General features: G+C 71.6%; 52 protein-coding genes and 1 other RNA gene (1 of these 53 only partly in view). 32 read left to right on the top strand and 21 right to left on the bottom strand.

Features of this window, described 5'->3' with window-relative positions:
* A protein-coding gene (locus tag Q8W71_RS22320) for a LysR family transcriptional regulator (RefSeq protein WP_305527608.1) crosses the window boundary here: on the bottom strand, positions 1–692 show its 5' portion. It extends 217 nt beyond the left edge of the window; only the first 692 of its 909 coding nucleotides appear in the window; it begins with the start codon at positions 690–692; the stop codon falls past the left edge of the window.
* Between the two features lie 436 nt (positions 693–1,128).
* Between Q8W71_RS22320 and Q8W71_RS22315 the strand changes: the two genes are divergently transcribed.
* The 3 genes from Q8W71_RS22315 to Q8W71_RS22305 all read left to right on the top strand — a co-directional run bounded on the left by Q8W71_RS22315 (position 1,129) and on the right by Q8W71_RS22305 (position 4,184).
* A complete protein-coding gene (locus tag Q8W71_RS22315; RefSeq protein ID WP_305527607.1) occupies positions 1,129–2,472 on the top strand; it encodes an MFS transporter in 1,344 nt (447 codons plus the stop codon).
* A 126-nt stretch (positions 2,473–2,598) separates the two neighbouring features.
* Positions 2,599–3,126, top strand: coding sequence for a 4-vinyl reductase (locus Q8W71_RS22310; RefSeq protein WP_305527606.1), 528 nt, complete (start codon positions 2,599–2,601; stop codon positions 3,124–3,126).
* A gap of 71 nt (positions 3,127–3,197) precedes the next feature.
* Entirely contained in the window at positions 3,198–4,184 is a 987-nt protein-coding gene (locus Q8W71_RS22305) for a dipeptidase (RefSeq protein WP_305527605.1), read from the top strand.
* 333 nt (positions 4,185–4,517) lie between these two features.
* Here the strand turns inward: Q8W71_RS22305 and Q8W71_RS22300 are convergent, their stop codons facing one another.
* Positions 4,518–9,461, bottom strand: coding sequence for a S8 family serine peptidase (locus Q8W71_RS22300; protein WP_305527604.1), 4,944 nt, complete (start codon positions 9,459–9,461; stop codon positions 4,518–4,520).
* A gap of 265 nt (positions 9,462–9,726) precedes the next feature.
* Here Q8W71_RS22300 and Q8W71_RS22295 point away from each other — a divergent pair, with 265 nt between their 5' ends.
* From Q8W71_RS22295 to Q8W71_RS22280, 4 genes are all read left to right on the top strand, one after another.
* The gene (locus Q8W71_RS22295) at positions 9,727–10,776 is read left to right on the top strand and encodes a helix-turn-helix domain-containing protein (RefSeq protein ID WP_305527603.1); all 1,050 of its coding nucleotides are present in this window, start codon (positions 9,727–9,729) and stop codon (positions 10,774–10,776) included.
* A gap of 422 nt (positions 10,777–11,198) precedes the next feature.
* Positions 11,199–11,681, top strand: a complete 483-nt coding sequence (locus tag Q8W71_RS22290; protein ID WP_305527602.1) for a nucleoside deaminase — start codon at positions 11,199–11,201, stop codon at positions 11,679–11,681.
* A gap of 85 nt (positions 11,682–11,766) precedes the next feature.
* Positions 11,767–13,161, top strand: coding sequence for an FAD-binding oxidoreductase (locus tag Q8W71_RS22285; protein WP_305527601.1), 1,395 nt, complete (start codon positions 11,767–11,769; stop codon positions 13,159–13,161).
* A gap of 507 nt (positions 13,162–13,668) precedes the next feature.
* Entirely contained in the window at positions 13,669–13,860 is a 192-nt protein-coding gene (locus Q8W71_RS22280) for a hypothetical protein (protein ID WP_305527600.1), read from the top strand.
* 105 nt (positions 13,861–13,965) lie between these two features.
* On the opposite strand, the gene Q8W71_RS22275 is transcribed toward Q8W71_RS22280, so the two are convergent.
* Both Q8W71_RS22275 and Q8W71_RS22270 read right to left on the bottom strand, forming a co-directional pair.
* Positions 13,966–14,862, bottom strand: a complete 897-nt coding sequence (locus tag Q8W71_RS22275; RefSeq protein ID WP_305527599.1) for a thymidylate synthase — start codon at positions 14,860–14,862, stop codon at positions 13,966–13,968.
* A gap of 199 nt (positions 14,863–15,061) precedes the next feature.
* On the bottom strand, positions 15,062–15,916 hold the full coding sequence (locus tag Q8W71_RS22270) for a CPBP family intramembrane glutamic endopeptidase (RefSeq protein ID WP_370875505.1): 855 nt from the start codon (positions 15,914–15,916) through the stop codon (positions 15,062–15,064).
* On the opposite strand from Q8W71_RS22270, the gene ssrA reads away from it, so the two are divergent.
* The 3 genes from ssrA to Q8W71_RS22255 all read left to right on the top strand — a co-directional run bounded on the left by ssrA (position 15,908) and on the right by Q8W71_RS22255 (position 17,154).
* Positions 15,908–16,288, top strand: a transfer-messenger RNA (tmRNA) gene (gene ssrA, locus Q8W71_RS22265). The genes Q8W71_RS22270 and ssrA overlap by 9 nt on opposite strands.
* A gap of 64 nt (positions 16,289–16,352) precedes the next feature.
* Complete coding sequence (locus Q8W71_RS22260) at positions 16,353–16,967, top strand: SspB family protein (protein ID WP_305527597.1); 615 nt, start codon at positions 16,353–16,355, stop codon at positions 16,965–16,967.
* 46 nt (positions 16,968–17,013) lie between these two features.
* Positions 17,014–17,154 (top strand): hypothetical protein, encoded by a 141-nt coding sequence (locus Q8W71_RS22255; RefSeq protein WP_305527596.1) that lies wholly within the window; start codon positions 17,014–17,016, stop codon positions 17,152–17,154.
* Positions 17,155–17,157: 3 nt separating this feature from the next.
* On the opposite strand, the gene Q8W71_RS22250 is transcribed toward Q8W71_RS22255, so the two are convergent.
* Positions 17,158–18,552 carry a cytochrome P450 gene (locus tag Q8W71_RS22250; RefSeq protein WP_305527595.1) on the bottom strand — a complete coding sequence of 465 codons (1,395 nt, stop codon included), beginning with the start codon at positions 18,550–18,552 and terminating at the stop codon, positions 17,158–17,160.
* Positions 18,553–18,673: 121 nt separating this feature from the next.
* On the opposite strand from Q8W71_RS22250, the gene fumC reads away from it, so the two are divergent.
* The 4 genes from fumC (at position 18,674) to Q8W71_RS22230 (ending at position 22,262) form a co-directional block, all read left to right on the top strand.
* Positions 18,674–20,089 carry a class II fumarate hydratase gene (gene fumC / locus Q8W71_RS22245; protein ID WP_305527594.1) on the top strand — a complete coding sequence of 472 codons (1,416 nt, stop codon included), beginning with the start codon at positions 18,674–18,676 and terminating at the stop codon, positions 20,087–20,089.
* Between the two features lie 62 nt (positions 20,090–20,151).
* Positions 20,152–20,346: a DUF4169 family protein gene (locus tag Q8W71_RS22240; protein ID WP_305527593.1), complete on the top strand. Its 195-nt coding sequence runs from the start codon at positions 20,152–20,154 to the stop codon at positions 20,344–20,346.
* Positions 20,347–20,356: 10 nt separating this feature from the next.
* A complete protein-coding gene (locus Q8W71_RS22235; RefSeq protein ID WP_305527592.1) occupies positions 20,357–20,581 on the top strand; it encodes a ribbon-helix-helix domain-containing protein in 225 nt (74 codons plus the stop codon).
* Between the two features lie 265 nt (positions 20,582–20,846).
* Positions 20,847–22,262 (top strand): phosphatase PAP2 family protein, encoded by a 1,416-nt coding sequence (locus Q8W71_RS22230; protein ID WP_305527591.1) that lies wholly within the window; start codon positions 20,847–20,849, stop codon positions 22,260–22,262.
* 79 nt (positions 22,263–22,341) lie between these two features.
* Here Q8W71_RS22230 and Q8W71_RS22225 read toward each other — a convergent pair whose 3' ends face one another.
* Positions 22,342–23,178 (bottom strand): class I SAM-dependent methyltransferase, encoded by an 837-nt coding sequence (locus tag Q8W71_RS22225; RefSeq protein WP_305527590.1) that lies wholly within the window; start codon positions 23,176–23,178, stop codon positions 22,342–22,344.
* A gap of 68 nt (positions 23,179–23,246) precedes the next feature.
* Here Q8W71_RS22225 and Q8W71_RS22220 point away from each other — a divergent pair, with 68 nt between their 5' ends.
* Positions 23,247–23,657, top strand: coding sequence for a helix-turn-helix domain-containing protein (locus Q8W71_RS22220; RefSeq protein WP_305527589.1), 411 nt, complete (start codon positions 23,247–23,249; stop codon positions 23,655–23,657).
* Positions 23,658–23,803: 146 nt separating this feature from the next.
* Here the strand turns inward: Q8W71_RS22220 and Q8W71_RS22215 are convergent, their stop codons facing one another.
* Positions 23,804–24,916 (bottom strand): NHL repeat-containing protein, encoded by a 1,113-nt coding sequence (locus Q8W71_RS22215; protein ID WP_305527588.1) that lies wholly within the window; start codon positions 24,914–24,916, stop codon positions 23,804–23,806.
* Positions 24,917–25,457: 541 nt separating this feature from the next.
* Here Q8W71_RS22215 and Q8W71_RS22210 point away from each other — a divergent pair.
* From Q8W71_RS22210 to Q8W71_RS22190, 5 genes are all read left to right on the top strand, one after another.
* Complete coding sequence (locus tag Q8W71_RS22210; protein WP_305527587.1) at positions 25,458–26,846, top strand: deoxyribodipyrimidine photo-lyase; 1,389 nt, start codon at positions 25,458–25,460, stop codon at positions 26,844–26,846.
* A gap of 222 nt (positions 26,847–27,068) precedes the next feature.
* On the top strand, positions 27,069–28,463 hold the full coding sequence (locus tag Q8W71_RS22205) for a chloride channel protein (RefSeq protein ID WP_305527586.1): 1,395 nt from the start codon (positions 27,069–27,071) through the stop codon (positions 28,461–28,463).
* Between the two features lie 107 nt (positions 28,464–28,570).
* Positions 28,571–28,750, top strand: a complete 180-nt coding sequence (locus Q8W71_RS22200) for a DUF1328 domain-containing protein (RefSeq protein ID WP_305527585.1) — start codon at positions 28,571–28,573, stop codon at positions 28,748–28,750.
* A 5-nt stretch (positions 28,751–28,755) separates the two neighbouring features.
* Positions 28,756–29,613, top strand: coding sequence for an SDR family oxidoreductase (locus Q8W71_RS22195; RefSeq protein ID WP_305527584.1), 858 nt, complete (start codon positions 28,756–28,758; stop codon positions 29,611–29,613).
* A gap of 141 nt (positions 29,614–29,754) precedes the next feature.
* A complete protein-coding gene (locus Q8W71_RS22190) occupies positions 29,755–30,261 on the top strand; it encodes a DUF892 family protein (RefSeq protein ID WP_305527583.1) in 507 nt (168 codons plus the stop codon).
* A gap of 27 nt (positions 30,262–30,288) precedes the next feature.
* Here Q8W71_RS22190 and Q8W71_RS22185 read toward each other — a convergent pair whose 3' ends face one another.
* Entirely contained in the window at positions 30,289–31,248 is a 960-nt protein-coding gene (locus Q8W71_RS22185) for a cation diffusion facilitator family transporter (RefSeq protein ID WP_305527582.1), read from the bottom strand.
* Between the two features lie 183 nt (positions 31,249–31,431).
* On the opposite strand from Q8W71_RS22185, the gene Q8W71_RS22180 reads away from it, so the two are divergent.
* Positions 31,432–31,857, top strand: coding sequence for an HIT family protein (locus Q8W71_RS22180; protein WP_305527581.1), 426 nt, complete (start codon positions 31,432–31,434; stop codon positions 31,855–31,857).
* Between the two features lie 12 nt (positions 31,858–31,869).
* On the opposite strand, the gene Q8W71_RS22175 is transcribed toward Q8W71_RS22180, so the two are convergent.
* The 4 genes from Q8W71_RS22175 to Q8W71_RS22160 form a co-directional block, all read right to left on the bottom strand.
* Positions 31,870–32,295, bottom strand: coding sequence for a PilZ domain-containing protein (locus tag Q8W71_RS22175; protein ID WP_305527580.1), 426 nt, complete (start codon positions 32,293–32,295; stop codon positions 31,870–31,872).
* A 91-nt stretch (positions 32,296–32,386) separates the two neighbouring features.
* A complete protein-coding gene (locus Q8W71_RS22170) occupies positions 32,387–32,617 on the bottom strand; it encodes a hypothetical protein (RefSeq protein WP_305527579.1) in 231 nt (76 codons plus the stop codon).
* 105 nt (positions 32,618–32,722) lie between these two features.
* Positions 32,723–34,783, bottom strand: a complete 2,061-nt coding sequence (locus Q8W71_RS22165; protein WP_305527578.1) for an NAD(+) synthase — start codon at positions 34,781–34,783, stop codon at positions 32,723–32,725.
* A gap of 18 nt (positions 34,784–34,801) precedes the next feature.
* On the bottom strand, positions 34,802–35,803 hold the full coding sequence (locus Q8W71_RS22160) for a HEPN domain-containing protein (protein ID WP_305527577.1): 1,002 nt from the start codon (positions 35,801–35,803) through the stop codon (positions 34,802–34,804).
* A gap of 187 nt (positions 35,804–35,990) precedes the next feature.
* Here Q8W71_RS22160 and Q8W71_RS22155 point away from each other — a divergent pair, with 187 nt between their 5' ends.
* The 4 genes from Q8W71_RS22155 (at position 35,991) to Q8W71_RS22140 (ending at position 42,566) form a co-directional block, all read left to right on the top strand.
* Positions 35,991–39,485, top strand: a complete 3,495-nt coding sequence (locus Q8W71_RS22155; protein ID WP_370875500.1) for a DNA translocase FtsK — start codon at positions 35,991–35,993, stop codon at positions 39,483–39,485.
* A 127-nt stretch (positions 39,486–39,612) separates the two neighbouring features.
* Positions 39,613–40,572, top strand: a complete 960-nt coding sequence (locus Q8W71_RS22150; RefSeq protein WP_305527576.1) for an outer-membrane lipoprotein carrier protein LolA — start codon at positions 39,613–39,615, stop codon at positions 40,570–40,572.
* A gap of 55 nt (positions 40,573–40,627) precedes the next feature.
* Positions 40,628–41,437: an exodeoxyribonuclease III gene (xth, locus tag Q8W71_RS22145; protein WP_305527575.1), complete on the top strand. Its 810-nt coding sequence runs from the start codon at positions 40,628–40,630 to the stop codon at positions 41,435–41,437.
* A 511-nt stretch (positions 41,438–41,948) separates the two neighbouring features.
* The gene (locus Q8W71_RS22140; protein ID WP_305527574.1) at positions 41,949–42,566 is read left to right on the top strand and encodes a ParB-like protein; all 618 of its coding nucleotides are present in this window, start codon (positions 41,949–41,951) and stop codon (positions 42,564–42,566) included.
* A 69-nt stretch (positions 42,567–42,635) separates the two neighbouring features.
* On the opposite strand, the gene Q8W71_RS22135 is transcribed toward Q8W71_RS22140, so the two are convergent.
* The gene (locus Q8W71_RS22135; protein ID WP_305527573.1) at positions 42,636–43,019 is read right to left on the bottom strand and encodes a PRC-barrel domain-containing protein; all 384 of its coding nucleotides are present in this window, start codon (positions 43,017–43,019) and stop codon (positions 42,636–42,638) included.
* A gap of 95 nt (positions 43,020–43,114) precedes the next feature.
* On the opposite strand from Q8W71_RS22135, the gene mepA reads away from it, so the two are divergent.
* Complete coding sequence (gene mepA, locus Q8W71_RS22130; protein ID WP_305527572.1) at positions 43,115–44,029, top strand: penicillin-insensitive murein endopeptidase; 915 nt, start codon at positions 43,115–43,117, stop codon at positions 44,027–44,029.
* A gap of 4 nt (positions 44,030–44,033) precedes the next feature.
* Here the strand turns inward: mepA and Q8W71_RS22125 are convergent, their stop codons facing one another.
* Complete coding sequence (locus tag Q8W71_RS22125) at positions 44,034–44,327, bottom strand: hypothetical protein (RefSeq protein ID WP_305527571.1); 294 nt, start codon at positions 44,325–44,327, stop codon at positions 44,034–44,036.
* A gap of 69 nt (positions 44,328–44,396) precedes the next feature.
* Positions 44,397–45,053: a peptide-methionine (S)-S-oxide reductase MsrA gene (msrA, locus tag Q8W71_RS22120; protein WP_305527570.1), complete on the bottom strand. Its 657-nt coding sequence runs from the start codon at positions 45,051–45,053 to the stop codon at positions 44,397–44,399.
* A gap of 223 nt (positions 45,054–45,276) precedes the next feature.
* On the opposite strand from msrA, the gene Q8W71_RS22115 reads away from it, so the two are divergent.
* Complete coding sequence (locus tag Q8W71_RS22115) at positions 45,277–45,714, top strand: PAS domain-containing protein (RefSeq protein ID WP_370875499.1); 438 nt, start codon at positions 45,277–45,279, stop codon at positions 45,712–45,714.
* Between the two features lie 18 nt (positions 45,715–45,732).
* Here Q8W71_RS22115 and Q8W71_RS22110 read toward each other — a convergent pair whose 3' ends face one another.
* Positions 45,733–46,053 (bottom strand): PetM family of cytochrome b6f complex subunit 7, encoded by a 321-nt coding sequence (locus Q8W71_RS22110; protein ID WP_305527569.1) that lies wholly within the window; start codon positions 46,051–46,053, stop codon positions 45,733–45,735.
* Between the two features lie 153 nt (positions 46,054–46,206).
* Here Q8W71_RS22110 and Q8W71_RS22105 point away from each other — a divergent pair, with 153 nt between their 5' ends.
* Positions 46,207–46,893, top strand: coding sequence for an HAD family hydrolase (locus tag Q8W71_RS22105; protein WP_370875498.1), 687 nt, complete (start codon positions 46,207–46,209; stop codon positions 46,891–46,893).
* Positions 46,894–47,281: 388 nt separating this feature from the next.
* The gene (locus Q8W71_RS22100) at positions 47,282–47,581 is read left to right on the top strand and encodes a hypothetical protein (protein WP_370875497.1); all 300 of its coding nucleotides are present in this window, start codon (positions 47,282–47,284) and stop codon (positions 47,579–47,581) included.
* 10 nt (positions 47,582–47,591) lie between these two features.
* Here the strand turns inward: Q8W71_RS22100 and Q8W71_RS22095 are convergent, their stop codons facing one another.
* From Q8W71_RS22095 to argH, 3 genes are all read right to left on the bottom strand, one after another.
* Entirely contained in the window at positions 47,592–48,323 is a 732-nt protein-coding gene (locus Q8W71_RS22095; protein WP_305527623.1) for an invasion associated locus b family protein, read from the bottom strand.
* Positions 48,324–48,468: 145 nt separating this feature from the next.
* A complete protein-coding gene (locus Q8W71_RS22090) occupies positions 48,469–48,738 on the bottom strand; it encodes a hypothetical protein (protein ID WP_305527568.1) in 270 nt (89 codons plus the stop codon).
* Positions 48,739–48,857: 119 nt separating this feature from the next.
* On the bottom strand, positions 48,858–50,246 hold the full coding sequence (gene argH, locus Q8W71_RS22085) for an argininosuccinate lyase (protein WP_305527567.1): 1,389 nt from the start codon (positions 50,244–50,246) through the stop codon (positions 48,858–48,860).
* A 42-nt stretch (positions 50,247–50,288) separates the two neighbouring features.
* On the opposite strand from argH, the gene tlpA reads away from it, so the two are divergent.
* The gene (gene tlpA / locus Q8W71_RS22080; RefSeq protein WP_305527566.1) at positions 50,289–50,930 is read left to right on the top strand and encodes a thiol:disulfide interchange protein TlpA; all 642 of its coding nucleotides are present in this window, start codon (positions 50,289–50,291) and stop codon (positions 50,928–50,930) included.
* A 15-nt stretch (positions 50,931–50,945) separates the two neighbouring features.
* Here the strand turns inward: tlpA and Q8W71_RS22075 are convergent, their stop codons facing one another.
* Both Q8W71_RS22075 and Q8W71_RS22070 read right to left on the bottom strand, forming a co-directional pair.
* Entirely contained in the window at positions 50,946–51,413 is a 468-nt protein-coding gene (locus tag Q8W71_RS22075) for a type II toxin-antitoxin system VapC family toxin (protein WP_305527565.1), read from the bottom strand.
* An 89-nt stretch (positions 51,414–51,502) separates the two neighbouring features.
* Positions 51,503–51,814: a hypothetical protein gene (locus tag Q8W71_RS22070; RefSeq protein WP_305527564.1), complete on the bottom strand. Its 312-nt coding sequence runs from the start codon at positions 51,812–51,814 to the stop codon at positions 51,503–51,505.
* A 119-nt stretch (positions 51,815–51,933) separates the two neighbouring features.
* Between Q8W71_RS22070 and nhaA the strand changes: the two genes are divergently transcribed.
* A complete protein-coding gene (nhaA, locus tag Q8W71_RS22065) occupies positions 51,934–53,157 on the top strand; it encodes a Na+/H+ antiporter NhaA (protein WP_305527563.1) in 1,224 nt (407 codons plus the stop codon).
* Positions 53,158–53,165: 8 nt separating this feature from the next.
* Entirely contained in the window at positions 53,166–54,923 is a 1,758-nt protein-coding gene (locus tag Q8W71_RS22060) for a carbamoyltransferase family protein (protein ID WP_305527562.1), read from the top strand.
* The last annotated feature ends 91 nt before the right edge of the window (positions 54,924–55,014 follow it).

Below are 55,014 nucleotides of genomic sequence, written 5' to 3'. Positions count from 1 at the left end.
ATGCCGTCGGTGTTCGTGGCTTCGAGGGCGATGTCGGGGAAGAAGCCGCGCGCGCGGCACTCGGCGAACACGTCGTTCCGGAAGATCGACCAGCTATCCCCCGTGCCGAAGACGAATTTCTGGTCCCTCAGCTCCGACAGCGTCAGGACTTCCTTGGCGGCCAGCGGGTGGTTGGCCGGCAGGACGGCGACATACGTCCCCGCATCGAAGTTCAGGCACTTGACCGCCCGGTGATTGGACTCGCCGTAGAGGAAGCCGACGTCGATCGTCTGCTTGAGGATCGCGACGCGCTGGTGGACCGTCGGCATGAAGACGAGATCCAGGCGGATGTCGCCGTGCGCGCTGTTGAAGTCGCGCAGGAAGTGCGGGAGGCGGCCGTTGATGGCGAAATCGGTGTAGGCCACCCGCAGGTCGCCGCGCAGGCCCCGCGCGGCGTAGCGCGCCCGCTCGACCGCCTGCGCGATCTGCGCCGCGACGCTCGTCGTCTCGGCGAGGAACACCTTGCCGGCCTCCGTGAGTTCGACGCGGCGGGTCGTGCGCACGAGCAGGGGCACGCCGACCTCCGCTTCGAGCTGCTTGATGGTCTTGGTCAGGGCGGGCTGGGCCAGTTGCAGGCCGTCGGCCGCCCGCCCGAAATGCAGCTCCCGGCCGAGGGCCGCGAAGGCCCTGAGATGGCGCAGATCGATGCTCATGCGCGCCCGCACTTCGATAACCAAGAGCTATCAATAAAGCCCCATTTGATATTTCACAATCGCGCCCCGACCACCCATGCTCCCGAGTCGTGGGAGGCGTCGAGCCCGAGAACGGGCGAGCGCCTCCGACAGATGCGAGGCACCGCAGAGGGCGTGCGTCTTCGCATCTCGAACCCGGTCAGCGGAGGAGAACCTTCGGTTTCTTCTATCGCTCGACAGATCAAGCTCGCGGCACGGGACGTGCTTGCGGAACCGCGGTCGCGAACACAAGCATCTTTCGGCGACCGTGACGATTAAAATCGACGTAAAATCTAAAACATAAGCCTCCAGGCTAAAAAAAATACAAAAATCGGGACATTGCCCGCCGTATCAGCGCAGATTCACTGTGTTCGCACGGTCGTGCGTGCGCAACCCGACGGCAGAGGAGGAGCGAGCGATGCAGGATGTGACCGAGGTTACGCCCCAGCGGCTGCGGAAGGTCATCAGCGCGGCGGCGCTGGGCAATTTCGTCGAGTGGTTCGATTTCGCCGTCTACGGCTTCCTGGCAACCGCGATCGCCAATCAGTTCTTTCCCGGCACCGACGTCAGTCTCTCGCTGCTGAAGACGTTCGGCGTGTTCGCCGTCGCGTTCGCGATGCGCCCCCTGGGCGGGATCTTCTTCGGCGTTCTGGGCGACAAGATCGGGCGCAAGACGATCCTCTCGGTCACGATCCTGCTCATGGCGTCCGCCACGACGCTGATCGGCCTGCTGCCGACCTACGGGAGCATCGGGATCCTGGCGCCGATCCTGCTGACCCTGCTGCGCTGCATCCAGGGCTTCTCGGCGGGCGGCGAGTATGCGGGCTCGATCGCCTACGTGATGGAGCACGCGCCCCGCCACCGGCGCGGGTGGTACGGCAGCTTCATCCCGGTCTCCACGTTCACGGCCTTCGCCGCCGCCGCGCTGATCGCGTTCGCGCTGGAGAACGCCCTGTCCGCCGAGGCCATGGGGAGCTGGGGCTGGCGCGTGCCGTTCCTGATCGCCGCCCCGCTGGGGGTCGTCGGGCTGTACCTGCGGTGGCGGATGGACGAGACGCCGGCCTTCCAGGCGATCGCGGCCGAGGCGGCGAACCACGCACACTCGCCGCTGTCCGAGACCTTGCGCACCCAGGGTTACGCGATGTGCCGGCTCGGGGCGTTCATCTCGCTCACCGCGCTCTCGTTCTACACCTTCACCACGTATTTCGCGACGTTCCTCCAGGTCGCGGGCGGCCTGAGCCGTCCGCAGGCGCTCCTGGTCTCGACCGTGGCGCTCCTGTTCTCCGCCGCCGCCTGCCCGGTCGCCGGCCTCTTCACCGACCGGGTCGGCCGGCGGAAGACGATCGCGTCCGTCTGCGTGTGGACGCTGGTCGCCGTGCTGCCGGCGTTCTGGCTGGCGAGTTCGGGATCGCTGGTGAACGCGATCGGCGGCGTGCTGCTGCTGGCGATCGGGGCGCTCGTCTGCAACGTCGTGACGGCGGCGCTCCTGTCCGAGACGTTCTCGACGCGCAATCGCTACACCGCGTCGGCGTTCACCTACAATGTGTCCTACACGGTGTTCGGCGGCACCGCGCCGCTGATGGCCACGTGGCTGATCTCCACCACCGGCAGCACCCTCACCCCGGCCTTCTACCTGATGGGGATCGCGCTGCTGGCGATGGCGGGCGGCCTCGCGCTTCCGGAGACCTACCGGAAGTCGCTGTCCGACGACACGCTCGGGGACCGCATCGACGCGGCCGCGGTGAACCCGGCCCTCACGTGAGCGGGGCATGGCGCGGGCGGTCGCGCGATCGCCCGTGCCATGCCGAAGTCGCCCGCGACGCCCGGAGGCGGCCCCCCGTCCGTCGCGGCCTGTGATGAATCGACGATACCCAAGCGGAGGAAGGCGATGAGACCCGCCGTAGACATAGAGGTCGACGACGGCACCGGCGTCTGGACGACGGACGGCCTGCCGATGGTCTACATCCCCCGGCATTTCATGCTCGGGATCCACGACTCGGTCGAGCGGGCGCTCGGCCGCGAGCGCTACAGGGACGTGCTGACCGAGTCCGGCGCGGGCTCGGCCTATTTCTGGTGCAAGCAGCAGGCCGCGGCGCGCGGGTTGGACGGCGTCGCGGTCTTCGAGCACTACCTCGCGCGGCTGTCGACCCGGGGCTGGGGTCAGTTCACGCTGGAGGACGCGGCGTTCGCGCGCGGCACGGCGACGATCCGGCTCGTGAACTCGATCTACGTCCTCGGCCGGTCGGCGGAAGCGGAGCACCCCGTCTGCTACATGTTCGAGGGGTTCATCGTCGGCGGCCTCACCTATCTCGCCGAAGACAAGGGCCTGGGATTCTCGTCGATCACGTGCCGGGAAGTGCAGTGCCAGGCGCTGGGCGACGCCGCCTGCCGCTTCGAAGCGAGCCTGAACCCCTGAACCCCGACCCACCACGGCCGATCGAGGCATCCTCCCACCTCGCCCCCATCGAACACAGCGGATACCCTGCCATGGCGCACGAGCGGCACGAGCTCTACTCCAAGTCCATCGTCGTCGACGGCCTCATCATCTCGAAATGGGGCGAGGACGTCTTCCGGGAGATGTCCGAAGCCGGCCTGAGCGCGGCGAACTGCACGTGCAGCGTCTGGGAGAATTTCGAGGAGACCGTCCGCAACCTGTCCGCGTGGAACGGGTGGTTCCGGGAGTTCTCCCACTACATCGTCCGCGCCGAGTCCGTCGCCGACATCCGGGCCGCCAAGGAGGCGGGCAGGACCGCCGTGATCCTGGGCATGCAGAACACGTCGGCGTTCGAGGACCGGATCGGGTACGTCGAGATCCTGAAGAAGCTCGGCGTGGGCATCGTCCAGTTGACCTACAACACGCAGAACTGGGTCGGGAGCGGGTGCTACGAGAGCCGCGACAGCGGCCTGTCCGACTTCGGCCGCGAGGTCGTGCTGGAGATGAACCGCGTCGGCATGCTGTGCGATCTCAGCCATGTCGGCCCGAAGACCTCGCGCGACGTGATCGACACCTCGACGAAGCCCGTCGCCTACTCGCACTGCCTGCCGTCCGGCCTGAAGACGCACCCCCGCAACAAGTCCGACGACGAGCTGCGCTACATCGTCGACAAGGGCGGCTTCGTCGGCGTGACCATGTTCCCGCCCTTCCTGCAGAAGGGCGTCGACTCGACCATCGACGATTACGTGTCCGCCATGGACTACGTCATCAACCTGGTCGGCGAGGATTCCGTCGGCATCGGCACCGATTTCACGCAAGGCTACGATCAGGCGTTCTTCGACTGGATCACGCACGACAAGGGATTCGGCCGCCGGCTGACGGATTTCGGTGCCGTGGTGAACCCGGCGGGCTTCCAGAAGATCAGCGACTTCCCCAACATCGCGGACGCGATGGGGCGTGCCGGCTGGAGCGACCGGAAGATCGAGAACGTGCTGGGGCGCAACTGGATCAACCTGCTCGACAGCGTCTGGAGCATCTGATCTGCCGTCCGAGGACGGACGGATCGCGGTTCCTGTCGCGCCGCCTTGCCGGAGGCGCGACGCAGCGCGAGGCGCCGTGCGGACGCGTCAGCCGACGCGGCTCCCCCCGTCCGGGCGCGGGGCTTCCGGGCGCGGGCGAAGCAGGACTCCGTAGCCCTCCCGCTCGTTGCCGACGACGCGCACGCCCTCGCCCTCTAGCGTCGCGCGGATCGCCGCGATCGTCCGGACGCGCGGGACGATCGGATCGCTCTCGATCGCGCCGGTGCTGTTCGCTCCGGCGCACGCGGGTCCGGCACGACGGGGCGACCGCGCCGACCGGCGGCCGCACGCCCCTCACCACGCGGCCTGAAGGCCTGCCGAGATGATCTGGGCCGTGGCGCCCGGGCGCAGCTCGGCCGAGTAGGCGAGCGAGAGATACGTCCCCGCCGCGACCGCGCCGCCGACGTTCAGGCCGATGACGGCCCCGTCCCGGGCGAGCGCGCTCGTCCGGGACGCGAACGGCGCGCCGAACAGGGCGGAACGCACCACGGCGGCGGTGTCGGCCAGCTCGTGGGCCCAGTAGGCGCGGGCGTCGACGCGCAGGCCGTCCACGCCGAACGCGCCGAGGCCGGCGACGCGACCGCCCACGAGCGTCCGCGCCGCGTCGAGGTCGGCTGTGGCGAAGGACTGAGCGACGAGGCTGTTGCGCTCGTCGGCGCGCCGCCGGATCAGCCGGTCGTAGCTGAACCCGACCTCCGGGATGACGTCGACCGGCAGCCCCGTGCGGAGCGCGTAGCCCGCGAACCCGGACACGCCGAGATCGCCGCCCGTCGGAGCGCCGCTCGCCCGCGCCGGCGATCCTCCGAGGGCGACGGTGCGGTCGATGCGCGCGTCGACGTAGGACCCGCCCGCCTGCCCGCGCAGGACGACGTCGCCGAGGCGGGTGCTGGCGTAGAGCGTACCGCCGTAGCTGTCCGCGGCGAAGCGCCCGAGCCCGAAGCTGCCGCCCGTGCCGCGCGACGACCCGTCCGTGCGCAGGTAGCTGAACGCCGCGCCCACGAGGGTGCTCGGTCCGACCGAGCGGTCGACGCCGAGCAGCAGGCCGCCGGCATCGAAGCCCGCCCCCGCGGCCGCCCGGTCGCCGGCGCGGTCGCCGCGGCCGTACAGGGCGTCCGCCCAGATCCGACCCTCGCCGATCGCGAGGGCGGGGGCGGACGGGGCCGCACCGGGCCGGGCGCGCAGCTCGATCGCCGTCCGGTTGGGCCCGATTCCGGGATCGCCGGCGCTCAGGCCCACCATCGCACCGCCGCCGCCGGTGAGGTGCCGGTCGATCGTGTCGGCCACGAGTCGGCGGGCGGCGAGGTCGGCCATCACCGCGTCGCCGTAGGTCTGGCCGGACAGGCTCGCGAGGCCGGCTCCGAGGAAGGCGGGGGGCGCGGTGTAGAGGGCGTCGTAGACCCGCGCGCGGGCCGCGTCCGGCCGGGTGCCCGCCGCCGGGCGGGCGAGGTCCACCGCCGCGCCGACCGCGCGGGCGTTGCCGCTCTGGGGCAGGCCGACCGCGGCGAGGTTGCCGTAGGCGGCGGGCGTGACCACGAGATCGAGGCCGTCGGCGGCGTAGAGCGCGTCGAAGCGCGTCGCGGCCGGCAGGCCGGCGGCGGGCTGGGCGAGGCCCGCGAACGATCCGCCGAGCCCGGCCTGGGCGACCAGCACGTTGAAGCGCTGGCCGAGCGCGGGCGTGAACCCGTTGGTGGCGCTGCCGGCGATGCCGCGCAGGGCCGGGGCGAGGGTGCCGCCGGCCGCGACCGCGCCGGTCGGTCCCACCGCCAGCAGCCGGGCGTAGCTGCCCGCCCCGGTGCCGGTGCCGGTGCCGTCGATGTCGAGGCCGAGGGTGCTGCCGGGCGCGAAGGTCACCGGCCCGGCCACCGTCAGCGTGCCGGGCGAGTTGCCCGGCCGCAGGGCGCCCGCCACCAGGATCGGCGCCGCGACGGTGCCGATGCCGCGCAGCGTCCCCGCCGCGGCGACCGTCACCGGCGCGGTCCACAGGCCGTTGAGCGACAGCGTGCCCGCCTCGACCGCGGTCGGGCCGGAGATGCGGCCGGTGCCGGTGAGCGTCAGCGTCCCGCTCCCGACCTTGGTGAGCCCGGTGGCGCTGCCGCCGTCGACGAAGGCGCCGGCATAGGTCGATGCGGCGGCGCTGCCCACCGTCAGGCGGCCGTTGCCGATGGCGCCGCCTGCGCCCCCCGACAGGCTCGCGGCCGTCAGCGCGCCGCCGCCGAGGTCGAACGCCCCGTCGTTGACCAGGGCGGTGACGCCGGCCAGCGGCCCGGTGATCAGAGCGGTGCCCGCGTTGCCGAGCGCGCCGGTGAGCAGGCCCGACAGCCGCGCGACCCCGGTATTCGAGACGGACCCGTTCAGCGCGCCGTCGCTGACGAGGAGGCCGGCATTGCCGATCGCGGCGGCCGACAGCGCGGCGCCCGGGGCGACCGACACCGTGCCCGCGCTGTCGAGCGTTCCACCGAGGGCGTAGGCGCCGCCGGAGGCGACGTTCAGGCTCGCGCCGGCCGCGTTGGCGAAGCCGCCGTCGCCCGCCACCGCGCCCGCGACGGCGACGGTGCCGGCCGCGTTGACGACCGACCCGTCGATGCGGCCGGCGCTCGCCACCACCGTGCCGGTGTTCCGCAAGCCCCCGGTGATCGCCCCGGCCGTGGCCAGCACGCCCGCATTGGTGACGCCGCCGGCGATCGTGCCGGTGTTCGACGCGAGGCCGACGTTCGCCAGTCCCCCGGTGATCGCGCCGGTATTGGACAGGATCCCCGCGTTGGCGACGCCGCCCGCGAACGTGCCCGCGTTCGTGGTGAGGCCGGCGTTGGTCACGCTGGCGGCGACGAGGCCGGCATTGGCGAAGGTGCCGGCCGCGGCCACGCTCACCGGCGCGAGCAGGCTGCCGGTCGCGGTCAGCGCCAGGGTCCCGGCCGCGACCGCGGTCCCGCCGGCATGGGCGCCGGTGCCCGAGAGCGTCAGCGTCCCGGCGCCGGCCTTGGTGAGCGCGCCGGGCCCGCCCAGCGCGCCGGCGATCGACACGCTGTTGCCGCCCGTATCGATCGTGCCCGCGCTCGCGATCTGCACCGGCCGGCTCGCCGGCGAGTCGATCCGGCCGGCGGCGAGCAGGGTTCCGCGGTCGAACACCAGGGCGTTGGTGGTGCTGCCGTCGCCGAGGGAGGCGGTGGAGGAGGCCACCAGGGTCGAGCCGCCGGTGACCGTCGTCGCGCCGGAATAGGTGCTGGTCCCGGTCAGCGCCAGCCGGCCGCCCGCGAGGGTGAACCCGCCCGTGCCGAAGAGGGTGCCGTCGAAGGACGTCGAGCCGTTGGACACGGTCAGCGTGCGGGCGCCGAGCGCGACCTGGCCGGCCCCGGCGAGCGTGGTCACGCTGGTGCCCGCGCCCGCGACCCCGGAGATGTCGAAGGTGCCGGTCACGGAGACGAGCCGCGAGGCGGCGATCGAGCCGGCCCCCTGGAGCGCCAGCGTACCCGCCGCGACCGTGGTCACCCCGGTATAGGTGTTGACGGCCGACAGCACCGCCGTGCCGGGACCCGTCTTGGTCAGCGAGCCGGGGCCGGTCCCGTCCGCCACCGCGCCGGCGAAGGCCGCGGTGCCGAGGTCGATTTGGAGGGTGCCCGGTCCGTTGAGCGTGATCGGCCGGGCGGTGCTGAAGCCGTCCGCCAGCACCTCCAGCGTGCCGCCGCCGAAGGCCAGCCCCCCGCTCGCCGCGCCGAGGTTGCGGTCAGTCGACACCGCCAGGGTGCCGCCGTTGATCGCGGTGCCGCCGCCGTAGCTGTTGGTGCCGGACAGTTGCAGCGTGCCGATTCCGGTCTTGATCAGCCCGCCGGCTCCGCCGATGTCGTTGGCGAAGCGGCCGTTGTAGCCCTTGGTGTCCACCGTCCAGGTGGTGGTGAACTGTCCGGGCCCGTCGATCGCCTTGCCGAGGTTGAGCAGGCCCCAGCCGTAGATCGCGGCCGGCCCGATATTCGTGGCGGTCGTGAACATCGTCTGGGCGATCTGCGGGGCGGTGAGGAACGGGAAGGCCTGCATCAGCACCGCCGCGGCGCCCGCGACGTGCGGGGCGGCCATCGAGGTGCCGCTCATCACCCCGTAGTTCGAGCCGCCCGGGCCGTTCCCGACCTGCACGGTCGAGACGATCTGGACGCCGGGGGCCGCGATGCACCACGCCGCCGTGACGCCGCACCAGTTGCTGAAATCGGCGATCCGGTTGTTGCGATCGACAGCCACCACCGACACGATCGAGCCCGCGAGCCCGGAGAAGTCGATCCGGCTCTGATCGACCGGACCGGTCGGCGCGATGTCCGGGCTGTTCCCCGTGTTCGTGTAGAACTGGTAGACGCCGCTGCCGGCGTTGGCGGGCTTGATGTACGGGTAGAGGGCGGCGCCGCTCGGATTCTGCGTGACGTCCGGCTGGCTCTGGCGGTCGTTGCCCGCGGCGAAGACCAGGAGCATGCCGCTGTCGGCCGCCCGCTTGAGCGCGTTGTACTCGTCCATGTCGGACAGCGCGTATTCCTGCCGCGAGAGGCTCCGGTAGGTCGGGTTCCTGGCGCCATTCCTGTCGGTCGGGGCCGACAGGGTCGGTCCGTAGCTTCCGTTGAAGACCTGGGCCCGCTGCCGCGTGGCGTGGTCGATCGCCGCCGGCCCAGCGTCGTCGAGTCCCCCGAGATCAACTTTGAGCTGGTCGGAAGCCAGCGTGTAGAGCGTCAGGTTGGTGCTCTCGTAGGCGACGCCCATCATGCCGACGCCGTTGCGGGCGGCGCCGATCGTCCCGGAGACGTGGGTACCGTGCGCGTCGTCGAAGTCGGGGCCAGGGGTGACGTAGCCCGGGGCCAGTTCCCCGGCTCGCACGCCCGTGAAGAAGTTGCCCGAGGCGGACGAGATCCGGCCCCGGAACTCGGGGTTGTTCGCGTCGATGCCGGAATCGTAGACCGCGACCAGCACGCCGAGGCCGGTGAAGCCGCGCGCGTAGGCCGTCGCCGCGTTGATCTGCGCGAGGCCGTAATCGGCCCGGTACTCGGGCGTGTCGAAGTCCGCCGCCGTCAGGCCGAGGGTCGAGGGCGAGCGGGGGACGTCGATGCCCTGCGCGGCGGCCGGCCCCAGGGCCGCGGCCAGCGCGGTCAGCGAGCAGCTCAGCTTCAGCCACGGGCGTGTCCGGAGGCCCCGCCGCGGCTGCGGGATCCCGAGACGTTCATCGGCCCGACCGACGTTCAGCGTCCGTGCGGCGAAAGACGATATCACGGGCGACTCTTGTCCATGTCACGGGGAGAGACATAAAGCCGATACAATCGCCGCGAACCGGCCCCTATGACGCCGTGGCCACAGCAACCCGCCAGCACAACACTTGGCACTGGCGTCACCCCCATTTGAGACGGAACGCCCCCTTGTCACGACTGCTGGAAGACCCGGTGGGCCGAGCGGCCGAGCGGAACGCCAGAACGCGGGGACGGACGGCGTTCGACGGGTCACGTCGGCCGGGAGCAGGAACAGGATCCGAGCGGAATCGATGCGGGATGATGAGGCGAGCACCGCCGGGGATCGCGACCCGGCGCCGGAGGCCACGGTCCGGTGCCTGCGGTTCGAGCCGCCGGACGACCGGCGCGACCTCGGCCGGGCGTGGCGGGAGCACATCGCGCCGGTCTTCGCCGTCAGCTTTAGGCCCGAGACCGATCTGAGCGCGCCGATCGCGATGCGGAGCTACCATCTCGGCGAACTCCTCCTCGGCGACGTGATCGCGCCCGCTCACACCCTCGAGCGGACGCCGGACATGATCCAGCAGCAGGGGATCGATCACGTCCTGCTGCAGTTCTACCGGCGCGGAGAGAGCGTGGTCGAGACGGAGCGGCTGACGCGCCGCGTCACGGATGTCGACTGCATCGTGTTCGACCTCGCCCAGCCCGTGCGCATCGTCGCGGGCGCGGTCGACGCGACGAACGTCGTGATCCCCCGGGCGCGGCTCGAGGCGCTGGGCTGCCGGCCGGACGCGCTCCACGGCCAGGCCCTCGACCACGACGGCGATCCGTTCGGGCGCTTGGTCCACGCCTTCGCCGCCAACGTCGTCTCCTGCGGCGACCGCCTCGACCAGCGCGAGGCCCTGTCGGCTTCGTCGGCGATCACGCGGCTCTGCGCGACGTGGCTGACGGGCCGCGAAGACGCGACCCCGGCAGGCCAGAACCCGGATCTGCGGATCCGGGTTCGCCGCTTCGTGGAGGCGGAACTCGGCAACCCGGATCTCAGCCCCGCCCTGATCGCGGACAGGCTCGGCCTGTCGCGCTCGACGCTCTACCGCCTGTTCTCCCCGAACGGCATCGTCTCCTACATCCGCGACCGGCGCCTGATGCACGCGATGCGCCTGCTGATCCGGGGCGCGGCGCCGCGACCGGCGCGCGTCTCGCAGGTCGCGTTCGCGGCGGGCTTCTCGGACGAGCGGACCTTCCGGCGCGCCTTCAAGCGCCGGTTCGGCTTCATTCCGAGCGCGGCCACGCTGCACCACGTCGCCGCCGGGTCGGCCCGCGTCGACACCGCGATCCTGCGCACCTGGATCGAGAGCCTGTGAGCGCACGCGCCGGTGCGGCATCCCCAATTTTTCCTTGTCCGTGCGTCTCGGAGATCCGAGCCTCGGACGCTTCCGTGTCCTCTATCGCGCTGGAGAGCCGCTGCGCCGATGCAGAAAACGCTCTTGCCGAGTGCTTAAACTTCGAATGGTTTCGTCAATGTTCGTGTTCTTCGTGTTTACAAAACGATGTATAATCGAAGCTTGACCATATTGACGGCAACTTGAAAAGCATGTTTATCGGTTCGGCAGGCGAAGTGTGATGGACTCGGTGCCGGTCGGGAAGCGTGCATGCCGACCGGGCCAGGGTTCGCGGCGGGAAGTCTGAGTTGCGCGCATCGGCCCCTGCGGCCGCGTGGCAGGCCTGCACCCCCTGTCGCCTTCCGTTTCATCGATCACCGTCTAGTCCCAGGGTAGAGGTTCCCATGACCGGCAAGCACGAAGAGTTCATGGCCCGCGCGATCGCCTTGTCGGAGAAGACGTCTCTGATCGACAGCGCCGGCGGGGTATTCGGCTGCGTGATCGTTCAGGACGGCGAGATCATCGCGGAAGGCGCCAACCGCGTCGTCGCGGAGAACGATCCGACTTGGCACGGGGAGATCGAGGCCATCCGCAAGGCCTGCAAGTCGCAGGGCAGCTTCAAGCTCCGCGACGCGACGCTGTATACCAGCGCCGAGCCGTGCCCGATGTGCATGGCGGCCGCGTACTGGGCCGGCATCAAGAGGGTCTACTACGCCGCCCAGGTCGAGGACGCGCTGGAATACGGCGGCTTCGACGACAGCATGATCTACGCCGAGCTCAAGAAGGACGTCGGCGACCGCTCGATCCCGACCGAGCAGATCATGCGCGAGGAGGCGGTCGAGGTGTGGAAGAAGTATTCCCAGAAGGCGGACCGCGTCCCCTACTGATCCCCCGATCCCGCACCGGATCGCAGTTCAGGCCCGCTCGGTCGTCTCCGTCCGGGCGGGTCCTCCCGCGCGCAGTGCTTCAGACATGGACATCGAGAGCCTGAAGAGGGCCTGTCGGGGCCCGGTCATCGCGCCGGACGACGCGCGGTTCCCGGACGCGATCCACGGCACGCTGTGGAACCGGCTGATTCCCGACCGCGCGCCGCAGGTCGTCGTGCAGGCCGCGGACGAGCAGGACATCATCGCCGCGATCAGGTTCGCCCGCGCGAACGGCGTGAAGGTGGTGGTCCGCGGCGGCGGACACAACTGGTGCCAGCCGACGCTGCGCAACGGCGGCATCCTGATCGACCTTCAGAACTTCACCGATGTCGTCTCGATCGACGCGGCGGGCCGCAGGGCCGTGATCCGGCCCATCATCAGCAACCGCGACATTCAGAGGGCCCTGAATCCCCTGGGGCTGGCCTTTCCGACCGGCCATTGCCCGCAGGTGAAGGCCAGCGGCTATTTCCTCGGCGGCGGCATGGCCTGGAATCCCACGGTCTGGGGCTACGGCGCCGAGAGCCTGGAGGCGGTCGAACTGGTCACCGCCCAGGGAGAGTTGATCACGGCCAGCGAAACCGAGAACCCCGATGTCTTCTGGGCCGCGCGCGGTGCAGGGTCGAGCTTCTTCGGAGTCGTCACGAAGTACGTCCTCAAGCTCCACCCGCTCCCCAAGGCCATTCACGGCAGCACGTATTTCTTCCGGCTCGATGACGCGCCGGCCATCGGCCACTGGCTCGGCGACAGGGCGCCGACGATGTCTCCGAGCGTCGAGCTGAGTCAGTTCATCGTCCAGGCGCCACCGGCGCTCAAGGACGCGGCCGCCGCGCAGAACGGTTGGGTCTGCATGGTGACCGCAACGGCCTTCGAGGAGACCCCGGAAGCGGCCGGGCTCGCGTTGCAGCCGCTGGAGCAGGCGCCGATCCGGGCCCTGTCGCGCTCGACCCATGTGCCGCTCGATTTCGAGCAGCTCTTCGATGCCTCCGGTGCGCTCTTTCCGGAAGGCGTTCGCTCTCGGGTCGAGGCGACCTATTCCAACCACAGTCCCGGGGCGCTGATGGAGGCCATCCTTCCCCTGTGGCCGGCAGCGCCGTCGGCGACTACCGTGTTCCTGCTGACGATCTTCTGCGGCCCCGACGTTCCGGGGCCGCAGCGCGACATGGCCCGTTCGATGACCGCGAAGGTCTACGGCGGTCCTTGGACCATGTGGCGGGATGCGGAGGCGGATCAGGCCAACGCCGACTGGCATCTGGCGATGACGGCGGCCCTGGAGCCCTACAAGATCGGGTACTACATCAGCGAGTCCAACACGGCCGATCAACCCGACATCGTGCCGAAGGCCTTCACGCCCGAGAAGTGGGCGCGGCTCCGCCGCCTGCGCGACGCGTATGATCCGGATCGCGTCTTCTTCGATTACCGCGAAGGCTTCGACGGGCCTTGAGCGGCGAGGACGCCGCGATCGTCCACCGAGGCGGAAGAGAGAGCATCGTCCCGAAAGGTTGTCACCGGCTTTCGGAAAAGATGATGCAAAATCAAAGGGCCAGCGCATCGTCCTGGATCCGACATCCAGGACGATGCGCTGGCGTTCGCGAGCCGCGGCGATCTCGGCCGGGGGCCGATCACCCTCGTTGGACGCGGGACATGGGCGCCGCCGGTCCTGATCACCCGCGAGCGCGCAGGTGATCACCGGCGGCGAGGGAGCCGGCCTCGGTCCGCGGGTGGACGGGGACGGGGATGCCGCGGCCCGCCCGACGGCACGGCCTCAGGCCGGACACGCAGGCGTGACGGCGGGACCAGGGCCGGGAGCCCCGGCCGCACGCAGCCGAGCCATGCTTCGCGGGCGGGGCCGCCGCCTTGACGGTCGGCCCCCGGCCAGCGACAGCCCGCACCGGGAGAAAAGCGCCTGGGACGGGCTGATCGCGAAGAGCCAATCCCAAGAGGAAGCAGCGTGAAGGCTTTCAACCTCAAGGCCTGGATTTTCTGGGCCACTGCCGTGTGCGTTTCGAGTTTCTGCCTGGCGCACCTGTCGTCCAAGAACGGCGCGGGGCATGAGAACTCCTTTTTCGTCTTCCTCGTCGTCTTCGGCTCGGTGGCCATCTCGCTGTGGTCGGTGTTCCGGCACTACCGGACGGCGGCGTGATCTGAGGGCGTCGGGCGCGTCGCCGCGCCCGCGGTCGCAACCGCGAGTCTTGAGCGTCCCTCGCTTAACCGGAGTCCCGGCCAGCGGGGGCGTGCCGAGCCGCGCTCAGACCGCCACGTCGGCCTGGATCGCGGCGTGGGGCGCGTAGTTGTCGACCGCGAAATCCGCGATCCCGTACGCGTCGATGCTGGCGGCTCGGCGGGTCAGCCGCATCTGCGGGAGGGGCCGGGGCTCGCGCGCGAGCTGCGCGCGCGTCTGCTCCAGGTGGTTCAGGTACAGGTGCACGTCGCCGCCGACCCAGACCAGCTCGCCGGGCGTCAGGTCGGCCTGCTGCGCCAGCATCAACTGGAGCGCGGTGGCCCCCACGAAGTTGAAGGGCGCGCCCAGCAGCAGGTCGGCGGACCGCTGGAACAGGAGGCAGTTCAGGCGGCCGCCCGAGGTCACGTGGTACTGGTAGACCATGTGGCAGGGCGGCAGGGCCATGTCCCCGATCTCGGCCACGTTCCAGCCGTGGAACAGCATGCGCCGGCTGGCGGGGTTCTCGCGCAGGGTCCGCACCAGCTCGGCGATCTGGTCGTGCGCGCGTCCGTCCGCCCCCAGCCACTGCCGCCACTGCTTGCCGTAGACCGGGCCGAGTTCGCCCCACCGGGCGGCGAAGGCGTCGTCCCCGACGATCCGTTCCTCGAACGCTGCCTGCGTGATCACCTCGCCCGTCTCCCGGCGGTAGCGGGCCAGCGGCCAGTCGGTCCAGATCCGGACGTTGTCGCGCAGAAGCGCCTGGATGTTGGTCCCGCCGGTGAGGAACCACAGCATCTCCTTGACCGCGGTCTTCCAGTAGACGCGCTTGGTGGTGAGGATCGGCGCGTCGCCGCCGGACAGGTCGAAGCGGATCATCGCGCCGAACACCGAGCGGGTGCCCACGCCCGTGCGGTCGATGCGGGCGTCGCCCGTCTCCAGGACCCGTTCGAGCAGGTCGAGATATTGCCGTTCCGGGTGTGGCATGGTCACGCTCCCCCACAGCGCGGCGGGCCGACGGGCGCACCGGTGAGCCCGGACGGACCCCGTCATCACGCGATCGGGCCCGGCCTCGAGCCCCGTCCGCCGCCCGGGACCGGCCGGGGCTCGCGCACATCCTCGGTAGCGGTCCGGCCTTTTCGAACGGGTTAAGCGGCGCCCGGCGCACCGGGATGCACGGCCTCGCTCATTCCGGCCAGAGCAGGTAGGCGACCAGCGCGAGGTTCGACCAGCCATGCAGGGCCACGCAGGGCCAGAGCCGCCCGGTGCGCCAGCGCAGCCAGCCGAGCGCCAGGGCGAGCGGCACCAGCGAGACCGGCCGGGCGAGCCCGAAGGACGAGACGTGGGCGGCAGCGAAGATCGCGGCGGTGGCGAGGATCGCGCCCGCGGGGCCGAGCCCCTCGCGGGCGCGGGCGTACAACTCGCCGCGCATCAGCAGCTCCTCGGCCACGGGAGCGAGCAGGGCGAGGTAGACGAGCCACGCCGCGACAGCCGCCGGGCTCAGGAACGGCGACAGCCGGACGTGCCGGCCGAAGCTCGCGCCGAAGACCTCCGCCGTGCCCGTCACCCACGCGATGTGCAGGACCGGCCAGACCAGCAGCAGGGCGAGCAGCGCGACCGGCCGCATGCCGTTCGGGCGCTCGCGGTCGAGGGCGAGGCGAGCCCGCCAGCCGGCGCCCGCCCGCCGGACCGCGATCCCGATCACGAGGGCGGCGAGGAAGACCTGTCGGAGGGCGTCGACGGCGAAGGCGCGGTGGGCGAGTTCCACCGCGCCGAGGAACGGTCGCCGCTCGGGCGGCAGGAACGGGTCGATCCCCGCCCACAGGTCGAAGCCGATGCGCACCACGGCGAGCGAGAGGAGGCTCGCGGCGGCGAGGCAGGCCAGCGCCGTGGCGATCATCGCCGCGAGCGCCCGGGCCGCCGCCCGGGGGGGCGGCGCGCCCCGCGCGGCCCGGGTCTCGGCGCACCACTGCGCGCTTCCGGCAACAGGCCCCGGCTCAACCCCGCTTTCGGGCGCGGACGCGGCGCGTTCGGGCTTCAAAACCGGGCCGATCCCCTCTATATTCGCCCTGCCGGTCGCGAGGCCGGCTATGGCGATAAACGTTCTTCGCAATAAACCTATCGGACCCGGGGGCGGTACCCGGCGCCTCCACCCGAACCCAGGACCGATGGCCGCAAGGCCGCGGGGTGCGCTTGGGCTCTGGCGGGGGCGAAATAGGATCGACGAGGGCGTAAAGGTTGAGCTTTCGCTCGGCATGGTTCCGCCGTTATCGGGCCATTGCAATAGTTGCCAACGACAACTTTGCTCCGGTGGCGGTGGCCGCGTAAGCGGTCCCCAAAACCGATCTGAAGTCCTAGCGGGTAGCACCGCATAGGCGGGGTTCGGAGGCACCTGGCAACAGAAGCCTTCACTTCAGAATCCTCGGTCCAGCCATCCGCGGCGGGGCGCCGGGCAGGCCGGACAGAGCGACCGCGACATGGCAGACGACCTGATCCGCTACGACCTCCTGGTGCAGGACGCCCTGCGCGGCGTCGTGCGCAAGGTGCTCACCGACGCCGCCCGCGACGGGCTGATGGGCGAGCACCACTTCTACGTCTCGTTCCGCACAGAGGCCCCCGGCGTGCGGATGTCGCAGGCCCTGCGCGACAAGTACCCGCAGGACATGACCATCGTCCTCCAGCACCAGTTCTGGGACCTCGCGGTCACCGAGCACGCCTTCGAGGTCGGGCTGTCCTTCTCCGGGGTGCCGGAGCGGCTCCTGGTCCCGTTCGACGCCCTGTCCGGCTTCTTCGACCCGTCCGTGCAGTTCGGCCTGAAGTTCGACCTCAGCGAGGCCGCCAACGAGGTGCCCGCCGAGGCCGCTCCGGCCAAGGCCGGCCCGCGCGGCGCGGCCTCAGAGCCCGGCGAGGTGAGCCCGAAGGGCACCGGGCTCGCCGCGATCGGCTCGAACGTCCCGAAGGTGCTGCCGGCTCCCGCCGCCGGCACGCCCGGCAAGGGGGACGAGAAGGCGCCCCGCCCCGCCGCCCGCAAGGAGGGCGAGGAGGGCAGCGCCGAGGTCGTCAGCCTCGACGCCTTCCGCAAGAAGAGCTGAGCGCGCCGGCGGCCATCCGGTTGCTCCGTCCCGAGGATTGAGCGGCATGACCGACGCCTACGCGCTCCAGATCGCCGGCATCTCGGCCGTGCTCTCCATCCTGGGACTCGGCAGTCTTCTGGTCGCCGCGCGCATCTACGACCGCAACACGCGCCGGCTCGAAGCCGCCGCCCGCGACCGCAGGTAGCGCTCACCCACGCGCCTCGGCCTCCATCCGCAGTCCCTGCGCCGGCCGCAGCGTCACCCGCTGGAGCGGCAGGACCGGCGGGTGGTCGTCGGGCAGGCGGAAGCGCACGGCGCGGACGATGTGGGCGAGCAGGATCGTCGCCTCCTGCACGGAGAAGCTCAGGCCGATGCAGATCCGCGGGCCCGCCCCGAACGGCAGGTACGCGAAACGCGGGATCCGGTCGCGGTTCTCGGGCAGGAACCGCTCCGGCACGAACGCCTCGGGCTCGTCCCAGAGCAGGCGGTGGCGGTGGACCACCCAGGGCGCCACGATCACCACCGAGCCGCGCGGTACCTTGATCCGGCCGAGCCGGTCGGTCTGGAGCGCCTGCCGGCTCAGGAACGGCACCGGCGGGAACAGGCGCATCGCCTCCTCGACTACCGCCCGCGCGAAGGGCAGGCGCTCCACCGAGACGTCGCCCGCGCCCGCGGCGTCGACCTCGGCCTCCAGCCGCGCCAGCGCCGCCGGATCCTGCGACAGGCAGTAGAGCGCCCAGGTCAGCGAGACCGCGGTGGTCTCGTGGCCGGCGGCGATGAAGGTGTTGATGTTGGCCTTGACCGCGTGCTCCGACAGGCCGACCCCCGTCTCCGGGTCCTGGGCGGCGAGCAGCAGGGTCAGGAGATCGCGCGGCGCGGTACCCGCCTCCATCAGCGGTCGGCGCCGGGCGATCAGGGCGTCGACCACCTCTTCCAGGTAGCGTCCCGCCGGCCGGGCGCGGAAGCGGCCGATGCGCGGCACGAAGTCGGGCACGCCGAACATGTCGAGCGGGTCGATCTGGCCGGCCGCCTCCAGGAAGCGGGTGATCGCGCGGCCCAGCGCGTCCGGGTCGCTCGGCAGGCCGGTGGTGAAGATCGTCCGCTCCAGCACGTCGAGGGTGACGCGAGTCATCTCCAGGAACACGTCGACCCGGGCGCCGGCCCGGCGCCGGAGCCGCCGCGCCAGCCGGGCGCCGGCGGCGTTCATGGCCTCGGAGAACCCCTGGACGGTGCGGGGTGAGAAGACCGGCGCCAGGGTGCGCCGCTGGAGCCGCCACTCGTCGCCCTCGGCGCTGAGCAGCCCGTTGCCGAGCCCCGGCGCCAGGATGCGGCGCTGGAGGTCGTCCTTGCGATAGGCCGCCGCGTTGTCGACCAGCACGTGGCGGATCAGGGCCGGGTCGCTCACCATGGTGATCCGGCCGACCATGCCCTCGGCCGCGACGATCGGCAGGTCGAAATGCGCCTCCATCAGGGTGGTGATCAGGTTCTTGCGGCCGTGCCGCAGGAAGTCGCGCAGGCCCATCGGCTGCCGCAGCGGCGGCGGCACCGCCGGGCGGAAGCGGGTCGCGGCATCTCGGATCGGCTCAGCGATGATCGTGCTCATCGGCTCCTTTTCGCCGGATACAGGGCCCGGCCCGTGTCGGGAGGCTCAGGAATTGCGCCATCGCGCTTCCCGCCCGTCTCCGGTAAGTAGGCGCCGCACCGCACCAGACGTAGAGGCCACGATGTCGCCCGCCGAGACCCAGACCGCGACCCGCACCGAGTCCGACACCTTCGGTCCGATCGAGGTCCCGGCCCACCGCTACTGGGGCGCGCAGACCCAGCGCTCGATCCAGAACTTCAAGATCGGCACCGAGCACATGCCGGCGCCGCTGGTCCACGCGCTCGGCCTCGTGAAGCAGGCCGCCGCGCTGGTGAACAAGGACCTCGGCGCCCTGGAGCCGAAGCTCGCCGACGCCATCGCCGCCGCCGCCGCCACCGTGGTCGCGGGCGAGCACGACGACGAGTTCCCCCTGGTGGTCTGGCAGACCGGCTCGGGCACGCAGTCCAACATGAACGCCAACGAGGTGATCGCGAGCCTCGCCAACGAGGCGCTCGGGGGCCAGCGCGGCGGCAAGGCACCGGTCCACCCCAACGACCACTGCAACCGCGGCCAGTCCTCGAACGACACCTTCCCGACCGCGATGCACATCGCGGTGGCGCGCGAGATCGAGGGCCGGCTGATGCCGGCGCTGCGGCACCTGCACGCGGCCCTCGACGACAAGGCGAAGGGTTTCGACCACATCGTCAAGATCGGCCGCACCCACTTGCAGGACGCCACGCCGGTCTCGCTCGGCCAGGAGTTCTCCGGCTACGCGGCGCAGGTGGCGCTCGGCGGCGCGCGCGTCGCCGCGACGCTGCCCGGCGTGCTGGCGCTCGCGCAGGGCGGCACCGCGGTCGGCACCGGCCTCAACGCCCACCCCGAATTCGCCGACAAGTTCGCGGCCAAGGTCGCGGAACTGACCGGGCTGCCCTTCACCTCGGCACAGAACAAGTTCGAGGCGCTGGCCACCCACGACGCGCTGGTGTTCACGCAGGGCGCGCTCTCGGCGCTCGCCGCCGGCCTGTTCAAGATCGCCCAGGACATCCGCCTGCTGGGCTCGGGGCCGCGCTCGGGCCTCGGCGAGCTGTCCCTGCCCGAGAACGAGCCGGGCTCGTCGATCATGCCGGGCAAGGTCAACCCGACCCAGTGCGAGGCGCTGACGATGGTCTGCGCGCAGGTCGTCGGCAACGGCACCACGGTGAGCTTCGCCGGCTCGCAGGGCAATTTCGAGCTGAACGTGTTCAAGCCGGTGATCGCCAACGCCGTGCTGCAATCAGTGCGGCTGCTCGCCGACGCGGCGGTGAGCTTCACCGACAATTGCGTGGTCGGCATCAAGGCCAACGAGGACAAGATCGCCGACCTGATGAGCCGCTCGCTGATGCTGGTGACCGCGCTCGCTCCGACGATCGGCTACGACAAGGCCGCCACCATCGCCAAGACCGCCCACAAGAACGGCACCACCCTCAAGGAGGAGGCGCTGCGGCTCGGCTACGTCACCGCGGAGGAGTTCGAGCGCGTGGTGCGGCCGGAGACGATGCTGGCCCCCAGCGCCGACTAGCTTTTTTGGGAGCTTGCCGGCGCGGGTGACCCTGCGCCGGCTCAGGAACTGGGGAGCGCGCGATGGCCGAGATCATCAACCTGCGCCAGGTCCGCAAGGCGCGCGCCCGCGCCGAGGCCGAGGCGAAGGCGGAGGAGAACCGGATCGCTTTCGGCCGGCCGAAGAAGGCCAAGACCCTCCAGCAGCGGCGCAAGGCGCTGGAGACCGAGCGCCACGAGGGCCACCGGCTGGAGCGCGGGCCGAAGACCGACGCCTGAGGGTGTCGCGGTGGGCGGCGACATCGTCAAGCGCTCGGTGATGATCGCGGGCCACCGCACCAGCGTCTCGCTGGAGGCGCCGTTCTGGGAGGCGCTGCGGGCGCTCGCCGCGTCCGAAGGCCGCTCGGTCCAGGCGCTGATCGGCGCGATCGACGCGGCGCGCGGCGACAGCAACCTGTCCTCGGCGATCCGCGTCCACGTGCTCGCCGCGTTCCGGACCCAGGCGTCGCCGTGATCCGCGCCCGACGCCGACGAGGCTGACCGGGACCGGCGCACCCGAGGTCCTGCGGAGATCCTGGGCGGCTTGGGGCGCTGGTCCGATGAGATGGTAAGATCGGAGCCCGTGTTTCGACGGACGACCGGCGCGCCCGGTCGAACCGGCTCCGGGGGTGACACCGCCGGCCGATCGCCGTCGGAACCGGATGTCACGCGGGCATCACGCGATGGACTTATGACGCCGCGACCGGCGATATCCGATTCCTGAAGCGGGGGAGAGCGGCATGTACGGGATGGTGCGACTCGGGCTGGCCCTCACCTGCGCGGCGGCGCCCCTGCCCGCGCTGGCGCAGTCGGCCACCAACCTCACCGCCCTGCGCGGGCTGGCGCCGGTGGCCGCGCTCCCGAAGACGCCGGAGGGCCGGGCGGCGCTCGACGCCAACCTTACGGTCACCGGCGACATCCAGACCGGCACCCTCAAGCAGCCGATCCTGCTGCCGTTCGCCGAGCAGCGGCAGCTCGCGCTGCGCGACGCCTTCATCACCGACGGCAACGGGACCCAACTCGCCGACGGCCTCGGCACGGCGCTCGCCCGCGCCTATCAGGCCAAGGCCTCCTACGCGGACTTCAAGACCTTCACCACCGTATCCCCGGCCGTCAGCGACCTGTTCGGCTACACCAACACGGTGACCAAGGCGGACTCGAACGCCGGCAAGTTCTTCTTCGCCAACGCCACGACCGACGGGAAGAAGCCGGTCTCGCCGGAGGCCGCCGCGATCCTCAAGGACGGCGCCGTCACCGACGTGTTCGGCCGGGCCTACGGGCGCCTCGCCGGGACGACGGGCGCCGACGCGTTCGGCAACTCGCGGCCGTTCCAGACCCTGCCGCTGCTCGTGGCCTACCGGGGCAACGACTATTTCGGCACGCCGTCCCAGAGCCTCGACTGGCTGCTGGGGCCGAGCATGAACCTGATCAACAGCCCGTCCTATCCGAGCGGCCACACGACCTACGGCTACACCGAATCGCTGATCCTCGCGATCCTGGTGCCCGATCGCTACCAGCAGATGATTGCCCGCGCCGCCGAGTACGGCAACAACCGCATCATCGTCGGGGCGCACTACGCGATGGACGTGCTCGGCGGCCGGACGACCTCGCTGCACGCGGTCGCCCACCTGCTGGCCAACGATCCGGCCTATGTCGGGCAGATCCGCAAGAACCCCGCGGTGCTCGACCCCATGACCACCGACGCCGACAAGACGGTCAAGGTCACCGACTTCCCGGCCCTGGTGAAGGCGGCGCGCGCCGACCTCGAAGCCTATCTCAAGGACGCCTGCGGCCGGCCGGTCGCCGCCTGCGCCGCCGACGACGGCGGCCGGTTCCGGGACGCGGCCGCCAACGCGGCCTCCTACGAGGCGACGCAGACCTACGGCCTGCCGGTCGTCCACGCCGACACCGCCGGCCGGACCGAGGACGTGGCCAAGGTCGCCCCCGAGGCCGGCTACCTGCTGACCGCCGCCTTCCCAGAGGTGACCCTGGCGGAGGCCAACGCCATCCTCACCGAGACGCAGGGGCCGGGCGGCGGCTTCCTCGACGACGGCTCGGCCTTCGGCCTCTATTCCCGGCTCAACCTCTACAAGGCGGCGGGCAAGGCGGCGGCCCTGGCCGCCACGCGCCGGGGCCAGAACTCGGCGACGCGCTGACGCGTCCGCCGCGGATGCCGGGTCGCGGGGTCAGGGTTGGAGGCCATCGCGTCCGGCCCGCGAACCTCGGCACGTCGCGTCATCCTGCCCGTGCCCGCACCATCCAGCAGGCCGCATCGAACGTCGCGACGCCGTTCAGCAGGAACGCGGCGTACCCGCGCTCGACGGCTGCCAGGACCTGCTCGCGAAGGGCCTCTTCGAGGTCCGGGAGAATCAGGCCGACGCGGCCCATGCGGCGCGCATAGAGGTCGAGGTCGGCCTTCGGCAGAGCGCACGGGACGTCGAGGGGACTGATTTCAACCGCCCCCCAACCCGCCGCCCGCACGATCCGCTCGACGCGCCGCGCATCGGCGAACGCGAACTGGCCAGGCGCGTCCGGGTCGGGCTGATCGCTCCACCCCAGCAGGGGGCCCGCCGCGCGTTCCGCCGCCGTCATGAACGGGTTGTCTCCCCGGCCGCGCCAGACCACGCACGTCAGCGCGCCGCCAGGACGCACCGCGCTCCTGATGTTTGCGAAGGCGGCTACGGGGTCGTCGAAGAACATCACCCCGAAGCGCGATGCCGCGGCGTCGAACCCCTGCGGAGGGAGGCGATGGCGCTGGGCGTCGCCGACGATGAAGCGCGCGTTGGCTGCGCCCTTCGCGGCGGCTCGCCGGCGGGCGACGCTCAGGAGGAGGTCTGAGATGTCGAGGCCGGTGCAGGTGTCGTGCGGGCCCAGGCGCTCGGCGAAGGCGAGCGTGGTGGAGCCGGTGCCGCAGCCGACATCGAGGATGGTGCCGACCCCATCCTCCACCGCGGTGTCGATCAGGATCCGCTCCAGTGGCAGGAAGAGCCGGTCCAGCACCACCTGCATATCGAGCCACGCGCGCCCGCGCCGCGCCTCCCAGGTCAGGTCCTCGCGCCGCTGCGTGTCCATCAGCCACCTCCCTGTCGCAATCGATGCGACGCGGTAAGGTGCCACCTCAAGCCGACTTGAGGTCAAGCATGGCCCTGATCGATATCGTCGAGGTCAGCCGCCGAACGGGGCTGGCAGCGTCGACCCTGCGCTATTACGAGGCGATCGGGCTGATCGAACCGCTTGGTCGACGTGGCCTGCGACGGACGTATGATCCGGTCGTCCTGGATAGGCTTTCGCTGATCGCGCTCGGCCGGGCGGCCGGATTCTCGCTCGCGGAGATCGGCGGGATGCTCGGTCCGGACGGCGCGTTCCGGATCGACCGGGGCGCGCTGGCCGCACGGGCGGACGCGATCGATCGCACCATCCGGAAACTCGCGGCGCTCCGCGACGGTCTCCGGCGCGCTGCGCTGTGCCGCGCTCCGAGCCACGCGGCGTGTCCCACCTTTCGCCGTCTGCGGATGGCCGCCCTCGGACGCGCGGCCCGCGCGAAGCGGTAGGTCCGGCGTCGGGACCGCACCGCTTCCGGGAGAACCTCGCGCCGGGACGCTATCAGCGGAGAAACGCGCGTCCAACGGACGCCACGCGACGTGCCGGCGCTCGCCGCGCGGCTTCCGAGGGGCCGGCGCGAGATCGATCCGGGCCGTCACGGCACGCGCTTGCGCACCACCGAATCCCCCGTCAGCAGGAACTTCTGTGCGCGCTTGCCGGTGTCGACCTCGGTGGTGAACACGTTGCCCTTGGAATCGACCGCGAGGTTGTGGACCCAGTGGAACTGGCCCGCCATGCGGCCGTTACGGCCGAAGGCGCCCAGGGTCGCGCCGGTCTCGCGCGAGAGGGTGCGCACCTCGTTGTTGGCCCCGTCGGCGTTGAGCAGGAAGTCGCCGCCGGCGTCGGGCCAGAGGGCCAGTTCCCAGACCGAGCCGTTGGCGCGGGTCTTCGGTTCGATGAACATCTCCTTCACGAAGGTGCCGTCCTTGCGGAACACCTGGATCCGGTCGTTGGTCCGGTCGCAGACGTAGACCAGCCCGTCGCGGGCGATGCGCACGCAGTGCACCGGGTTGGCGAATTGCTGCCGGGGCGCCGCCGCCGGATCGTAGGGGCCGAGCTTCTCGTCGGTCGGCGGCTTTCCGTAGGCCCCCCACATCCGCTTGAAGGCGCCGGTGTCGCGATCGAACACGATGATCCGGTGGTTGTAGTAGCCGTCCGCCACGTAGACCTCGTTCATCGCCGCGTCGAAGTCGACGTTGGCGGGCTTGCCGAGGCGGGTCGTGTCGGTGCTGTCGGTCTGCGGGCCGGACTTGCCGATCTGCAGGACGAACGTGCCCTCCGGCGTGAACTTCAGGAGCTGGCCGTCCTGATCGCCGTTGCCGGCGATCCAGACGAAGCCCTTCTCGTCGACCTGGATGCCGTGCTCGTTGCCCGGCCAGTCGTAGCCGCTTCCCGGCCCGCCCCAGCTCCTGACGAGGGTGCCGTCCTGGTCGAACACCAGCACCGGCGGGGCCGGCTTGCAGCACTTGGTGCGCGGCGGGTCGAGGCTCGCGGCCTTCTCGTCGTCGGTGAGCGAGCGCGGACGCTGGATCACCCAGACGTTGTCCTGCCCGTCGACGGCGACGCCCGCGGCCTGCCCCATGATCCAGTCGTTCGGCAGCGGCTTCGGCCAAGCCGGGTCGACCGCGAAGCGGGGCGCGTCGGCGGCACGGCCGGGCGCTCCCGCGAGCAGGCAGGCGAGCGCCGTGGCGGCGGCGAGTCTCTTCATGGCGTCCCCTCCCGGCGCCCGTCCCGGCGCGCGGCGGCAGGATGACGCCCCGCGGAGCCGGCCGCCAGCGGCTCGGTGCCCGTCCGGTGACAGCGGGGCCCGAGAAGAACCGGGGACCAAGAAAAAAGGCCACTCCCGAAGGAGCGGCCCGAAGTCTAGGGAGGAAACGCCCAAGAAGGGCTGCTGAAGGGCGACGCCATCGCCCTCCCGCGCTGCACAATCTGCGCTCGCGCCGGAGAATTGCAAGGGCTCCGGGACGGCACGGCAGCGATTTCGTGCGCCTGCGCACATGCCCCGGGGACGATGTGCTGAAAATGTCGCAGCGCCCCTCGGCCGGCCGAATTCAATGGTCGCCGTTCGGGACCAGGGGCCACCGTCTGCGGAAGATCGGCCCCGTCCCGGTTTCGCGGCGGATCGGGGCCCGAGCATCGCGCGCTCGATTGATCTGAGCCGTCCACATCCGGGGCGCGGACGCCGGCCCACCACGCCCTAGCTTTCACGCGGGGACTTTCGGCGGTTCCGACAGGGGGCGGGGACGGACATGGCGATTCAGAGCGAGCGGATCCGCGTCCTCAACGATGTTCCGGCGCGCGAAGACGGGCGCTACGTCCTCTATCTGCTGCAACAGGCCAATCGCGCCGCGTTCAACCCGGCGCTTGAACTTGCGGTCGAAGAGGCGAACCGGCTCCGCCTGCCGGTCGTCGCCTGCTTCGGCCTGCTCGACGGGAGGAACGGATTCCCGGAGGCGAACGCCCGCCACTACGCCTTCCTGCTCCAGGGTCTCGCAGATGCGAAGGCCGGCCTCGACCGGCGGGGCATCGGCTTCGTGATGCGCCGGTGCTCGCCCGCCGAGATCGCGATCGACCTCGCCCGGGAGGCGGCGCTGCTCGTCCTCGACCGCGGCTACCTCGCGATCCAGAAGGGCTGGTACGCGCAGATCGCCCGGGCGGCGAAGACCCGGATCGTCCAGGTCGAGGGCGACGTGGTGGTCCCCGTCGAGACCGCCTCGCCCAAGCACGAGTTCGCCGCCCGCACCCTGCGGCCCAAACTCCACCGGGTCTGGGAGCCGTTCGTCGAGAACCTCCGAGCCCGCCCCGTCAAGCACCGCGCGGAGGGGCTCGGGCTGGCGGGCGAGATCGACGTCTCCGACCCCGACAAGGTCCTCTCCGGCATGACCCTCGACCGGGATGTCGGGCCGGTGAAGCGGTTCCGCGGCGGAGAGACCGAGGCGCGGCGGCGCCTCCGGGCGTTCCTGAAGGACGGGCTCGCCGGCTACGGCAACGGCCGCAACCGGCCGGAGGCGGCGGCCGCCTCGCACATGAGCCCCTACCTGCATTTCGGCCAGATCTCGCCGGTGGAGATCGCGTTGGCCGTGCGGGAGGCCAAGGCGGGCGATGCGGACGACCGGGGCGCCTACCTGGAGGAGCTGATCGTCCGGCGCGAACTCGCCATGAACCACGTGTTCTACACGGAGGGCTACGACCGGTACGAGCGGGCGGTGCCGGACTGGGCCCGCAAGACGCTCGCCGAGCACGCGGACGATCCGCGCCCGCACGCCTACACGGAGGCGCAGCTCGCCGCGGGCGAAACCCACGACCGCTACTGGAACGCGGCGATGCGCGAGATGCGCGAGACCGGCTACATGCACAACCAGCTCCGGATGTACTGGGGCAAGAAGATCCTCGACTGGTCCCCCTCGCCGGAGGAGGCCTTCGCCCGCACGCTCCGGCTCAACAACCGCTACTTCCTCGACGGGCGCGACGCGAACTCCTTCACCAACGTCGCCTGGGTGTTCGGCCTGCACGACCGTCCGTGGGCCCAGCGCAAGGTGTTCGGCACCGTGCGCTACCAGAGCGAGAACTCGCTGAAGAAGTTCGATGCCAAGGGCTACGTGGCCGCGGTCGAGCGGCTCTGCGCGGCGGAGGGGTGAGGGGGCGCTGCGCCGTCCGCCCCCGTCCTCAGCCCCCATCCTCCGCCCGGGCGCGGCCGACCGCGAACGCCGCCGCGCCCGGGCACCGGGCGGCGCCGATCCCGGCCCGCCTCTTGCCGGCACCGTTTGCATCGCGGACGAGCGTGGCTCTAGACGCAGTCCGGCGAGGCCGGTTCGGCGGGGTGCCGTCCCGGACACGGGCTGGAACGGGGGCGAGGACGCATGGCGGGGACGCAGGACGAGGCGTCGCACGAGGCGCGGAGCGGCGCCCCGAAGGGATCCCGCCGCGCGATCGCCCGCCTGCGCGCCGCCTCCCGGGGGGCCTACCCCCTCTGGCGGGGGCGTCTCCTGTTCCTCGTCGGCGGCATCGGGGTGGGGCTCGCCGCGGTGCTGATGGCCAAGGGGGCCGACCTCGCCCAGGCCGGCTTCCGGCGGATCGTCGAGCCGGAGCCGCTGGTCGCCCTGATCCTGACGCCCGCGGGCTTCGCCCTGGCCGCGCTGCTGGCGCTGACCGTGTTCCCGAACTCGCAGGGCTCGGGCATCCCGCAGGTGATCGCCGCCCGCCACGCCCGGGACGCGGGCTACCGCCAGAGCCTGATCTCGCCCCGGGTCGCGGTCGGCAAGGTCCTCGTGCTGTTCCTCGGCCTGTTCTGCGGGGCGTCGGCGGGCCGCGAGGGGCCGACCGTGCAGGTCGGCGCCGCGATCATGGCGGCCTTCGGCCGGCTGACGCCGGAGCGCCTGCCGGGCCTGCTGCTCGCCGGCGGCGCGGCGGGCGTCGCCGCCGCCTTCAACACGCCGCTGGCCGGGATCGTGTTCGGGATCGAGGAACTGGGCCGCGCCTACGAGGCGCGCTCCTCGGCGCTGATCGCCGCCGGGATCGTGGCGGCGGGCCTGACCTCGATCTGGCTGAGCGGCAACTACACCTATTTCGGCACGACGCAGGCGACCCTGCCGGCGAGTGCCGGATGGATCGTGCCGGTGCTGGCGCTCGTCGGCGGGCTGGCGGGCGGCGTCTTCAGCCGGCTGCTGATCCTGTTCGCCCGCGGCCTGCCGGGACGCGCCGGGCGCCTGATCCGGCGGCGTCCGGTGCTGTTCGCCGCACTCTGCGGTCTCGGCGTCGCCGGCTGCGGGCTGGCCTCGGGGGGCGCGGCCTACGGCACCGGCTACGAGGAGGCGCGGGCGATCCTGCACGGCGATTCGGCCGCGAGCCTCGCCTTCGCGCCGCTGAAGTTCGTCGCGACGGTGCTCAGCTCGGTGAGCGGCATCCCCGGCGGCCTGTTCGCGCCCTCGCTGGCGGTGGGCGCCGGGCTCGGCGGCACGGTGCACGTGATGGCGCAGGATCTGCTGCCGGGGGTCGAGGTGGGCGCCCTCGTGCTGATCGGCATGGTGGCCTACCTCGCCGGCGTCCTCCAGGCGCCGATCACCAGCTTCGTCATCGTCACCGAGATGACCCAGAACCACGCGCTGATCATCCCGCTGATGATCGCCGCGCTGATCGCCGACGCCGCGTCGAAGGCGATCTGCCGGGGCGGCCTCTACCACACCCTGGCCGAGATCATGCTGGAGCGCGCCGCGCCTCCGGAGCCGGCCGCCCCAGCCGCCGCGGAGCGCGGCTGAGAATAAAGGCTTGCGCGGCGGGTTTTGCGCGGAACGGTCGCGCTTGAAGCCGGTTGAGCGACCGATCGTTCACGCCCGGGGCCGCCGGGCCTTCCGGAGTGAGGCGCATGACCCTTCTGAAATGGGCGCTGATCTGCTTCGTGGTCTCGCTGGTCGCGGGCGCGCTGGGCTTCACCGGCATCGCCTCGGGCGCGAGTTCGCTGGCGCGCATCCTGTTCGGCCTGTTCCTGCTCGTCGCGATCGTCATCGTCGTGATCGCCTTCGCGGTCGGGCAGGCGGTGTTCTGAGCGCGATGCGGGGGCGGGTCTGCCTCGTCACCGGGGCGACCAACGGCATCGGCTACGAGACGGCGCTCGGGCTCGCGCGGATGGGCGCGCGGGTCGGGATCGTCGGGCGCGACGCGGTCCGGACGCGGGACTGCGCGGAGGGGATCCGCGCGGCCGTACCGGGCGCCGCGGTCGACGTGCACGTGGCCGACCTGTCGTCCCAGGCCGAGATCCGGCGGCTCGCGGCCGAGCTGCGGGCGGCCTACCCGCGCCTCGACGTGCTGGTGAACAATGCCGGGGCGATCTTCGACCGGCGGGTCCTCACGGCCGACGGGCTGGAGCGCACCTGGGCGCTCGACCATCTCGGCTACGTGCTCCTGACGCTGGAGCTGCTCGAACCGCTGCGGGCCTCGGCCGCGGCCGGGGCCAGGCCGCGGATCGTCAACGTCGCCTCGGAGGCGCACCGGCGCGGGCACATCGACTTCGACGACATCGCCGGTGCGCGGCGCTTCGGTGCGATGCGGGCCTATTGTCAGGCGAAGCTCGGCAACGTGCTGTTCACCTACGCCCTGGCGCGGCGTCTGCCCGGCATCGCCGTCAACGCCCTGCACCCGGGGGTGATCAATTCCGGCTTCGCGCGCAACACGGGCGGCGTGCTCGGCTTCGCCTGGGGGCTGATGCGGCCGCTGCTGAAGAGCCCGGAGCAGGGCGCGGCGACCTCGCTCCACGTGGCGAGCGAGCCCGGGCTCGACGGCGTCACCGGCCTGTACTTCTCCCGCTCGACGCCCCGCACCTCCTCCCCCGAGAGCCGCGACGAGGCCGTACAGGAGCGGCTCTGGGCGCTCAGCCTCGCCCAGGTGGGGCACGCCGACCCCGCACTCTGAGGGTCCCGGGGCGGCCCGGGTCAAGGCGCACCGGCACGACGCCGCACGCGCGATTTGGGCGCAGAAACATCGATCCCTCCGCTCGATTGGACGGGTGAAGCCCGCGTGAACCCGCGCGGGACGCCCTCGACCGGAGCCAGCATGACGACCGACATCCAGGAGATCTACGCGACCGCCCTGCGCAACACCCGCGTCGCGGAGCTGCAGGGCGTGCACACCATGACCACGGTGCTGAAGGGCCTGGAACACTACCCGGACTACGAGCGCGTCACCCGCCAGCACCTCGACGCGACGCACGGGCAGATCGCCCGGCTCGACGCCGCCCTGAAGGCGGTGGGCGAGTCGTCCTCGACGCTCAAGGACACGGTGACCAGCGTGGCGGGCCTCGTGTCGGGGGCCGCCCACGCGGTGGCCGGCGACGAGACGCTGAAGAACCTCTACGCCGCCTATGCCTACCAGCACGAGCAGATCGCGGCCTACCGCTCGCTGGGCGTCATCGCCGAGGCGGCGGGCCAGTCGGCGCAGGTGCCGGAGGTTCCGCAAGGCCGTCGCGGAGGAGGAGGCCGGCGCCGAGGCGCTGTCCGGAATCATCGAGACGACGACGAAGACCTACCTCGCCCGCAAGACCGCCGAGCAGAAGGCGGATAGCTGAGGGTCCGTCCCGGGCGGCGATCGTCAGGCCGCGGCCCGGGCCTGCGCGGCAGCCTTGGCCTGGATCTCGATGAACACCCGCTTCACGTCGGGATTGCGCTGCTTCAGGGTGCGGTCGAGGCGGGTGACGAGGCTCTCGACCTCGCCCGCGCTCAGGTCGTCGGCCATGTCGAGGCTGAGGTTCACGAGGATGTCGGAGGGGCCGAGATGCTGGGTCAGCACCTCGTTGAGGTGCCGCACGCCGGGCTCGGCCCGGGCCAGCTCCTCGATCAGCGCGACGAGTTCCGGGTCGGCCGCCTCGCCGATCAGCAGGCCGTGGGTCTCGAACATCAGGAACGCCGCCATGCCCACGAGCACCAGCCCGATCCCCACCGAGGCGAGGCCGTCGAGCATCGGCATCTCGAGCAGGTGGGCGAGGATCACGCCCGCGAACGCGATCAGCAGGCCGATCAGCGCCGCCGTGTCCTCGGCCAGGACCGTGAACAGGCTCGGATCCTTGCTGCGGCGGATGGCGTGCAGCGCCGAGCGCGCGCCCTTCTCCTTCCAGAATTGGCGCATCGCCACCACCCAGGAGAAGCCCTCGGCGGCGGTGGCGAAGCCGAGGATGGTGACGTTCACCCAGAAGCCCGGCAGCCGGTAGCCCAGGAACTCCGCGTCCCGGTCGGGTTCGGGATGCCAGATCCGGTGGAGGCCCTCGTAGATCGCGAACAGCCCGCCCCCGAGGAAGATCATCAGGGCGACGACGAAGGCGTAGAAGTAGATCTCCCGACCGTAGCCGAACGGGTGGCGCGCGTCGGCGGGCTTCTCGGAGCGCTTCAGGCCGACGAGCAGCAGCACTTGGTTGGCCGTGTCGACCACCGAGTGCACGCCCTCGGCGATCATCGCCGTCGAGCCGGTGAGGAACCCGCCGACGAACTTGGCGGTGGCGATGGCGAGGTTGGCCCCCGCGGCGGCGTAGATCGCGCCCGTGCTCTCGTGCGCCATGCGCGCCCCCGTGCCCTACGCCGCGCGCGTGGGTCGCGGACCGGGGGATGAAAGCCGCGCCCGGCCCGGACGGTTCCCGTGTGGACGCGAGGCCGGGGGCCGTGCAACCTGCCGGGCCGGGAGACGCCGGATCGCGGCGGCCCGCCGAAGCGGCAACGGACCGGCACGAGACGAGGAGGGCGGATGAGCGCGGCCTACGATCCCGACAACATCTTCGCCAAGATCCTGCGCGGGGAGCTGCCGGCCCACACGGTCTACGAGGACGCGCACACGCTCGCCTTCATGGACGTGATGCCCCAGGGCGAGGGCCACACCCTGGTGATCCCGAAGGCGCCGTCCCGCGGGCTGCTGGACGCCGAGCCGGAGACGCTGGCCGCCCTGGCGCGCAGCGTGCAGACGGTCGCCCGGGCGGTGAAGGCGGCGTTCGAGGCCGACGGGCTGACGGTGTTCCAGTTCAACGAGCCGGCGAGCGGGCAGACGGTGTTCCATCTGCACTTTCATATCATCCCGCGGCGGGACGGCGTGCCGCTGAAGCGCCACGAGGGCGGCATGGCCGACGGCGCGGTGCTGGCCGAGCACGCCGCCCGCATCCGCGCGGCCCTGGGCTGAGCGGGCGCCGGGTCAGGCCGCGCTCGCGGCGTCACCCGGCCCCGCGACCCCCGGTCCGGTCGTGCCGGCCAGCATCCGGCGCAGGGCGGCGTTCTCCGCCTCCAGCTCGCCGATCCGGCGCAGCAGGAACGCGACCGAGGCGTCGCCCCCCGCCGGCTCGGCGGCGGGTTGTGCGGCGGGCTGGGCCGCCTCGACGAAGGTCACGCCGATCCCGTCCTGGCGGCGCCAGCGCAGCATCGAGCGGTAGGTGCGGTCCTTCTGGGCGATGTAGAGGTCGAACGCCTCGGGCAGCGACGCCGTCTCGCTCAGCGCGAGCCGTGCGCCGAGGCCGGACAGATCGCGCACGAGACAGTCGAAGCTCGACGCGCCGTTGTTGAACGTGATGCGCCCCTTGAGAAAGACTCTCTGGCGCGGCTCCCTGCGATTGTCGGAGGACATGGTCCGATCCCGGCGAATGCGACGTCGCCGGGATCACTGCACGGCAGCTCTTAAGGAATGCTGGTCGTGATCCGCGCTTCGCGTCCGGCGCTCAGGCGATGAAGCGCCGGTCGACCGTCTGGAACAGGTAGAAGCCGTTGAACCGCACGGCCGTGTCGGCGGCGCGGTCGTCGAAGTCCAGCGGCAGCCGGCATTCCGTGCCGAGCTTGCCGCCGAAGGTCCAGCGGCCGGCGCCGATGAACGCCGGCACCGTGCTCGATTCCGGGACCGCGCAGCAGAGGCCCTCGACGCTCTTGAGCTGGAACAGGTTGTAGCTGCGCATCGCAACCCCTCCGCTAGGCCGCCTCCGGTTGCCAACCCCTCGTTGCACTGCGAAGAATCGGCTTGACCGTGGTCATAATGGCACAATCGGTCGGGTTTGTGACGGTCAAGTTTCCGGAACGTTGCGCTCCAGCTCGTCGAGCCAGATCCGGGCCGAGCCGTCCGAGGGCGCGCGCCAGTCGCCGCGCGGGGACAGGGCGCCCCCGGCCGCGACCTTCGGCCCGTTCGGGATCGCCGAGCGCTTGAACTGGCTGAAGCCGAAGAACCGGGCGAGGAACACGTGCAGCCAGCGCCGGATCTCGGGCAGGTCGTAGGCGATCCGCTTCTCGTCGGGGAAGTCCGGCGGCCAGGAGCCGGCGGCGGCATCCCCCCACGCGTGCAGCGCCAGAAACGCGATCTTCGAGGGGCGGAAGCCGTGGCGGAGCGTGTAGAACAGGTTGAAGTCCTGGAGCGCGTAGGGGCCGATCGCGGCCTCGGTGCTCTGCGGCGCCTCGTCGGCGTCGGCCGGCACCAGCTCCGGCGAGATCTCGGTGTCGAGCACCGCGCGCAACGTCCGCCCCTCCTCGGCGCTGAACTCGCCCGAGGCGATCACCCAGCGGATCAGGTGCTGGATCAGGGTCTTGGGCACGCCCGCGTTGACCGCGTAGTGGCTCATCTGGTCGCCGACGCCGTAGGTGCACCAGCCGAGCGCCAGCTCCGACAGGTCGCCGGTGCCGACCACGATCCCGCCGGCCTTGTTGGCGAGACGGAACAGGTAGTCGGTGCGCAGGCCCGCCTGCACGTTCTCGAAGGTGACGTCGTAGACCCGCTCCCCCTGCGCGTAGGGGTGGCCCATGTCGGCGAGCATCCGCTCGGCCGCCGGGCGAATGTCGATCTCGGCCGCCGTGCAGCCGAGCGCCCGCATCAGCGCGTGCGCGTTCGACTTGGTGCCCGCCGAGGTGGCGAAGCCCGGCATCGTGTAGGCGAGGATGTCCGAGCGCGGGTAGCCCAGGCGGTCGAACGCTTTGGCGATGACGATCAGCGCGTGGGTCGAGTCGAGGCCGCCGGAGACGCCGATCACCGCCTTGCGCGTGCCCGTGGCCTCCAGCCGCTGACTGAGCCCGGCGACCTGGATGTTGTAGGCCTCGTAGCAATCCTGGGCGAGGCGGGCGGCGTCGGCGGGCACGAACGGGAAGCGCTCGACCCGCCGCCGCAGGCCGAGATCGCCCGCGGGCGGATCGAGGCGGAAGGGCACGCGGCGCCAAGCCTCCGGGCCGGACAGCCGCGCGGCGTCGTCGAAGCTGCCGGCCTGGAGGCGCTCCTGGGCGATCAGGTCGAGGTCCACGTCGGCGAGCGTCGCCACGGGCTGGAGCGGGAAGCGCTGCCCCTCGGCCAGCCGCACGCCCAGCTCGTCGATCGAGGTCTGCCCGTCCCAGGACAGGTCGGTGGTCGATTCGCCCTGGCCCGCGGCGGCGTAGAGGTAGGCGCAGGCACCGTGCATCGAGGCCGCCCGCGACAGGAGCGCGCGCGACTCGGCACGGCCCACGGTGATCGGGCTGCCCGAGAGGTTGGCGAGCACGGTCGCCCCGGCGAGCGCCGCGCGCATGCCGGGGGGCTGCGGCACCCACAGGTCCTCGCAGATCTCGACCCCGACGACGAGGCCCGGCAAGTCGGCGGCCGGGAACAGCAGGTCGACCCCGAACGGCGCCTCCTGCCCGGCGACGCGGATCGTCTCGCCCGCGAGGCCAGCGCCGGAGGCGAAGTGGCGCTTCTCGTAGAACTCCCGGTAGTTCGGCAGGAAGATCTTCGGGACGACGCCGAGCAGGCGCCCGCCCTGGACCGCCAGCGCGCAGTTGTAGATCCGGTGGCGCCAACGCAGCGGCGCGCCGACGAGGAGCAGCGGACGCAAGCCCGCCGATTCGGTGATCAGCCGGCCGGCCGCCGCCTCCACCGCGTCGAGCAGGGTCTGCTGGAGCAGCAGGTCCTCGATCGCGTAGGCCGAGAGCGTGAGTTCCGGAAACACCGCCACCGCCGCGCCGGCCTCGTGGCAGGTCCGCGCGAGGTCGAGCACCGCCTCGGCGTTGCGCTCCGGCACGCCGGGATGGCTGCGGCCGGTGCAGGCTGCGACCCGGGCGAAGCCGTGGCGGTAGAGCGAGCGGAAGGTGTTGCTATGACGAGACGCGCTCACGGCGGAATTCTCACTGGTTCAAGGGATGAACGCTGGCTTGCGGATTTTCATCGATTGCCCTGCCAGTCGGTGTTTGAATTCAAAAGACTTCGTTGCATTTGCAACGAAGTCAATCGATCTCTTGTATGAAGCATACGCAGCGGCGAGGTTAATTTCTCCATTTCCGCTATACCTGGCTTTGACTGCTTGTCTTCCATCTGGCAGATCATGCATAATTATTGAGCCAATTTTTCTCTTTTTTATATCTGGTATCATATTATATAGCTCAACTAAGTTATGTATGTGGTTGTATTTCACGCTTGATTGCCGGAGGATAAATTTTATAACTTTTTCACAGGCTTGATGACTTTCCCAATAAGCCAGACCGTAGCTTCTGCCTTGCAAAATGTGGTTCGCTGCAGTCTCTAAATGCATTGAAATGTCGCCGCTCAGTGCCTCACACATTTTATCTGATCTTTCTGGCGTAAGGAGCTCAGATTTTATTTTTCTAATTCTTCCCGCTAGCCAATTTGCTTCCAATCTTATCGTTTCAACTTCCTCAGTCGAAAATTCAGCCCAGTTCGGTGGATCAGCAATCCAATCAAGAGCAAATTCATCATCCTCAACGCTCTCAGAGAATTTTATCTCTAAATATTCCCTGCTTGAGGATTTTTTATGCAGCACGGGCACGCGCAACTCAAAGGGCACTCCCGAGAAGATCGTGACTCCCTTTAGCACCCAATCGTCCTTTGTATCGAACGACTTACCATATTTTTTCCTATACCAGTCTAAAATTAATATAAAAAACTCTTGGAACGACTTGCTATCGAAAAACTTCATGCGCATTTCAGCATCAGGGATAATAGCATCTTCGCCTGAACCAAAACTCACAATGGCATGTTCAACGAATAGCGCGCAAGCCGGCCATAAACGAGAAGAAATATCAACGGATCTTCTAGCAAGAGATGCATCTATCAATTGCATCCATTCTGCAACAAGTCCCGATTTTATGTCGTCGCTTGATATTACGTCGTCCGTCATCGCTATCATCATGCCTTAAATGCATCGATTGCTGTTGGTGTACTACGTCCTATTGGTTTCGAGAATTCCCAGTGCGTTCACGTCGCCGTCCGCTTTTCAAGCCTCCGTTAACGCTACCGGTTCTAACTCGTCGGGAGCCGCCTGCCCACGGGCGGGTCCCCCTGTTTCGAGTATCGTTCGAGAACCCATGCGCGCATCGGGACGGCCTCCGTACTCTCACCGTGACCCTGCCCGGCCGGTCCGCGGCGGCGACCGCTCCGGCCTCTCCCTCGGGGCCCTGGCCCACCGCCTGATGGCCCTGCGGGCGACGCTGACCCGGCGCCTGACCGGGGCCGCCAGCGGTCCCGCCCGCGTCGGCTACGGCGCCCCGGGCCGGCGCGCCGAGCCGAGCTGGCTGACGCCGCCGGCCGCCATGGTCGGCCGCGAGGGGCCCGAGCGCGCCCCGCGGTCGGCGCCGCGCGAGAGCCTGTGGCCCGACCACGTCTTCGACGACCGGGCGAGCCTCGACATGCGGGACGCGTCCCGGGCGGACGAGCGACCCGAGAGCCGCATCGACCGCGAGGCGTCCTCGCCGGGCGTGCTGGTGCGCCAGCCGCGCCGGCCCGCGGCGATAGCCCCGGAGGCGGCGGTGACCGCCGCACCGGCAATGCCGGCCGCGCCGTCCACCGCGCCGTCCGCAGTGCGCTACACCCGCACCCCCGATTCCGTCCTGCAGGAGCGCCGCCAGCGCGCCCTGGAGGCCGAGCGCGTCGCTCTGGAGCGCGCCCGCGCCGAGGCCCAGGCGGCGCTCGTCGCCGTCGAGACCGCCCGCGAGGACGCCGTGCGCGCCGAAGCCGTCCGGGTCGAGGCGGCCCGCACGGTCGAGCGCGAGGCGGAGACCCGCGTCGCGGAGGCCGTGCCGGCCGACGTGCCGCTCTGGCGCCAGCCCTTCGTCGCCCCGCCCGGCGTGCGCTACTTCCGCACGCCCGACCGGCGCCCCGCCCGCCCGGCCGTCGAGCTGTCGGCCTCGACCGCGCATATCGAGCCCGTCCCGCCGGTCCCGGCACCCGCCCCCGTCGACCGCGTCGCCGAGGCCGTCGCGTCCGTCCCGGCCGAGCCGCGCGACTGGTCGGACCTGCCCGACTGGTCGGGGGCGCAGCCCTGGTTCGGCGACGACTGGTCGTCGGTCGAGGTCTGGGCGGGGCTGGAGCCCGGAGCCGTCCCCGAGGCCGCCCCGCCCGCCATCGTCCCCGGCGAACCGGTCGCGGCCGGGATCGACGCGATCGGGATCGCCCGGGTGAGCGCGCCCATGCCGCTGGAGGCGGCCGAGCGCTTCGTCTCGGTGCCGGTCGACATCTCGCTGCTGCGGGCGCTGCCGCCGAAGCCGGTCTACGTCCTCGACCGGCTCGTGCGCTTCGACCAGCCGCCGCTTCCGGCCGACGGCCAGGACAACGGCAGCCGCCAGGACGACCGTGAGGGCGCGGAGGCCGCCAACCACGTGGCCTTCCTCCCCGTCCGGCCCGCCCTGTCGCTGGTCTTCGGGCCCGGCAGCGCCGCGCAGGCGCCTCCCGCCGAGACCCCGCCGGTCGCCGAGACCGCTCCGGCCGAGCCCGTTCCCGCGGCGCCGCGCCGCGCGCTCTGCGCCATGGCGGCCCGCGCCGCGATCCGCGCGGCCGGCCAGCCCGCCCGCCCGGCCGCGCCCGAGGCCGAGGCCGTCCCGGCGGCCGTGCCGGCGCCGTTCGTCCCGGCGCCGTTCGTCCCGGCAGCGCCCGTCGAGCCCGCGCCGGCCCCCGCAAGCGTCGCGGCCGAGCCCGCCGAGCGGGTCGTGATCCCGATCCCGCCGCGTCCCGTGCTGCTGCGCGGCCGGCTCGCCCCGGCGCCCGAGCCCGTCGAGGAGCCCGCCATCGCGGAGATCACGGCCGGGGAGCCGGCGGCCGGCGAACCCGAGCCCGTCGCGGCCGAGTCCGTTACGCCCTTGCCCTTCGCGGAGGAGCCCGCCGCCCCGGCGCCGTCCGTGCCGGTGGTCGCGCCGCGGACCCACCGGATCCCGGCCAACCGCCACCTCGAGATCGCGAGCGTCGAGAACGCCGACTACACGCTGCCGTCGCTGGATCTGCTGGCCCAGCCGCAGGGCAGCGACGCGCAGGAAGTCGACGCCGACGTGCTGGAGCAGAACGCCCTCAACCTCCAGCAGACGGTGCAGGATTTCGGCGTGCGCGGCGACATCCTGGCGGTGCGCCCGGGCCCGGTCGTCACCCTCTACGAGCTGGAGCCCGCCCCCGGCACCAAGTCCAGCCGCGTCATCGGCCTGTCGGACGACATCGCCCGCTCGATGTCGGCGGTCTCGGCCCGCGTCGCGGTCGTGCCCGGCCGCAACGTCATCGGCATCGAGCTGCCGAACGAGGTCCGCGAGACCGTGTACCTGCGCGAGCTGCTCTCGGTGCCGGACTTCTACGAGAGCAAGCACAAGCTCGCGCTGTGTCTGGGCAAGAACATCGGCGGCGAGCCGATCATCGCCGACCTCGCGCGCATGCCGCACCTGCTCGTGGCCGGCACCACCGGCTCGGGCAAGTCGGTGGCGATCAACACCATGATCCTCAGCCTGCTCTACCGGCTGAAACCGGAGGAGTGCCGCCTCATCATGGTCGACCCCAAGATGCTGGAGCTGTCGGTCTACGACGGCATCCCGCACCTGCTCTCCCCCGTCGTCATCGACCCGAAGAAGGCGGTCATCGCCCTCAAATGGGCCGTGCGCGAGATGGAGGAGCGCTACAAGAAGATGGCCAAGATCGCCGTGCGCAACATCGACGGCTACAACGCCCGGATGAAGGAGGCCCGGGATCGGGGCGAGGTCATCACCCGCACGGTCCAGACCGGGTTCAACCGCGAGACCGGCGAGGCCGTGTTCGAGCAGGAGGAGATGGACCTCTCCGCGCTCCCCTACATCGTGATCGTGGTCGACGAGATGGCCGACCTGATGATGGTGGCGGGCAAGGACATCGAGGGGGCGATCCAGCGGCTTGCACAGATGGCGCGGGCGGCGGGCATCCACCTGATCATGGCCACGCAGCGTCCGTCGGTGGACGTGATCACCGGCACGATCAAGGCGAACTTCCCGACCCGGATCAGCTTCCAGGTGACCAGCAAGATCGACAGCCGGACGATCCTGGGCGAGATGGGCGCGGAGCAGTTGCTGGGCCAGGGCGACATGCTGTTCATGGCCGGGGGCGGGCGCACGACGCGGGTGCACGGGCCGTTCTGCTCGGACAGCGAGGTCGAGAGCGTGGTCGCCCACCTCAAGCGCCAGGGCCGGCCCAGCTACCTCGATGCGGTCACCGCCGACGACGCGCCGGAGGATGCGCCGAAGGAGGGCAAGTCCGGCCGCGGCGCCAAGGCCGAGAAGGCCGAGCGCGCCGAGGAGGCCGAGGAGGCCACGGTGTTCGACATCGGCGCCTTTGCGGCGGCAGCCGGAGGAGACTCGGACGAGCTGTACAAGCAGGCCATCGAGGTGGTGCTGCGCGACGAGAAGGCCTCGACGAGCTACATCCAGCGCCGGCTCCAGATCGGCTACAACCGCGCCGCCTCGATCATGGAGCGGATGGAGATTGAGGGCATCGTCGGGCCGGCCAACCACGCCGGCAAGCGCGAGATCCTCGTCGCCGGTGCACCCCACGGCGCCGGGGTGGCCTACGACGACGACTGATCCCGGCGAGACGTCGCGGCGCGCGCGTCGCATCTTCGCCACAGGGCGGGGCTCTAAGCGGACGAGTCCCGCCCGCCGTTTCCGCCCGGGCCGCGCGTCGCCCGCAGGCCCCGAGGAGAGTTTGCCGATGATCGGCCGCCGCACGCGCACAGCCGGCCCCCAGCTCGCGGCGGGCCTGTGGCTCGCCCTCGCGCCCCTTCTCGTCGCCGCGCCGGCGCAGGCGCAGGTGAGCTCGTTCCTCGACGGGCTGTTCGGCCGCAAGGAGCAGCCCGCGCCCGAGCCGGCCCCCGAGGCCGCCCCGGCTCCCGCGCCCGCCCCGGCCGCCAAGAAGCCGGCGCCGAAGAAGGACGCCAAGGCTGCGGAGAAGGGGGGGACCGAGAAGGGCGCCCCGGACAAGACCGCCAGCATCAAGCCCGGCGCGAAGGGCGCCGAGAAGGGGGCCGAGTCCAGGGCGGCCGAGCCGCGGGTCGCGGCGGTCGGCACCCCCGTGGCGCCCGCCGCCGCCGAGCCGGCGGACGCGGCGACCGTGCTCGCCCAGGCCAACGCCTACTTCAACGGCATGTCGACGCTCACCGGCGCGTTCATGCAGATCGGCGCGGACGGGCGGCGGATCGGCGGGAAGCTCTACATCGCCAAGCCCGGGCGGCTGCGCTTCGACTACGACCAGCCCTCGCCGCTGGAAGTGGTGGCCGACGGCACCTCGGTGGCGGTGCGCGACCGCAAGCTCGCGACGCAGGATCTCTACTTCATCGCCCAGACCCCGCTGAAATTCCTGCTGCGGGAGAAGATCGACCTCGCCCGCGACCTCAGCGTCACCGACGTGAGCAACGATCCCGGCGGGGTGCGCATCAGCCTGGAGGACCGGGCGACCTTCGGCGGCACCTCGAAGATCCAGCTCTTCTTCGACGCCGACGTGAAGACCCTGTCGCAGTGGCGGATCACCGACCCGCAGGGCTACCTCACGATCGTGCAGCTCTCGAACCTCCAGAAGGGCAAGAGCCTCGACGGCGGTCTGTTCTTCATCAATTACGGCCGCGCCGAGGACAAGGCGGCGCAGCAGGCACTCCAGCAGTCGCAGCGCCAGTGAGGTTTTGAGTTCTCTCAGGCGCTCGCCCGGTCCGTCCCGCACAGAGTTCCCCGCGTTGCGCCTCACCGTCACCTCCTGGAACATCAACTCGGTGCGCCTGCGCATCGACCTCGTCCTGCGCGTCCTCGCCGAGCAGCGGCCCGACGTGCTCTGCCTCCAGGAGACCAAGTGCCCGGACGACGCCTTCCCGCTGAAGGCGCTGCGGGGCTCGGGCTACGAGCACGTCGTCTATGCCGGCCAGAAGGGCTACAACGGCGTCGCCATCCTGTCGCGCTTCCCCCTGCACACCCGGGACGTGATGGGCTTCTGCGAGCGCCAGGACGCCCGCCACATCTCGGCGGTGCTCGGCCCGGAGGCCGGGGGGGCGGCGGGGATCGTGCTCCACGATTTCTACGTGCCGGCCGGCGGCGACGTGCCCGACCGGGGGCTGAACCTGAAATTCGCGCACAAGCTCGACTTCCTCCAGGAGCTGCGCGCCTGGGGCGGGCGGCGGGTCTCGGGCCCGGCGATCCTGGTCGGCGACCTCAACGTCGCGCCGCTGGAGCACGACGTCTGGTCGCACAAGCAGCTCCTCGACGTGGTGAGCCACACCCCCGTGGAGACCGAGGCGCTGGAGACCCTGCGCGGCGAGGCCGGCTGGATCGACGCGGCGCGCCACCTCACCCCGGAGCCCGAGAAGATCTACACGTGGTGGAGCTACCGCTCCCCCGACTGGTCGGCCGCCGACAAGGGCCGGCGCCTCGACCACGCCTGGGTCTCGCCCGATCTCGCCGGCACGGTCCGCAAGGTCGAGGTGCTGCGCGACGCCCGTGGCTGGGAGCGCCCCTCCGACCACGCGCCGGTGACGCTGACGCTGGAGCTGTGAGCGGAACCCGGGACGGCCCCGGACATTGCTCGCTCACAACCCCGTGATGATGCGAGTCCGCCCGTGCGCAAGATCCTGATCGCCTTCCTCCTCCCCAAGGTCGTCTCCTGGCTGCGTCGCCGCTACGGCGGTCCGCACGGTGCCCGCAACCGCTCGTTCTGACGCCCGAGAGACCCCGCAGGCGGCCGATCTCACCGCCGGCCGCCTCCCCAATGCGGTGCGCCGCGTGCCGGATCGAACCGGTCGGGATCGGCGCCGACGCCATTGGGATCGACGGCCTGCCGGACCCGGCCCGGGACGCGCCTCCGATGCATCTCGGGCCGGCGGCGTCGGCCGAGTCTCGGATCCCGCACCCCTTTCGAGCCGCGCCGCCGGGGCGACGCGTATGCGTCCGGGTCCCGTCCCTCGGCGACTGCGGTGCGCGCCGGTCCGCGAAACGTGACCGCGCGATGCCTTCCCTCCGGCCAGCCCGTGTGACATCTGCGCACAGGTTTCCGGGGGAGACGAACGCATGGCCATCCGCGAACCGCGGCTGAAGCTGGTCCCGATCGCCGAGCTGCGCCCGACGCAGATGACGGTGGGGCTTCGCGAGGTCGAGGAGAAGCGCCGCCGCTGGCGCACCTACGATCCCGACAAGAAGAAGGAATTCCTCGGTTCCCACATGATCCCGACGCTGCTCGGGCCCAAGAAGAACCACTACCTCATCGATCACCACCACTTGGCGCGTGCCCTGCTGGCCGAGGGGCAGGAGGCCGTGCTGGTGACGGTGGTCGCCGACCTGCACAAGCTCGACAAGGACGCGTTCTGGACGGTCTGCGATCACAAGTCCTGGGTGCACCCCTACGACGCGAAGGGCGTGCGGCAGCCGTTCGAGGACATCCCGAAGGTGATCGCCGACCTCGCCGACGACCCGTTCCGCAGCCTCGCCGGGGAACTGCGCCGGGCGGGCGGCTTCGCCAAGGACACGACGCCGTTCAGCGAGTTCCTGTGGGCGGATTACCTGCGCCGCAACATCAAGGCGAAGCACGTCGAGAACGATTTCGACGCCGCCCTGGAGGAGGCGATGAGCCTCGCGAGGGCGAAGGACGCGGGCTACCTTCCGGGCTGGTGCGGGCCGTCCAAGGGGTGAACCGTCCGGTCATCCGGGCTATGCCGCCGTCGCCTCCTCGCGCGCGCCCGGCGAGGCTCCCGGGCGCCGTCAGATTCCCCAGTACGGCGCGGCGTTGTAGTAGCGGTGGATCTGCTCCTCCCAGGCGCCGTCCTCGGCCGGATCGGTGCCCTCGGGAGTGCGCGCGGGCGCGGCGCGCAACTGGTCCTCGGTGATGTCGACGACGTAGGCGTCCTGGTCCGGCTCGAAGCGCAGCACGCTCCAGGGCAGGGTGTAGAAGTCCTCGCCGAGCCCCAGGAATCCCCCGAAGCTCATCACCGCGTAGGCGACCCGGCCCGAGAGCTTGTCGAGCATCAGCCGCTCGATGCGCCCGACTTTCGTGCCGTCGGGGCGGCGCACGTCGGTGCCGATCACCCGGTCGCTGGCGATGAGGCTGCGCGGCTCCCGCGCCGCCGGCTCCGACGTCTGCGCCATCGCGGTCCCCCTGAACTGTGTTACATCCTGCCCGAAAAACGCCCCGGCGCCGGGCGACGTTCCGGACCGCCCGCTCCGCCCGCTCCCGGACCCGCATGCCGATCCCGCGCCTCGCCTGCCTCGTCGCCCTCGCGGCCCTCAGCACCGGGGCGCAGGCCCAGGACCGGGGCAGCGTCAACCCGAAGCCCTTGCCCCCGCTGGAGAATCCCGACGCGCCGGGCACCCCGGCCAAGGCCCTGTTCGGCCGCGTCACCCGCGGCGCCGCCGGGCCCGCGCGCATCCACGGCTTCTACGCCAAGGGCTGCTTCTCGGGGGGCGAGGCGCTGCCGCTCGACGGGCCGAACTGGCAGGTGATGCGCCCCTCGCGCAACCGGATGTGGGGGACGCCCTACCTCGTCGACTTCGTCGAGCGCCTCTCGTCCAAGGCGACCCGCGTCGGCTGGCCGGGTCTGCTCGTCGGCGACATGTCCCAGCCCCGCGGCGGCCCGATGCTCACCGGCCACGCCTCGCACCAGATCGGCATCGACGCCGACGTGTGGCTGACGCCGATGCCGGGCCACCGCATGAGCCGGGCCGAGCGCGAGGAGACCTCGGCCACCGACATGGTCCGGGCGGACCGCCTCGACATCGACCCGAACGTCTGGACGCCGCAGCACCTGCAACTGATCAAGCTCACCGCCGAGCAGCCGGAGGTGGAGCGGATCTTCGTCAACGCGGCGATCAAGAAGGCCCTGTGCCGCGAGGCCGGGGGCGGGCGCTGGCTGTCGAAGGTGCGCCCGATGTACGGGCACAATTACCACTACCATATCCGGCTGGCCTGCCCCGCCGGCCAGGACGATTGCCAGTCGCAGGACCCGCCGCCCTCCGGCGACGGCTGCGGCGACCTCGCCTACTGGTTCTCGGACGCGATCCTCCACCCCAAGCCGCCGAAGGTGAAGCCCAAGCCGAAGCCGCCGATGACGATGGCGGCCCTCCCGGCGGCCTGCCGGGCGGTGCTGACGGCGCCCTGACGGATCACGCCGGACGCAGGGTCGCCGTCCCGGCGGCCAGATCGACCGCGGCGACGCGCGGGCCCCGGACCTCGGGCTCCCGCGCCTCCCAGGCGTCGAGCGCCCCGTTGATCGCCGCCGCGATCTCGTCGCCCGAGCCGCCGGGCAGCCGGCCGCGGATCGCTTCGACGAGCCGCGTCACCACCGTCTGCTCGGCCAGCGGGTGGGCCGGCATCGTCGCCTGCTGCGCGAAGGCGACGTAGACGGACTCGGCCAGCCGGCGGGCGGTGACGTCGATCTCCGGGGTATCCTGCGTCACGGCCGGCCTCTCCTCACGGTGTCCATCCGCCCGCCATCTGGGGCGCGGCGGCCGGCCGGCGAGGGCCGGTCAGGCCGCGACCCCGACGCCGACCGGGCAGCTCACGCCGGTGCCGCCGAGCCCGCAATAGCCGCCCGGATTCTTGGCGAGGTACTGCTGGTGGTACTCCTCGGCGAAGTAGAACTCCGTCAGGGGCACGATCTCGGTTGTCACGTCCGGGAACCCCTGGTCCTTGAGCGCCGCCGCATAGGCCGCCCGCACCGCCTGGGCGGTCGCCTCCTGCCCGGGGCCGCCGGTGTAGATGCCGGAGCGGTACTGCGTGCCGACATCGTTGCCCTGGCGCATCCCCTGAGTCGGATCGTGGCTCTCGAAGAAGGTCCGCAGCACGGCGTCGAGCGGCAGCACCGCGGGGTCGAAGGCCACCAGCACCACCTCGTTGTGGCCGGTCCGGCCGGAGCAGACCTCCTCGTAGGTCGGGTTCGGGGTGTAGCCGCCGGCGTAGCCCACCGCCGTCACGAACACGCCCTCGGGGATCTGCCAGAAGCGGCGCTCGGCCCCCCAGAAGCAGCCGAGGCCGAGCACGATCGTCTCGGTGCCCGGCGGGTAGGGCCCCTTCAGCGGGTTGCCGTTGACGAAGTGCGTCCGCGCGGTCGGCAGCGGGGTCGGGCGCCCCGGCAGGGCATCGGCGGGGTTCGGCATCTCGGCGCGCTTGCGGAACAGGAACATCGGGTCGCCTCGTCTCGGATCACCGCGAGATATGGGGTCGGGGCCGCCCGCGCGGAAGCGCCCCGCCGGTCCGGTGTCGCGACGCACGCGGAAACCGCTCGCGGGACTGGACCTTGGCCGCAGTTTTCTGATTTTAGACGCACGGAACGACGGCGCATCGCGAAGGGGGGCTCAGCCGGTGGCTACGGGCGGGACCACAGGCAATCTGCAGGCGGAGTCGCACGTGGGCGACCCGTTCGCGGCGGCGGTGCGGGCGACCCGCATGCCGATGATCGTCACCGATCCGCGCCAGTTCGACAACCCGATCGTCTTCGCCAACGACGCCTTCCTGAAGCTCACCGGCTACACCCGGCTGGAGGTGACGGGGCGCAACTGCCGCTTCCTCCAGGGGCCGGGGACCGACCCGGCGGCGGTCGACCGGATCCGCGCCGCGATCCGCGAGGAGGCCGACATCCAGATCGACCTGCTGAACTACCGCAAGGACGGAACCACCTTCCGCAACGCCCTCTATCTCGGGCCGGTGCGCGACGGGGCGGGTCAGGTCGTCTACTTCTTCGCCTCGCAGCTCGACGTCACCGAGCACTACGACCTCAACGCCGAGATCGCGCGGCTGAAGGAGCGCTTGGCCGAGGCCGAGGCCGCCCTGGCGGCGCGCGGCTGAACGCGCGAGCGCGGACTCTCAGGGCCGCGTCAGGAAGCCGATCGGCTCGCGGCCGGGCTGGCCGAGCCACAGCAGCGCGGCGCCGAGCCCAAGGCCGACCAGGGAGGCCGGCGCGAGGGTCAGCGGCAGCACCAGCAGGTTCCACAGCCAGGGCGCCGTGCCCTCGACCCCGGCCTGGAGCGCGCCGGCCTTGTCCTTGAACAGGGTGAGGATCACCTCGGAGAGCGGCGTCACCCGCAGGCCGTTGTTGGCGATGGAGCGGGCCCCGTCGTAGACCAGCGCCACGAAGCCGCCGGCCATCAGCAGGAATCCGAGCAGGCGGGCCAGGAAACGGAACATCGCGGGGTCTTCGAGGCAGATCTTCGAGCCGCGCCGTCGGGGCGCGGCAACGGCCTACGGGGCCGGAGGGCAGGGCGCAAGCGGTTGCCGCGCCGCCGGGCGCGTGCCACAGCCGCCCGGGCGGCGGCAGGCCGTCGGCAGGACCCCACCGACGTGAGCGTGCAGACAGAGCCGACCGTGCCGCCGGCGCTCGTGATCTTCGACTGCGACGGCGTCCTCGTGGACAGCGAGCCGCTGAGCCTCGCCTGCCTCACCGCGGGCCTCAACCGCATCGGCGTGCCGATCGACCAGGAGACGGTGCGCGCCCGCTTCGCCGGCACGTCCATGCCCTCGATCATGGCCCACATCGCCGCCGATTACGGGATCGCGGCGCCCCCGGGCTTCGTCGAGGCGGTGAAGGCCGAGACGCTGCGGATCTTCGACGCCGAGCTGCGGGCGATGCGCGGCGCCGCCGCGGCGATCCCGGCGCTCGGCCTGCCGATCTGCGTGGCGTCGAGCAGCGATCCGGTGCGGCTGCGCCACTCCCTGACCCTCACCGGCCTGCTGCCGCTGTTCTCCGGCAACGTCTTCTCCTCGGTGCAGGTGCCGCGCGGCAAGCCGCATCCCGACCTGTTCCTGTTCGCCGCCGAGCGGATGGGCGCGGCGCCGGCGGCGTGTCTCGTCATCGAGGACAGCGTGCCGGGCGTGACGGCGGCGCGGGCGGCGGGAATGCGGGTGGCGGGCTTCACCGGCGGCGGCCACTGGGGCCACGATCCGGCAGGCGCCGACCTGCTGCGGGCCGGCGCGGCCCGGATCTTCTCCGATTTCACCGACCTCGCCGCGGTGATCTCGGGCGCCTGACGCATCGGCCTCCCGAAGTGCGTTTCGGCGGCGTCGTTCTGCCAAGCTGCGCGAAGAATTCGGAAACCGATTCCGTTGACGGCCGGCGTTCGAGCCGCCATCTTGATATCCGTTGAGGGCGGTTGTTGCCTTCAGCCGCGGTGATTTGAAATCCGTAGCTTGCACCGCGTCATCAAATGCTAAAGCACTGCGACGGCGCTCGTGCCTCGTAGTCCTTCAGTCTGGAGGACCTGTTGAAGACCTTCGCTCGTCTCCCGCATCGAATCCCGGCTCCCCGCGCACCGCGCCACTGTCGACGCTGACCGCATCGTCCCGGACGAAACCGTCACCCGCGCGTCACCGCCTTCAGGCACGGCTCTTGCTGCCGGCCGACGGAGCCCGACATCCGATGTACAGCCTTCACGCCACCATGCCCGCGGACCGCCCCGACGCCGTCCCCACCCTCGATCGCGACCGCTCCGAGCCGCAAGCCGCGCCGGCGCGGGTGATCGAGATCGGCGAGGTCACCGCCGGCATCGCCGTGCCCGAGGGGCGCGGCGTGCGGTTCTTCTCGTCGAGCCGCGATTTCGACGGTCTCGACGGCGCCGTGTTCCGCAGCGCCGAGCAGGCGGCCCGCGCCGCCCGCGAGCGGGTCCGGGCGCGTATCAGCCCCGACGCCCGCCGGAGCCTGCGGGCGCTCGCAGTCTGAGCATCGGCCGCTACCTGCACTCCTCGCGGGTGCGCTTCATCGCCTCCGCGAAGCCGGCGAGCGCGTACTCGTCGGCGGTCGGGTTGCCGCGCATCGAGGTGGTCTTGATGATCAGCTTCGGGTTGCGGCCGCTCATCTCGGAGACCACGCGCGTCTCCTCCGCCTGGTTCTGCAACCACGCATTGCCGTCCTTGACCACGAGGCCGTAGCGGGCGGATCCGAGATTGAGGCTCGGGTCTGTGGGGGCGGCGGCCGAGCCCGGCTTGACCTGCGCGGCGGCGGGCTTCGAGGGGAAGCCCAGCATCACCGCCACCTCGTTCTGGACGTTCTCGCCCTTGCGCACGGTCACGAACAGGTAGGCGGTGTCGCGCTTCAGGGTCTTGGGCGTGCGGGCGGTCGGCTGGGCGATGGCGTAGCAGATCCGGTTGCGGCCCTCGCCGTTCACGAACACGTTCCAGTCGCCGAAGATCGCCACCGGCGCGGCCTGCTGCATGCCCGGCGGCGTCGCCGCCTTGTGCTCCGTCTTGCGCGACCGCTCGCGGCGCCGGGACCGGCGGCCGGAACCCTCCGCGGGCGCCTCGGCCCCGGCGTCCTGGGCCAGCGCCGCGGTCGTCGACAGGGCCGCGCCGCCGAGCGCGCCGGCCAGGAGGCCGCCCGAGGCGCCGACCGAGAGACCCGCGGCGGGGCCGGCGGCGAGCAGGGCGAGGGCTCCGGCCGGGAGCAGGCGGCGAACGCGGACCATCATCACTTCCTGGTAGCGGCGCGGCCGAGGGGACGCGCCGGAACACGGGAACTGTGAAGCCCGCGTAAAACGTCGGCAAGATGGCGACCCCGAGCCGCCGGTGGACGCGCGATCCGCAGCAGACCGCGCGATGCGCGCGCTCCGCTCAGGCCGCCCGAGCCTCGGCCGCCACGGCCGCGACGATCACCGGCAGCGGCTCGGCGCCGAGGGCGATCTCCAGCACCGGCTCCGGCGCGGGAGCCGCCGGGCGCTTGCGCGGCGGGTCGTTGTAGGGGGTGTTGTAGCCCTTGCGCACCGCCGCCCAGTAGGCGTCGCGCGCCAGCGGCTTGCCCACGAGGGCGGCGTCGATCATCGCCGTGGCGTGGGCCGCCAGATCGGGAGTCTCCTCCTGGGTCGTCCAACTCTCGATCGGCATGGCGTGGCGGTCTCTCCGGATCAGGCGGGTCCGACTAACGCGGCGAACTTAGCTGAGCGGTGAACGCGCGTGCCGCCCCCAGGTTGCGCCGCATCATATCCACACGCATCCACAGCCCCTCAGCCGGCATCCCCGAGCCGGTCGAGCCACCCTTTCGCCTGCGCGCGGACGTTGTCGGGGGCGGTGCCGCCGTAGCTGGTGCGGCTCGCGACCGAGTTCTCGACCCCGAGCACGGCGTAGACCGCCTCCGTGATCCGCGGCTCGGCCTCCTGCATCTCGGCGAGCGTGAGATCCTCCAGCCCGACGCCCCGGGCGGCGGCCGCGCCGACGAGGCGGCCGGTGACGTGGTGGGCCTGCCGGAAGGGCAGGCCGAGCTCGCGCACCAGCCAGTCGGCGAGGTCGGTCGCCGTGCTGAATCCCGAGCCGGCAGCGCGGGCCAACACCTCGGCGTTCGGCTCCAAGTCGCGCACCATGCCGGTCATCGCGGCGAGGCAGAGCGACAGGGCCTGGAGGGCGTCGAAGGTGCCCTCCTTGTCCTCCTGCATATCCTTCGAGTAGGCGAGCGGCAGCCCCTTCATCACGATGAGCAGGCCGGTCAGCGCGCCGACGATCCGCCCGGCCTTGGCGCGCACCAGCTCGGCCGCGTCGGGATTGCGCTTCTGCGGCATGATCGACGAGCCGGTGGTGAACCCGTCCGACAGCCGCACGAAGTTGAACTGGGCCGAGGTCCAGACCACCAATTCCTCGGCGAAGCGCGAAAGGTGCACCGCGCAGATCGAGGCGGCCGAGAGCGCCTCCAGCGCGAAGTCGCGGTCGGCGACCGAGTCCAGGGAGTTCGCGGTCGGCCGGTCGAAGCCCAGCGCCGCCGCGGTGGCGTGGCGGTCGATCGGGAAGCCGGTGCCCGCGAGCGCCGCCGCGCCGAGCGGGCACTCGTTGAGCCGCGCCCGCGCGTCGCGGAACCGGCCGCGGTCGCGCGCCAGCATCTCCACGTAGGCGAGGCAGTGGTGGCCGAAGGTCACGGGCTGGGCCGATTGCAGGTGGGTGAAGCCCGGCATCACCGTGCCGGCCTGCGCCAGCGCCGTCTCGGCCAGCGCCCGCTGGAGGGCGGCGGCCTGCCCGTCGAGCGCGTCGAGGGTGTCGCGCACCCACAGCTTCATGTCGGTGGCGACTTGGTCGTTGCGCGAGCGCGCGGTGTGCAGCCGCCCCGCCGCCGGCCCGACGATCTCGGTGAGCCGGCTCTCCACCGACATGTGGATGTCCTCGAGCTCGCGCCGGAACACGAAGGTCCCCGCCTCGATCTCGCCCTGCACGGACTTGAGCCCGGCTTCGATCGCGGCCACATCCTCCGCCGGCAGGATGCCGGCCGCCCCCAGCATCGCGACATGCGCCAGCGAGCCGCGGATGTCCTGGGGGGCCAGCCGCTTGTCGAAGCCGATGGAGGCGTTGATCTCCTCCATGATCTCGGCGGGGCCGCTCGCGAAGCGCCCGCCCCACATCCGGTTGCTCATGTCGCCCGCTCCCCGCCCCGCAATCCCCGCCAGGCAAGCCTGATGCCCGCTCGCAGGACGCTCGTCACCACGCTCGTCGCCGGCGCGGGCCTCGCCGCGCTCGCCGGGCTCGCCCTATACGGGAGCGGTCTCGTGGGCGGCAACACGGGGCCCGTGCCCTGCGGCGCCTCCGCCCCGGGGCTCGCCCGAGTCGAGGCGGCCGCCCGGGGTCAGGTCGCGGCGATGCAGGCGCCCCCCGCCCCGCGGCCCGCGCCCGACGTGCGCTTCAAGGGGCCGGACGGGGCGGAGACCGGGCTTGCCGACCTGAAGGGCCGGCTCCTGCTGGTGAACCTCTGGGCGACGTGGTGCGCCCCCTGCAAGGCGGAGATGCCGGCCCTCGACCGGCTCCAGGCGGCGCTCGGCGGCCCGGACTTCGCCGTGGTCGCGATCAACGTCGACACGCGCAACCTCGACAAGCCGGCGGAGTGGCTGCGCCAGGCCGGCATCGCGAATCTCGCCTTCTACGCCGATCCCGGCGGCCGGGTGCTGCCGGCGATCCAGCGCGATACCGGCTCGGCCGGCCTGCCGACGACGATGCTGATCGACGCCACGGGCTGCACCATCGGCGTGATGAAGGGGCCGGCGGAGTGGTCGAGCCCGGACGGGCTGGCGCTGATCCGGGCGGCGCTGGGACGGACGGGGTGAGGGCGGTGCGGTCGGTCAGTCCGGTCGATAGGCGATGAAGCGGCCCTCCGGCGCGAGTTGCTGGATCAGGTCGAAGTCCCCGCCGTTCGCCGTCAGCACCGGCAGGCCCGCCTTCGCGGCGGTCAGGTGGATCAGCGCGTCGTTGAGGCAGGCGGCGCGCTGATGGGGCTGGTAGCCCTGGAGGCGGGCCAGCGCTCCGGCGACCAGCCCGGCCTCGATGAAGGTCTGCGGATCGGGCGTCAGCAGCCGCGTCTCCGGGATCTGAGCGAAAAGCTCGGTGTAGTGGTCGCGCAGCGCCGTCCAGTGCGGACTCCGAGGATCGGCCGCGGCGACGCCGACGGACAACTCGGTGAGCGCCACCGCGCAGTGGAACAGCAGCGATCGTTCGAGGAGGTCGCGCAGGCCGGACGGAAGGCGGCCGGCCGCCCCGTGGATGTAGACCGCGGTGTCGAGAACCAGGGCCGTGGGGGCACCCCCGTCCAAGGCCGTCCAATCTGGGATCGGGCGCCGCGTCAGCCGCGCGGTCCGTCGCTCCGGTTTGCGCCGCCGAAGCGCGGCGCGGAGATCCGCGCTCAACGCGAGCCGGTGTCGAGGTCGTGGTCGGCTCCGAGCCGCCCGTCCGTCCGGCGCAGGAACGCGGCGACCGGATCGGGCCGCGCGAGCATCGCCAGGGCGAGGACACCGAGTTCGCGGGTCGACTCGATCCCGGCCTCGCGCTTGGCAGCCTCGACCAGGGCGGGCGGCGCGCTGAAGCTCACCTGCTCCGTCACGGCCTCATCGAGAAGCCCGGCGCGGCGCGCTTCCTCCAGAATCGTGGCGTGAACCCGCGCGGAGGCCGCGCGCTCCGCGTCGTCAGGTCGGATCGCAGGCTTCGACGCTGTCACCCCGATCTCCTTGCCATCAGCGCGCGCAGGTTAGCGCGCCTCGTGGCAGGCGACCAGCCGCAGGACGGTACGAGCGACAAGGCTTGCCCCCGCCCGCGCCACCCGGCAAGGCGAGCCCGATGTCATCGCCGCCCCCGCCGCACCGTCCCCGCTCCGGCAACCCGCGTCCCCGGCCGCTCTCGGCCATCCGCACCGCCCTGACCGGCGAGGCGGGGGGCGGGCTGGTGCTGATGGCAGCCGCCGCCCTGGCGCTGGCGGTCGCCAACTCGCCGCTCGCGGGGGCCTATGCGGCGGCGCTGCACGCCAAGCTCGGCCCGCTCAGCCTGGAGCACTGGATCAACGACGGCCTGATGGCCGGGTTCTTCCTGCTCGTCGGGCTGGAGATCAAGCGCGAGGCCCTCGACGGCCGCCTGCGCACGTGGCCGGACCGGGTGCTGCCGGGGCTCGCGGCGCTCGGCGGCATGGTCGTGCCGGCGCTGGTCTACGCCGCCTTCAACCTCGGCGGCGACACCCTGCGGGGCTGGGCGATCCCGGCGGCCACCGACATCGCCTTCGCCCTCGGCGTTCTGGCGCTGCTCGGTGCCCGCGCGCCGGTGTCGCTGAAGATCTTCCTGAGCGCGGTGGCGATCGTCGACGATCTCGGCGCGGTGGTGATCATCGCCCTGTTCTACTCCGGCGGCCTCGATCCGGGGATGCTCGGACTCGCGGCGCTGGTGCTCGCCACCCTCTGGGGCCTCAACCGGGCCGGGGTGACGCGGCTGTCGCCCTACCTCGCCCTCGGGCTGGTGCTGTGGGTCGCGGTGCTGCGCTCCGGGGTCCACGCCACGGTGGCCGGGGTGGCGCTGGCGCTCACGATCCCGATCCGCCCGAGCCCCGGCCGACCGGAGGACGTGCGTTCGCCGCTGCACCGGCTGGAGCACGCGCTGACGCCGTGGATCGCCTACGGCGTCGTGCCGGTGTTCGGCTTCGCCAACGCGGGGGTGACGCTGACCGGGCTCGGCCCGGAGGCGCTGCTCCACCCGGTGACGCTCGGGATCGCCGCCGGCCTGTTCGTGGGCAAGCAGGTCGGCGTGTTCGCCAGCCTGCGGCTCGCCGTCGCCCTAGGGGTCGCGAAGCGGCCCGCCGGCGCCGGCTGGGGGCAGGTCTACGGGGTGGCGGTGCTGTGCGGCATCGGCTTCACCATGAGCCTGTTCATCGGCGGCCTCGCCTTCCCGAGCCCGGGCAACGAGGCGGCGGTGAAGCTCGGGGTGCTCGCCGGCTCGCTCCTGTCCGGGCTCGTCGGCGCGCTCGTGCTGATCCTGGCGCCCCGGCGCGCCGTTGCCGGGCGGTCCGGCGCCGGCTAACCCGCACGATGCGCTTCTATCTCGGCCTCGCCACCACGTTCCACGACCCGGCCCTGGCCCTGGTCGGGCCGGACGGGACGCTGCTCTTCGCCGAGGCCGCCGAGCGGATCCTGCAATACAAGCGCGCGCCGAACTGCGAGCCGGACCCGCCGGTGCGGATGGCCTCGCTCCTGAGGGAATACGTCCCGCACGGCTCGGAGATCGTCGTCGCCTCGACCTGGGGGCCGCAATTCTCGGACTTCCTGCGCGGGCAGGCGGGGGCGGGGGCCTTCGACCTCGCCGCGCTCGGCCGCCACTCGACCGCGCTCAACGCCTCGTTCGTGCCCGAGCAGGCCGAGCGGGTGTTCATCGCCGACCTGCACCTCGCCCAGGAGCGGGCCGGCCACGGGACGCTGCTCGCCCTCAACCAGGAGGCGCGCCTGACCGGGGCCGCGCCGCGGGCGACGGTCGCCGGGCAGCGGCGCTACCCGCACCATCTCTGCCACGCCGCCTACGGCCTGTGGGGCAGCCCGTTCGACGCGGCGACCGCCCTCGTCGTCGACGGCATGGGCGAGACCGGCGCGGCGGCCGTCTACCGGATGCGCGCGGGCCGGATCGCGGAGGTGCGCCGCCACCGCGGGCGCGGCTCGCTCGGCTTCCTCTACGGGCTGATCACCGACCTCGCCGGCTTCGATCAGGTGAAGGGCGAGGAGTGGAAGATCATGGGGCTCGCCCCCTACGGCCGCCGCGACCCGGAACTGTCGGCGCTGCTCGGACGCCTCTGCACGGTGGAGCGCGGCCGCCTGCGCTTCGCCGACGCGGCGACGGTCCGCAGCACCGCCGCCGCGATCCTGGCGCGGCGGCCGTCGGACGCTCTTGATACCGGCTGGCCCGACCTCGCCCGCTGCGGCCAGGACTTTTTCTGTGAGTTGATGGACGTGCTCGTGGCGGAGGCCTACGCGCTGGCGCCGGGGGAGAACCTCGTGCTGTGCGGCGGCTGCGGGCTCAACTCCTCGTACAATGGCCGGGTGCTCGGCCGCTCCGGCTTCGCGCGGCTGCACGTGCCCTCGGCGCCGGCCGACGACGGCAACGCGGTCGGCGCGGCGTGGCTCGCCTTCGCCGAGGACAACCCGGACTGGGCCGGACCGCCGCCCGCGGCGCGCCCGCTCACCCCCTATCTCGGCTCGCGCGTCTCGACGGCGCCGATGGAGCGGCTGGCCGAGCAGGAGCCGCGGGCGAAAAAACTCGGGCACGATGCCGTGACCCGGGAGGCGGCGCGGATCCTGGCCGCGGGCGGCCTCGTCGGCTGGGTGCAGGGGCGGGCGGAGTTCGGGCCGCGGGCGCTCGGGGCCCGCTCGATCCTCGCCGATCCCCGGCCGGCCGGCGCCAAGGACGCGCTCAACGCCAAGGTGAAGTACCGCGAGGGCTTCCGGCCCTTCGCGCCCTCGATCCTCGCCGAGGCCGGGCCGGACTGGTTCGAGGACTACGCCGACAGCCCCTACATGGAGCGGACCCTGGTCTGGCGCGAGGCCGTCCGCGACAGGGTGCCGGCCGTGGTCCACGCCGACGGCACCGGGCGGCTCCAGAGCGTCACGGCGGCGCGCAACCCGGCCTACGCGGCGCTCATCGCCGCCTTCCGCGACCTCACCGGCGTGCCGATCCTGCTCAACACCAGCTTCAACGTGATGGGCAAACCGATCCTCCACGGGGCGGAGGACGCGATCCTGATGTTCTACACCACCGGCCTCGACGCCCTGGTGGTCGAGGACTGGATCGTCGTGAAATGAGAGGCGCCGCGCCCTCCCGGGGGAGGGCGCGGCGCCGGTTCACCGCCCCGCCCCCCCGCCGCAAATAACACGCGCCGACATCCCCGCCGCG

Origin of the sequence: Methylobacterium amylolyticum (genome assembly GCF_030700245.1) — a bacterium.
Taxonomy (GTDB): Bacteria; Pseudomonadota; Alphaproteobacteria; order Rhizobiales; family Beijerinckiaceae; genus Methylobacterium.
The sequence above is the reverse complement of the archived record's forward strand: the minus strand, read 5'-3'. Positions and strand labels throughout refer to the sequence as shown.

What these genes read in the sequence shown, in the direction of transcription:
- Q8W71_RS22315 (WP_305527607.1), top strand. Translation starts at nt 1,129, where the DNA reads ATGCAGGATGTGACCGAGGTTACGCCCCAGCGGCTGCGGAAGGTCATC.
- Q8W71_RS22310 (WP_305527606.1), top strand. Translation starts at nt 2,599, where the DNA reads ATGAGACCCGCCGTAGACATAGAGGTCGACGACGGCACCGGCGTCTGG.
- Q8W71_RS22305 (WP_305527605.1), top strand. Translation starts at nt 3,198, where the DNA reads ATGGCGCACGAGCGGCACGAGCTCTACTCCAAGTCCATCGTCGTCGAC.
- Q8W71_RS22295 (WP_305527603.1), top strand. Translation starts at nt 9,727, where the DNA reads ATGCGGGATGATGAGGCGAGCACCGCCGGGGATCGCGACCCGGCGCCG.
- Q8W71_RS22290 (WP_305527602.1), top strand. Translation starts at nt 11,199, where the DNA reads ATGACCGGCAAGCACGAAGAGTTCATGGCCCGCGCGATCGCCTTGTCG.
- Q8W71_RS22285 (WP_305527601.1), top strand. Translation starts at nt 11,767, where the DNA reads ATGGACATCGAGAGCCTGAAGAGGGCCTGTCGGGGCCCGGTCATCGCG.
- Q8W71_RS22275 (WP_305527599.1), bottom strand. Translation starts at nt 14,862, where the DNA reads ATGCCACACCCGGAACGGCAATATCTCGACCTGCTCGAACGGGTCCTG.
- Q8W71_RS22260 (WP_305527597.1), top strand. Translation starts at nt 16,353, where the DNA reads ATGGCAGACGACCTGATCCGCTACGACCTCCTGGTGCAGGACGCCCTG.
- Q8W71_RS22255 (WP_305527596.1), top strand. Translation starts at nt 17,014, where the DNA reads ATGACCGACGCCTACGCGCTCCAGATCGCCGGCATCTCGGCCGTGCTC.
- Q8W71_RS22250 (WP_305527595.1), bottom strand. Translation starts at nt 18,552, where the DNA reads ATGAGCACGATCATCGCTGAGCCGATCCGAGATGCCGCGACCCGCTTC.
- fumC (WP_305527594.1), top strand. Translation starts at nt 18,674, where the DNA reads ATGTCGCCCGCCGAGACCCAGACCGCGACCCGCACCGAGTCCGACACC.
- Q8W71_RS22240 (WP_305527593.1), top strand. Translation starts at nt 20,152, where the DNA reads ATGGCCGAGATCATCAACCTGCGCCAGGTCCGCAAGGCGCGCGCCCGC.
- Q8W71_RS22230 (WP_305527591.1), top strand. Translation starts at nt 20,847, where the DNA reads ATGTACGGGATGGTGCGACTCGGGCTGGCCCTCACCTGCGCGGCGGCG.
- Q8W71_RS22225 (WP_305527590.1), bottom strand. Translation starts at nt 23,178, where the DNA reads ATGGACACGCAGCGGCGCGAGGACCTGACCTGGGAGGCGCGGCGCGGG.
- Q8W71_RS22220 (WP_305527589.1), top strand. Translation starts at nt 23,247, where the DNA reads ATGGCCCTGATCGATATCGTCGAGGTCAGCCGCCGAACGGGGCTGGCA.
- Q8W71_RS22215 (WP_305527588.1), bottom strand. Translation starts at nt 24,916, where the DNA reads ATGAAGAGACTCGCCGCCGCCACGGCGCTCGCCTGCCTGCTCGCGGGA.
- Q8W71_RS22210 (WP_305527587.1), top strand. Translation starts at nt 25,458, where the DNA reads ATGGCGATTCAGAGCGAGCGGATCCGCGTCCTCAACGATGTTCCGGCG.
- Q8W71_RS22205 (WP_305527586.1), top strand. Translation starts at nt 27,069, where the DNA reads ATGGCGGGGACGCAGGACGAGGCGTCGCACGAGGCGCGGAGCGGCGCC.
- Q8W71_RS22200 (WP_305527585.1), top strand. Translation starts at nt 28,571, where the DNA reads ATGACCCTTCTGAAATGGGCGCTGATCTGCTTCGTGGTCTCGCTGGTC.
- Q8W71_RS22195 (WP_305527584.1), top strand. Translation starts at nt 28,756, where the DNA reads ATGCGGGGGCGGGTCTGCCTCGTCACCGGGGCGACCAACGGCATCGGC.
- Q8W71_RS22190 (WP_305527583.1), top strand. Translation starts at nt 29,755, where the DNA reads ATGACGACCGACATCCAGGAGATCTACGCGACCGCCCTGCGCAACACC.
- Q8W71_RS22185 (WP_305527582.1), bottom strand. Translation starts at nt 31,248, where the DNA reads ATGGCGCACGAGAGCACGGGCGCGATCTACGCCGCCGCGGGGGCCAAC.
- Q8W71_RS22180 (WP_305527581.1), top strand. Translation starts at nt 31,432, where the DNA reads ATGAGCGCGGCCTACGATCCCGACAACATCTTCGCCAAGATCCTGCGC.
- Q8W71_RS22175 (WP_305527580.1), bottom strand. Translation starts at nt 32,295, where the DNA reads ATGTCCTCCGACAATCGCAGGGAGCCGCGCCAGAGAGTCTTTCTCAAG.
- Q8W71_RS22170 (WP_305527579.1), bottom strand. Translation starts at nt 32,617, where the DNA reads ATGCGCAGCTACAACCTGTTCCAGCTCAAGAGCGTCGAGGGCCTCTGC.
- Q8W71_RS22160 (WP_305527577.1), bottom strand. Translation starts at nt 35,803, where the DNA reads ATGACGGACGACGTAATATCAAGCGACGACATAAAATCGGGACTTGTT.
- Q8W71_RS22155 (WP_370875500.1), top strand. Translation starts at nt 35,991, where the DNA reads ATGCGCGCATCGGGACGGCCTCCGTACTCTCACCGTGACCCTGCCCGG.
- Q8W71_RS22150 (WP_305527576.1), top strand. Translation starts at nt 39,613, where the DNA reads ATGATCGGCCGCCGCACGCGCACAGCCGGCCCCCAGCTCGCGGCGGGC.
- Q8W71_RS22140 (WP_305527574.1), top strand. Translation starts at nt 41,949, where the DNA reads ATGGCCATCCGCGAACCGCGGCTGAAGCTGGTCCCGATCGCCGAGCTG.
- Q8W71_RS22135 (WP_305527573.1), bottom strand. Translation starts at nt 43,019, where the DNA reads ATGGCGCAGACGTCGGAGCCGGCGGCGCGGGAGCCGCGCAGCCTCATC.
- mepA (WP_305527572.1), top strand. Translation starts at nt 43,115, where the DNA reads ATGCCGATCCCGCGCCTCGCCTGCCTCGTCGCCCTCGCGGCCCTCAGC.
- msrA (WP_305527570.1), bottom strand. Translation starts at nt 45,053, where the DNA reads ATGTTCCTGTTCCGCAAGCGCGCCGAGATGCCGAACCCCGCCGATGCC.
- Q8W71_RS22110 (WP_305527569.1), bottom strand. Translation starts at nt 46,053, where the DNA reads ATGTTCCGTTTCCTGGCCCGCCTGCTCGGATTCCTGCTGATGGCCGGC.
- Q8W71_RS22100 (WP_370875497.1), top strand. Translation starts at nt 47,282, where the DNA reads ATGTACAGCCTTCACGCCACCATGCCCGCGGACCGCCCCGACGCCGTC.
- Q8W71_RS22095 (WP_305527623.1), bottom strand. Translation starts at nt 48,323, where the DNA reads ATGGTCCGCGTTCGCCGCCTGCTCCCGGCCGGAGCCCTCGCCCTGCTC.
- Q8W71_RS22090 (WP_305527568.1), bottom strand. Translation starts at nt 48,738, where the DNA reads ATGCCGATCGAGAGTTGGACGACCCAGGAGGAGACTCCCGATCTGGCG.
- argH (WP_305527567.1), bottom strand. Translation starts at nt 50,246, where the DNA reads ATGAGCAACCGGATGTGGGGCGGGCGCTTCGCGAGCGGCCCCGCCGAG.
- tlpA (WP_305527566.1), top strand. Translation starts at nt 50,289, where the DNA reads ATGCCCGCTCGCAGGACGCTCGTCACCACGCTCGTCGCCGGCGCGGGC.
- nhaA (WP_305527563.1), top strand. Translation starts at nt 51,934, where the DNA reads ATGTCATCGCCGCCCCCGCCGCACCGTCCCCGCTCCGGCAACCCGCGT.
- Q8W71_RS22060 (WP_305527562.1), top strand. Translation starts at nt 53,166, where the DNA reads ATGCGCTTCTATCTCGGCCTCGCCACCACGTTCCACGACCCGGCCCTG.